The organism is Cytophagales bacterium, from assembly GCA_033344775.1.
Lineage (GTDB): Bacteria > Bacteroidota > Bacteroidia > Cytophagales > Cyclobacteriaceae > JAWPMT01.
Map to the genome: position 1 here is coordinate 1,095,757 of JAWPMT010000001.1, position 55,964 is coordinate 1,151,720.

Consider the following 55,964-nt stretch of genomic DNA (forward strand, 5'->3'; position numbering starts at 1 on the left):
TTCGGACTTTGTGGATGAAGATTACCTCCATTCACTCAAAGGTATGGCCCGAAAGCACGACCTGATCGTCATCCACTTGTTTGACAAGAGAGAAGCAGCATTCCCTAGCTTGGGGATTGTTCCTCTGCTTGAAAAAGAATCTGGCAGAAACATCTGGGTGAATACCTCCTCAGGACAATTCAAAAACCTGTTTGACCGAACTTACCGAACCAATACAGAAACGCTGGAGACATTCTGCCGAAGAAATGACGTGAACTACCTGTCGGTGGATACCAACGAAAGTTACGTTCCCAAATTGATCAAACTATTTAAAGGAAGAAATAGAAAAAATGCACAACGTGTCCGTTAATCGATTGTTCGTATGGCTTTTCCTAATCGTCGGCCTGGGACAGTTTCAGGTTCATGGGCAGGAAATCAAGATCCGAACCGGGTTTGTGGAAGACAGCCTGGGCATCGGTGAGCCCGTTCAGTTTTGGCTGAGCGCCAGCTATCCTGCAGAAATAGAGGTCATATTGCCAGATAGCGCTTACGACTTCTCCCCTTTCGAGATCGTTGAACGGGAATTTACCCCCACACGAGCCGAAGGTGACATGGCTCTCGATAGCGCGGTGTATACCTTACAATCTTTCGAAATTGATTTGGTGCAATATCTCTCCGTAGATGCCTACGTGTTGAATGGTTCGGATTCAACGGTGATCTCTTCTAACCTTGATTCGATCTATTTTAAAGAATTAGTGGCGACAGTGAATGACACCACTCAATTGAAAACCAATCTCGCCTACAGGGAGGTTGATGGGGTATTCAACTATCCACTTTGGTCATTCATCGCATTGGGAATATTTGTCCTGATGATTCTGACGTTAATCATTTTCGGCAGAAAAATTGCCCGCAATTTTAAATTGAAGAAACTGCGAAGGGAATACGAGCAGTTCTCTTATAAAATCGGGCTGCAGATCAATAAATTGAAAGAAGAGCCAGCCCCAATGATCGCAGAAGATGCGCTGACGGATTGGAAAAAGTACCTGGAGCGATTGGAGAAAGTTCCCTATTCGAAGTACACCACAAAAGAAATCCTGGCTTATGACAATAATCAGGAGCTCAAAGACACACTTAAGATCATAGATAGAACGGTCTATGGCAAAATGGAACAGAAAGATATCTTCAAGTCATTTCAGGACATTGAGGATTTTACGCAACATCGATACACGATGGCATTAGATCGCATAAAGAATGGAGAGTAGTATGTTGAGAAGCTGGTTTTCAAGTCATTGGTTCACTCCATCAACTTTTGAGAATTTTGATTGGCAAAATCCATTATGGCTTTATCTCATTCCGATCGTTCCTGTCTTGCTAATTGTACGTTGGCTCATTGCGCTACAGTTTCGTCAAAACCTCCCGATTGCACTTTCAAAAAGTAATTTAAAGAGTGATCCGATCAGCTATTTAAGGTTCATCCCAGCATTGTTCTTCCTATTGGCAGCGATGGCAGTAATTGTAGCCATGGCAAGGCCACAGACCACTAATGAGCAGGTAGAGCAATGGAGTGAAGGAATCGACATCATGCTCACGATCGACATCAGTGAATCCATGCGAATCGAGGACTTCAAGCCTAATCGGTTGGAAGCGGCCAAAGATGTAGCTACCAATTTTGTTTCAGGTCGTTTTCAAGACCGTATCGGACTGGTTATCTTCTCAGGAGATGCCTATTCGCGGGCACCTCTCACCACGGACTATGACTTGTTGCATGGCTACATCGGTGAAATTTCCTTTGAACTGATTGAAAATAGTGGCACTGCGATTGGAAGTGCCCTGGCGGTGAGCACTAACCGATTGAGAGAATCAGAAAGCAAGAGTAAGGTATTGATCCTGCTCAGTGACGGAGACAATACGGCAGGAAACATTGACCCGATCACGGCTGCCAAACTGGCTTCTGCTTACAACATCAAAATCTACACCATTGCCATCGGAAGAGAAGGCAAGGTCCCTTTTGGGCAGGATTTCTTTGGTCAAACCAGGTATGTTGAAAATACACTTGATGAGACCAATTTGAGGGAAATCGCCAAGATCGGTAATGGTAAATTCTATCGGGTATCGGATAAACAAGCACTGGAAGCGGTATTCAATGAAATTGATCAGTTAGAAAAAGCTGAAATCAAAGAATCTCGTTACAAAGACACCACGGACTATTATGTGATTTATCTGAAGTGGGCGATCTTGTTTTTCCTGTTTTGGCTGCTCTTGAAGAGCACGTTCATGTCGAGTATTTTGACGGATTGACTGAAAAGGAGACTTCATTATGTTGTCCGCGAACTAAAGTCATCAACTTTAGCACAAAAAAAATTTTCGTCATTCCCGACTTTGATCCCGGACGGGAGCGGCGGGAATCTCAAACTCATTTAGTGTACCTAAGCTTGAGATGCCTTCATACGCAGGAAGTACGTTAAAGTTGATCACAATAGGCTTTTTTACCATTTTCAGGATTTTGAAGTAAAAACAACATCTGCAGTCCATTCACCCCGTTAGAGACAGCAGGTCAAAATTCAAAATTCAATTATGAAAAAGTTATTAGCATTCGCACTGGTATTATTGGTAGTTGCTTCACCTTCCATGGCTTCCACCGGGAACGGAGACGGAAAAGATGACAAAAAGAAAGATGCATCTTCAAAAAATTTCAGCATTGTCAAATCAGATGACAATCAATTTATGTTGCAAGTGAACTCCGTAGAGCCAGGGCACTTAAAAGTGAAAATTTTAAGTGAAGACAACACGTTCATTCACGAACAATCTATCTCTTACGATCACAGTGTAAAAGTTCCTTTCGACTTCTCAAATCTGGATGAAGGCAACTATAAGTTTCAAATCGATGGTGCTGATATGAAAGGAGTGCAGGAAGTGTTTTTAAGCAAGATGCATGAGAAAGATGTAGCAGCATTTGTCCAGGAAATAGGAGACAATAAAGTCAAATTGACGGTCTATCGGGAGAGTACTCCGGTCACTGTTTCGTTGATTGACGAAGATGGACATGGTTACTATAAGAAAGAAGTAGCAACAGAAAATAATTTTGTTCAGATCTTTGATTTATCCGACGTACAGAATAAAAGCATGATGTTGATCATCAAAGGTGAAAAATCTACTGTTTCCAAAGTGCTTTAAATCATAGCAGGTGCTCTGTCATGAAAAAACCCTTTGTTATACCAAGTATTTTCCGTTCATCATTAAAATGAGAAATACAACAACTGATTTAAATAAAGGATCGTTAATACGTCAAAGTTTAAAAATTCATCAAACAATGAAAAGAACAGCAACATTGGCAATAGCGCTCTTCATGGCGGTAGCACCCCTTTTTGCCGAAAACGGTGAGAAAGACAAAAACCCTAATTCTCCTGTGAACTTCTCAATCTCCAAAGCGAAAGACAACACTTACGTTTTGGCATTGAACTCGGAAGAATCAGGATTTGTAAAAGTTAGAATTGTAGGCGGAGTAAGTGATCTGATCCTTGAGAAAACGATTTCTTACGATGGAAGCGTGAAAGTTCCGTTCAATTTGTCTGAATTGGAAGAAGGAAATTATACCTTTGCAGTCGAAGGACCAGACATCAAAGGAACTCAGAAGGTATTCCTTAGTAAAATGCATCAGGAAGATGTAGCTGTATTTGTTGAGGAAATCGGTGACGATAAGGTAAAAGTGACTGTCTTTCATGACGATGTTCCTGTGAACATCTCACTTGTAAACGGCAAAGGCAACAAATATTTCGAAAGATCGTTAAAGCTTACAAACAATTTTGTACAGGTATTTGATCTGTCAGATGTTATTGAAGAAAAAATGACGGTGGTTGTCAAAGGACGTAAGTCCTCCATCGTAAAGAGTTTATAATCATGTTCTAGTGATTATAATTTAGGTTGATTTGGCCTCGAGTTCTCCGAACTCGAGGTTTTTCTTTTTATAGGCTATTAATTTCTTCCTTCCAGAAGACGATTTCATAGGATTGATAAACCTCCTCTTCTTTTCCTGACTTATCCCGCGAGGTTTCTGAATTTTGCAGTGAGCACATTTGCTCCACGTGGCAAACGATGATTGAGTGAGGACGACTGAACCGTCAATGTAGCCATTCATAGAATAATGAGATATTGAAGACCAACAAGTACGGGACGATTCAATAGCATCCGAATGAAAGCCCCTATCTTTCCTGCATGAACGACCTGAGACCTCTGTTTTGGACCCTGTTTGTCCTGATTTTTATTTCCTGTCAATCAAACCAAGAACCTGTACTTCACGAACATGTGACCATTCCGGACATGCCAGAACTTACAGAAAGCGTGGCTGCTGATTTCGTGGACCTTTCCTTACACTGTGTGGACCGTCCCTATCCTTATAAAATCGGATACCGGTTTCCTTCAGAAGAATGGGTTAAACCTCATACGGAAGTCCACCCTTCATTCTATGGATGCTGGGACTGGCACTCCGCCGTTCACGGACATTGGGCCATGGTGAAGGTGCTTAAGACCTTTCCCGAGATCGATAAGAAAGACTCCATTCGAATCAAATTGCGTAATAACCTTACGCAAGAAAACCTCACCGCTGAATACGACTTCTTTGCCAATCAATCATTTACCAAAGGATTCGAACGAACGTATGGATGGGCCTGGCTACTTAAACTCTATGCAGAACTAGCCACCTGGAAAGATGAAGAAGGCCAGCAATGGAAGCAAAATATGAAACCACTGGCCGAGCTGTTATCTCAAAAGACAAGTGAATACCTCCAGGCATTGTCTAGTCCTTTGCGTCCTGGCACGCATGCCAATACAGCGTTCTCTTTTGGACTGATGATGGAATACGCGGAGACCGTGAAAGACGATGAATTATTGAATGCCATGAAGGCATTCAGTGAAAAACATTTCCGCCCGGACAAGAACTGTCCAACAGCGTATGAGCCTTCAGGTACGGACTTTATCTCTCCATGCCTCGCAGAAGCAGCTTTGATGAGTAAGTTAATGCCTACTGAAATGTACCTGAGTTGGTTTCAGGACTTCCTACCCTCGCCAGGCAGTAACGAGATTCAATCCATTGAGAATCCTCCGGCCATATACGACAAAGAAGATCCGAGTATCGGCCATTTGATCGGTCTGATGTTTCAGCGAGCCTGGTGCCTCAAACAAATTGCAGCCGTATTTGGAGATACAGACCCAAGAAAAGAGTACTTTCTGAAAATTGCGCTCAAACACATCGAAGCAGGCGAAAGCATCATGTTTGAAAGTGGATATGGCGGTGCCCACTGGCTGGCCACGTTCGCTATTTATGCCTATACGATTGAGGTGTGATCAAATGTCCCACTCGTCATTGAGTAGATTGATCGCGTGATAGCCGGTGAGGTCAAACTGGCAAGGCACCACGGAAATATAATTATTGGTGATGGCCCATTCATCGTTATCCTCCCCTTTGTCATGGTTGATGAAATTTCCGGTCATCCAGAAATACTCTTTACCATAGGGGTCATGTCGTTTGTCAAACGATTCTTCCCAGCGCGCATTGGCCTGCCGACATACTTTGATCCCCTGGATGCTTTGATTTTGACTGGGTGGAATATTCACATTTAGCGCAATTCCTTTGGGAATTCCCTTATTCAATGCTTCTTCAATGATCTTGCTGATATAAGGCTCGGCATGTGACATGTCCGCACGGTGGCTGAAATCGCATAAAGAGAATCCAATGGCGGGAGTACCTTCGATGGCTCCTTCTATGGCCGCACTCATGGTCCCGGAATACAACACACTGATCGAGGTGTTGCTTCCGTGATTGATCCCACTCAATACCAGATCGAACTTACGTCCCTTCATGATTTCATGCTTGGCCAATTTCACACAGTCCGCCGGTGTACCACTGCACTCAAAGGCTGCTATTCCATCAAACAAGCGGTTTTTTTTGATCCTTAAGGTATCCCCAACAGTAATGGCATGCCCCATACCCGATTGGGGACTGTCCGGAGCCACGACCACCACTTCTCCCAGCTTGCGAGCAATGCTGATCAGTGTTTCGATTCCGGGTGAAGTGATCCCATCATCATTCGTGATGAGTATCAAAGGCAGGTTTGCTTCGGACATAATCTTAGTGTGATTTCGAGCGCAAGTTACTCACAGCATCGGAACCTCAAGCGAAAAGGTTTGTCAGTCGTCAGATCGAATTATAGAAGGCTGTAATCCGCACCAGATCACGGGCATTGTCCGTCTTCAGGCTGTTACTTTTGATGAATTCCTTCACTTTCCTGCCTTTCAGGGACATGATTTCATACAGGTCCGATTTCTTTCCGGAATAAGCCGCCAGGTCACCATCCTTGTCCACGAAATAAAACTCCAGTGCAACCTTATCTCGGACGACTGACGTTCCTCGGGTCACTGAATTACCAAGTGGCACTGTTTCCTGAACAATTGCTTCACGTGCCAACAAAGACAAAGGTCCTTCAAAAAGCAACTCAAAAAATACCGGCGTTTCGTGATCGTATTTCAGTCGATACGGAATGCTGTAAAACTGCCGGTAATTCTCAACGAGTTTGTCATATATATTGAAATAGAATACCTGAAAGCTCGAAAGCGTCTTGAAACTCCTATTCTGCAACAGGACGACATTGGTCTCCATGTCATATTTCACTTGTCCCCGTAGTGTATCGCCCTTTGCGGTAACCACGAAACCATCGTGCCAAAAGTCCGACGAAAACTGCTGTGCTTTAGCTGAAACAGCAAATAAGAAAAATACAACTATGAACGAACTGACTCTCATCTATTTCAAAATATCGTGCCCCATCTTGTCACGCTTGGTTTCCAGGTATTTCTGGTTGTGCTCGTTGGGGTTAATCTCAATAGGGACATTCTCAACAATTTCCAGGCCATAACCCATTAGCCCCACCCTTTTTTTAGGGTTATTGGTTATTAACTTCAATTTACGTATTCCTAGTTCCCGTAAAATTTGTGCACCTACCCCATAATCTCTTTCATCCATCTTGAATCCGAGGTGCAAATTGGCCTCCACGGTATCCATTCCCTCTTCCTGAAGCTTGTACGCTTTCAATTTATTGATCAACCCAATGCCACGACCTTCCTGATTCATGTAGAGTACTACTCCTTTTCCTTCACGCTCAATCATGTCCATGGCAGCATCCAACTGTTTCCCACAATCGCAGCGATAAGAATGGAAAATATCACCTGTCATACAGGAGGAATGTACACGCACCATGACCGGCTCATTTTCTTCCCACGATCCTTTTACCAACGCTAAATGATGGTCGCCAGTATTCAACTGGGTAAAAGCGCGCAAATTAAAATTACCTTGTGTCGTAGGCATGGCTACCTCGATCTCTTCTTTTACCAGCGATTCCTTTTCGAGGCGGTATTCGATCAGGTCTTTAATGGCCACCAATTTTAACCCATGCTTATCTGCTATTTTTCTCAAGTCTGGCAGACGGGCCATGGTTCCATCATCTTTCAATACTTCCACCAATGCTCCTGCAGGCTGTAATCCAGCCAATCGGGCAAAGTCTACGGTAGCTTCTGTATGTCCTGTACGTCGAAGTACGCCTCCATTTTTGGCTTTCAACGGAAAAATATGCCCGGGGCGGCCAAGGTCTTCCGGTTTGGTTTGAGGGTCTGCCAAAGCCTGAACAGTCTTCGCACGATCGTAAGTTGAAATACCCGTAGTTGTACCATGTCCCAACAAATCAACTGACACAGTGAAAGGCGTTTCATGAATGGCCGTGTTCTTACCTACCATCAGGTCCAGCCCTAATTGATTGGCACGGTCTTCTGTGATAGAGGCACAAACCAATCCGCGCCCCTCTTTGATCATGAAATTGATAATTTCAGGGGTGACTTTTTCAGCGGCACATATAAAGTCGCCTTCATTTTCACGGTCTTCATCATCCACTACAATGATGATTTCTCCGTTTTTGATTGCCTCTATGGCATCTTCGATTTTATCGAGCATTTGGGTTATTATAATTCAATCTATTCCTATAACACGTTACTTGACCGTGACGTTACCAAGAAGTGCAGCTATTTCCACTTCCATCTGTTTAAGATCATTAATTTCATCGAGAATCTCATCAATTTCTTCGTCAGCAGCATCTTTCAATTTGCCACTTTCCTCCTCGACCAGGTGCTGTATGATCCTGAATTTCAACCTTAAGATGTTCGTGAAAACAAGGTTTTTAAGGTTTTCGGATTCAGACGGCACCTCAATGTGATACTTTTCACTCCAATTGACGCTGACTTCATATTTTGGGGTACTCAAGTCAATGACCTCCTTCTTGATTTCCTCATCATCCAGGGATAAAAGGTATTCGGAATTGATTGCTTCACCTTCCGCGGCTCTTTCCCGGAACAAGTCCAGTACCCTTCTGTAAACAGGAATGGTAAATTCAATCTCTTCAATTTCCGAAAGGAAATAATCGATCAGAATCTCATCAGCATCATTCTTTGTAATCAATTCATTCCCATAATTGATGAGTACGCGCACACTTTCTCGCTCCTGATAATAAATCGCTGAGTTCCTGTAATCCTCTTCAATTACAGGCTCAACCGTATCTCCCATGAACAAGTCTTCCGTGGTAATTGGCGGCGGCCCGTCACCTTCATAAGGAGGAGAAGAAGGAGCCGAACCCGGACGCGGCGGTGGGCTTTTTGGAGCTTTCTGACGCTCTATGAGCAGTTTGTTCTGTTCGGAGATCAAGACCGTCTCACTGATCCCCATCAGGTCACTGCATTCCTTTAGATATACTGCACGCTTAACTGGGTCATTGATCTTTGAAATGCTCCCAACAATGTCTTTGATGGACTCTGATCGTTTGATCGGGTCTTTCTCAATGTCCTCCATGAGGAGACCGACCTTGAACCGAATGATGTCCTGGGATTCTGATTCGAGGAAATGCTGAAATGCTGTTGTACTGAGCTGCCTGGAGTAGCTATCCGGATCTTCTCCTTCCGGTAAAGCCACCGCTCTTACATTCAGGTCACCTTCCAGCAGCATGTCTATCCCTCTGATGGCTGCTCGGATACCTGCAGCATCCCCATCAAACAATACAGTGACATTTTTACTGTACCTGCGGATCAACTTGACCTGCTCTTCAGTCAGGGCCGTTCCTGAAGAGGAAACTACATTCTTCACTCCGGCCTGGTGCATAGCCATCACATCAGTATACCCCTCTACCAGAAAGCAATTATCTTCCTGGCGTATGAATTGCTTGGCTTGAAAAAGCCCGTACAATACCCGACTCTTATTGTAAAGATCGGTCTCGGGAGAATTGAGGTATTTGGGTTGTTTCTTGTCTGTACTTAGTGTCCGGGCACCAAATGCAATGACCTTTCCAGTGATGTTGTGGATTGGAAACATAACCCGTCCACGAAACCGGTCATAAACTTTATTTTCTTCCTTAGAAACAATCAAGCCCGCCTCTAATAAGATATCTTTCTGATACCCTTTTGCGGTAGCCGTTTTGTAGAGATAATCCCACTCCTGAACTGTATAACCTAACTCAAAAGTCTGAATGGTGTCATCTGTGAATCCTCGTTCTTTGAAATAACTGATCCCTATGGATTGTCCTTCCTCATGCTCATGCAAGAGCGTTTTGAACTGCTCCTTGGCAAAATTTGTGACGATATAAAGGCTTTCCCTTCGGTTTTGAGCAGCTAATTGCTCATCCGTCTGTTCTTCCTCCTGAACTTCAATGCCGTACTTACCAGCCAGGTATTTAAGGGCCTCCACATAGCTCAGGCCATCTACCTCCATCACAAAAGTGATCGCATCTCCTCCTTTTCCCGAACTGAAATCCTTGAAGATACCCTTTGAAGGGACTACATAGAAGGAAGGCGTCTTTTCACTGGTAAATGGGCTGAGCGCTTTGTAGCTACTACCAGACTTCTTCAATTCTACGAAATCGTTCACCACCTCGACAATATCGACGCGGTTCTTTATCTCATCAATGACACTTGGAGGAATCACGGCTCAAAATTAGCATATCCCAACAGAGTTCAGAGGGATTAACACGTACATTCTGAAACTACTCACCAAGAAGTAACTATCGATGGTTTTCGTAAGTATTAGGCGGCAGTAAAAACAGCTCCTTAATCGGCTTTAATTCTTGATATGCCTTCACGATGCCCTGGAGCTGATCCACGGAGCGAATTCCGAGTACTGCAGTAGTAATCGCGTCATGTTGCAACACAAACTGCAAACTTGCTTTCAATGGATCTCCATGTTGTGACCATCGTTTCTTGAGTTCAGCCACTTGTTCTTCCGAATAACTCAGGTAGGGCTTCGCAGGCTTATTGACCAATATGCCACGAGCCAGCCCTCCCCTACTCAACACACCGATCCCTGACTCTTGAAGGGCGCCCAATACGGATTCTTCAGGCCTTCGATCCAGGGCACTGTATTGCGACATCACACTGCTAATATTGGATCGCTGAATGTATTCCCGGATCACATTCGGCCTAATTGATGAGATTCCATAAGCACGGATTTTACCGGATTCCTTCAATAACTCAAAGGCTTCAATGATCTCATCAATGGGATCTTCAATGGTCCCGCCATGCAGTTGATACAGGTCCAAATAGTCTGTTTGCAAACGCCTCAGGCTATCTTCAACTGCCTTTAGCATATAAGCCTTATTTGGTCCCCAATGCCATGTTTTTCCGTCTGGGTTCAGTACATTCCCAACTTTGGATGAAATGAATACCTCCTTTCTTTTATTAAAAAGCGCCTTACCAATGGTTTCCTCATTAAATCCTTGATCGTAAAGATCTGCTGTATCAAAAAAATTGATCCCAAGATCAATGGCCTGGTGAATGATCTTTTCGTTTTCCTGATGATCCTGTCCTAACGACATACCACCAAAAGCAATCTCACTAACTTCCAGTCCTGAATTTCCAAGTACCCTTGTCTTGATCATACGTCAAAGTTAATAGGACTGGGTACTAAAACCCTCCTCCGGCGGGTGGTTCCCACAATTCAATCTTATTCCCCTCAGGGTCCATGATATGCAGAAATTTTCCATATTCATAAGATTCAATATCATCTACAATATGTACTTCTGCAGCTTCGAGTTCTTTTTTCAGGGCCTCCAAATCCGCCACGCGATAATTGATCATGTATGGTTTGGCGGAAGGACCAAAGTAGTCCGTATCTTCTTTGAAAGGACTCCATTGCAAAAAGGTAGGTTCGTCAGGATTGTCAAAATCCCTTGATTTAAACATGTGTCCATAATCGTCAGTTTCGAAACCTAGATTATCCGTATACCATTTTTTGAGTCCTGCAGGGTCTTGTGTCTTGAAGAAAATACCTCCGATTCCTGTTACTTTTTTCATTTTCCTAGAAATTTTAAATTCATCACAAAGCAACAGGGGTTTCAGATGAATCACTTCACCCGAAAGGACGATTAGACACAAATCACCCTAAAGTATGAAGGTATCTACTCTCTGTAAAAGTCGATCAGGGAGGAGAAATACAGGTTATTCCAGCCATCTACCATTTCCTCATAATCTTCATCTGGAATGTTCTTGTGATTGAGTTCGGCGGACGTGCCCTTGTTATGTGGATGTAGTTTTATGGTCACGATAGATTCGGAAGTTACCCCATCAAAATACCATTGCTGAACAATCTTCTTCCCAGGTTCGAATTCCAGGTTCTTCCCGACAATGGAGCCTTCCCAAAGAGAAAATTCCGAACCAGGTTCAGTGCTCATAACAGCTTCTTCTCCACTCCAGAGGTGAATGGTCAAGGGATGGGTAAGTGCCAGGTACACTTCCTCGGGGGTTGCCGGAATGATGAAATACTTCTTGTAATCTTTCATTTAGTCGCAAGCTACAAAAAGGAAGATATTCAATGATCTTGTTCCATTGAATTAATCCGATGATTGCTCTATTCGGCTAACGCAAACTAACTTCCCCCCTAAACGAACACTCTTCTGAGATTAAAAGAATCGGGCCGCTTTTTTTGCCGTAATGATCTCTGTGTTCATTCCTACCCAATGCAGATTACCATTGTAACGTCCATGTTCCATTTTCACACATCGATCCATGATCACATCCAGGCCATTTTCCACAGCCAGCTTTGCTGCATCACGATTCACTATGGACAATTGCATCCAAATAGCCTTTGCTCCTACTTCAATCGCTTCCTGAACAATTGCCTCGCAATCTTGTGGTCGCCGGAAAATATCGACGATATCAATCTTATCCGGTACACTTTTTAAATCCGGGTAACTCTTCTCTCCAAGAATTTCTTCCTTCATTGGATTCACCGGAATGACATTGAAACCTTCTGATTTTAAATAGGACCCAACAAAATTACTGGCACGTTGGGGCTTGTCAGACAACCCTACAATAGCAATGTTCTGTGAAAAGTGCAGTAATTGCCTGATCACATCAGGGTTTTGATACGCTTCACGCTCTCCTACTGAGAGGCTGGTGTTCATTGAGATATCGCACGAAAGGCTTGTTCCAAGTCCCATATTAAGTCTTCTGTAGTTTCTAATCCAACTGATAATCTAATCAGGCCAGGTGATATTCCAGCCTGCTCTAATTCTTCTTGTGATAGTTGCTGATGTGTGGTTGATCCGGGATGCAAGACCAGGCTCTTCACATCTCCAAGATTAGCCACGTGACTAAATAATTGCAATTCCTCTAAAAACCGCTTACCCGCTTCTCGGCTTGAATGCCCATTAACTGGTTTTATTCCAAAAGAGAACACAGAGCCTGAACCCTTTGGAAGGTATTTTTTCGCCCTCTCGTAATGTTCATGGCTCTTGAGACCCGAATAATTCACCCATTCCACCTGATCATGCCCCTCGAGATAGGTAGCAATTTTCATGGCATTTTGAATGTGGCGGTCCATACGCACCGATAAGGTCTCCAAGCCATTGACCAAATTGAATGCATCGAACGCTGATAAAGAGGTTCCTACATCTCTCAGAGTTTCCACACGCGCTTTCATCAAAAAGCCGTAGTGTCCGAAAGTTTCATAGAATTTCAACCCATGGTACGGCGCCGATGGTTCTGCAATGGTTGGGTAATTGCTGTAATCGAACTTTCCCGACTCCACAATCACTCCTGCCACACCAGTACCGTGTCCATTGATGAACTTAGTCGCAGAATGGATCACAATATCCGCTCCCAATGAAAGCGGCTGGCACAAATACGGGGATGCCAGGGTATTGTCAATGATCAAAGGCATATTATGCGTCTTTGCCAAAGCAGAAATCTCTTCAAATGGGAACACGCTTCCTTGTGGATTACCAATGGTCTCTCCATAGAGTGCTTTTGTGTTGGAATTGATCTTCTCCTCCCATAATTCCGGTTGATTTGGGTCCACAAAATGAACCTTGATCGAAAGTTTCTTCAAGGTATGCTCAAATTGGGTGTAAGTCCCGCCGTAAAGATGTGAGGAAGCCACCACCTCGTCTCCCGGTTGCAGCAAAGTCATTAACGCCACAAACTGCGCGGCCATTCCACTTGACACAGCGACAGCCCCTGTTCCTCCTTCCAGGCTAGCGATACGTTCTTCAAAAACCGCAACAGTCGGGTTCATCAATCGGGAATAAATATTTCCGTATTGCTTCAATTCAAAGAGTGAGGCTGCCTGCTCAGGGCTATCAAATACAAAACCGGCTGAAGGATAGATCGGAACTGCTCGTGCTCCGGTATGCGGGTCCGGAATGTGACCAGCATGTAACATACGAGTCTCGAATCCGAATTTTTTTCTTTCTGACATGGAAATTTTAGTATCGCTGGCAATTTAAACCAAATGCCTCCGAAAAAAATTCGAGCTTACAGGGACGGTCATGTGGTAATGACCAAATGTTCGTCCAGCAGACAAAATGAATCACCAAGTATTATTCCACGATGGATAATTCCCAAATCCGTGCCGGAGCGGATGCATGAGTATGCTGCGGTTGCGTATCAGTGGATCCACTGATCAATAATTTGCTCCCATCTTCACTAAAGGTGATACCAATAGGTCTATTGATGTCTGCAGTCAGTGCACCACCTCTGGGGATTCCTCTGCTACCTGATCCAGCAAAAACGGTCACATCTCCATCAAGGGTTACTTTATATATCCTACTATCGCCTGTACTGGCCACATAAATGGCGTCTTCGTGATAGGTTAGGTATCCTAACCACATGATATAAATATCTGCAGGGAAATTCTCAGGAATAGCTGTTGGAATCTCTGCGAATTCCGAAACAACTCCTTCCGGGGTAATTTTCGAAATTAAACCACGTTCAATGTTATGACTGACATAAAGATTGCCCGTCTCATCACCTGTAATTCCCCTGGCGTTTTCAGGAATATTTGCGAATATTTCATTTTCATTCGTCTCCAAATTCCATTTTAAGATGGTCCTGGATTCCGGGTTTACGACAAATAATTCCTGATTATCGTTGACGTACACACCATCATTACCTTCAACTGAAAAATTATTCAACACAATCGTAGATGCCCTTCCATCAGCATCTATTTTTAAAACCCGGGCATAGTTCAGAATTGATTGATAGACATTTCCGTCCTGATCCCGTGTATTCCCTCCTAACATCCGGTGAGGCCCATTCCAAAGGTTGATGGTACCTGAATTACTCATTTGATAGACCGGAAAAACTTCCGAATCATCTTCAGAAAGCACTCCTACCATATTGTAGCTTCCCATGATTACATCACCCTGAGCATTTAATGTAAGGCTGCCGGCACCAGGAGAAAAAGCATTCTCAAACCCCGGAAATTCATTGGTAAAATTGCTTATTAAGTTATTCTGTTTTAAAGTGATTGATTCCTCAGCGACCAACAATGAAGTAGAAAATGTTTTTGAATCTGCAGGTATGCTTAATACGCCAACCTTATATTCAACATCTTCTGTTAAAAGATCACCATCCGTATCACGAGAATCCTGAGTAAAAGTAATTCCTTGAATAGGAAATATATCGTCTGGTGAAGCAGACTCAAAATAAGGTGAACTATTGGCCTCGGTAAGTGATAGCGTTCCATTAGAAGCCTTAAAGACAACAGCTCTATATGCAGCGATATTGTCATTTTCGAACTGTTCGCTCACAAATATCTCTAAATCAGCCCCATTACCTGCATTTCCATTATCAGCAGGAGTAATTCCCCGAACTGGGTCTAATGGAAAAGGGTCTTCAGTATTACAAGCTATAAGGAGAAAAAGTACTCCAAGAAAACCAGGAGAGAAATTTCGATAAACGTAAGTAGTAAACATGATGGTTGGCTTGATTCAAGAATATAACAACCATGAATCTGATAACCTTATGAGGTGTTTGAATTGGAGTCAGGATATTAAACAGCTCGCCGACAAATCAAAATTGACAACTACAAAATCCGACCAAGAAAAAAGATGGTAGTATGGTCAATCCAGATTTCTCAATAATGAATTACTGAGCGATATCTCCCTCTTGATTGAGTCGCATTAAGGAAATTAAGGTGTTTCCACTACCAAAATCAACCGTACTAAGGATCATGATATCGCCAGAAGGCAAAACCACGATATCTTCTCCAACATCACTGCCTGCTGAAAGACCGTAGTTTCTTCTTGACGCACCCACTTCATTTCCAGATTGATCTAATTGCGAGACCAAAATTTCAGAGTTCTTATCTGGATAATTTAGAAATTCTCCAACAACTACGTAGTTTCCATTGCGGCCAATCGCAATACCGTATCCATTTCCTTCCGGATTAGGAACTACGACTGGAGGGTTCTCTAAATCAGTAATGCCTAAATCAATTTCCTTTCCAATTTCCATACTAACCGCTTCTGCTGAAGTGTAGGTATAGTTGATGAAAAATGGTCGGGTATCGGCTCCAGCTTTTGAGGAAATTCCGGTAACGACATATCCCGAAGGTCTTTTGAATACCGCAGTAGCTACATCATCGAAATCTTCTTGCCCATCGATCATAAAACCACTCGCCAAACCATCGTTAGGAGAAGCCAATTCATTGATAGGAAGTAGAATCACATTTCGCCCCTGAGAAGATAACTCTTTATCGCTAGTCCCAATTATTACGAAATTATCTTCCTCAAACTCGTCGATATAAATCCCTTCATCATCTCCTTCGAATCCACGGGTTCTTCTCCACAATACCGAGTCAGTTTCCATGTTTACTCGCGCGATGAAAATCTGTGTTTCATTGTCCGGTATACCAGATATGTCTGCAATAGGATCACCAGACTCTTCAAAATTGGAGGAACCGGTAACAATCAGGTCATTGGATCCGTCTGATGTTCGAACAACATCCAATCCCCGTAGGTTAAATCCTTCAAGCGCGTTATCTACTGTGTCAACCACCTCGATAATCAAATCTCTAATAGGGTCCAGATTTTCATTCAATTCCTGAATGAAAATTACGGAATGAGGGTTATTGGCTCCAAGATCGCGGCTGGAGGTTCCTACTATAACAAATCCTTCATCTTCGACAAGAATGGCACCTGGCTCATCTTCTCCTCCTCCATTCCCTTCTGGGTCCTGATCACGATAATCAAAAACCTGAGTAGCAATTTCATTTCCGCCCATATCCACTCGACGCACTACCACATCTCTGTCGATGCGTTCACCGACTGTTGAAACCTGAGACCCCAGAATAATGAGGCTTGAACCAATTGTTCCGGGCCCAATCGGATCATATACCAGATCCACGCCTATTTGAGAACCGTCGACCCCATAGTATTTCACAAAAGTATCTTGTGGATCAGGACTATCGCTATCAGAAATCTCACAACCAAAGAGTAAGATTAAAAACGAAACGTATAGATAGATATGAGTTTTTTTCACAACAAGTACTTATTTCCGTTTAGGATTGTAGATAGACTGTATCCATCCAAGAGAAAAAGAAACAAAATCCAGTGTCAGGTTATCTTCCACATGTCCTATATCATATAGAATCACCTGATTGCTGTATCTATTTTCGGCTTTGATGTAATTGATAAAACTCTTGTCATATCTGAATTCGGCCGTAATAAAATTCGTTTTTACTGGTAATTTGACACCAAGTCCGGCAGTCAATGAAAAATTAATTTCATTCACCTGATCAAAAGTTGTCAGGTCTCCATTTCCCTGTCCCAGGGTAAAGGTAGTACCCCCGTCCCTTGAAGCTTCTGTATACTGAGCAGTCAATAAATAGTCGAATGAGCCACCAATAAACACGTATGGCTTGACACCTGTTCTCTTGCCATAGTTATAAGTATATCTCAAATACAGCGGTACTCGCAGGTAGGTTTGTGCATTAACGACTTGATTGTCAAATGCATCATCATTGAAGTCGTTATTCACGGCGTAGCTGCTAAAACGATATTGGAATCCGCCAACAGCCTCTACGCCATACCTTAAATATTTCTCAAAGGTGGCTTCTGCCATAAAACCAATGGCCCTGGTACCTTCACTATTGCTTTCACCATTGTAGAACTTATTATCTGGATCTGCATTGGCCGTGGTAAACTTCTGAAAAGAATTGGGAAGACTCGTATTTGTCCCTAGTCGAAAACCAAGTCTAAAAATTGGTTCAGTCTGAAATTGGCTATACAGGTAAAAAAGTTCAGCAGGATCCACTCGTTCGTCTAATAAATGCTCAGGATCTTCCTTCAATAAGTTTACCAGTGATTTATCCGCACTTGGTTCATCATCCGTGAATATATGAACCAGCGTTAGGATCTTATGAGCACGAATTCGCTCTGCTTTATTGAATCCACCTTCTTTGGAATTCTTAAAACAGTCGCCGATCAAGGTTGGGATATTCGCTAATCTTCCTGCCTCATATTCTCGTTCCGCCTGGGTCAATCGCTGACTACAGCTTTGACCATACAAGTGCAGCGTAAACAAGCTTAATACAATTACTGGCAGTATTCTTTTTGTCATCATCAACAATCTTTCAAAATAAGATCGATAAGTTTAGCATTAAAGGCCTTCGCCTTCTACGGGTTTCTCTTTTCCTTCGCAAGTATTGACATATTCGATATCACCCCCAACATATTGTCTCCACTCTGTATCACTCAAGTTCCTGCTCACGTAGTTACACAATTCACTGGCCATGTCGTCGGAGTACGTTTGGTAGTACCGTAACAATCCATCGGCACTGGCTGTAACCAGGGACTTTCCTTCGGGATGGAAGTCCATGTCCCATACCCAGTCGTTGTGATCGGAAAGTACCGTTGGAAGGTCATAGATATTTTTTCTATCCCAGAAACGCACTGTCTTATCTTTACTCGCACCGGCAACTAAAGTGGCATCATCACTGAATTTGACATCAGTTACTGCGGCACTAAACCCAGTCAACTCGGGCCCTTCTTGCCTTTTCTCGTTCATGTTCCAAACCTGGATATAGCCATTGTCTGACTTGTTGAATCCAGCGATGGCCAACAGAGAATCGCCATTACTGAACGCCAGTGCCAAAACCGGCTTTTTATGATCTTCATCACGAAAAATCACACTTTGGTTGTCGATCACCTGAGTAAGGTCCCATTTGTAGAGGTCTCCATCCTCTGTACCTCCCACAAGTGTATTCCCGTCAGAAGAAAGTGCCAAAGCTTTGACTTTGCGATCAAGCGTTGCTAATTCCTTAGTAGTAGAGAAATCACTTTGGATCAAGCGATTATCTCCTCCAATAGAAATGAAACCTTTATTGTCAGGTAAGAAAACCACATCGTAAACGGCACCTTGATGACCACTGACTGAACGAGGCTCTCCTTTGGACTGTAAGTTATAGATCAGAATCTCATTGTTATTGGTACCCAGTGCCAGCCATCTTTCGTTAGGACTGATGCTTACAACCCTGTTTACTTTATCAGAAGTAAATAGCACTTCTGAAGTTCTGGATGCTACATCCCACTTCAATAATCTTCCATCTCCACCTGCACTATACATGTGAGCGCCATCATTAGCAAATGCAACAGATCTGGCGGCCACTGCCTTTTCCTCACCTGTAATTTCATTCATTAGCGGCTTATGACCGTGGTATTGGTTAAGGATAGAATCTCCTTTATTGGTCGTATTAGCAATGATGCTATCGGGCCGGGTATCCAATACCCCTTGTAAAGCAGAGTATACACCCGCATAAATATCACCGTTATAAGGTTTCGTTTCATCTCCGTACTCCTGATGATACAAGTAGGCCTGTTTGGCTACCAAAGCTTTCAATTCCTTGTCCGGAATGTTCTGCGCCTTAATAGACATAGATAAGGCAATCGCCTGATAACGAAGACGTTGAGCTTTTTCCTGCTCTAGTTTAGCTTTTTCTTCCTGTTGTTGGGCCAGCAAAGTCTGCTCTTTCGCCAGCGCCTCATTTTCTTGCGCTAATTGCTGAGCTGCTTCGGCCTTCACTCTTTGTTCATCAGCGAGCTCCTTGGCTTTTCGAGCTTCCTCGGCCTGGAATTCCGCCTTTCTTTTCTCTTCTTCCGCCTGCGCCTGGGCTTCCTCCGCATCATTTTGAGCAATTCTTGCGTCGGCAGCGGATTTTTGAGCTTGTTCCTTTAAAAGGTTAGCTTCCTTTTCCGCTTCAATCGCTTCAAGGGTAAGTTGCTCTGCTTCCGCCTGTGCATCTTCGGCATATCCTCTCTGGATCTGGGCTAACACCACAAAGAAGATCGACACCATCGCCATGACTCCAAGAACAAGGGCAGCGATACGGAACCTCCTAACCTGTCGTTTTTGAAGTACTTCCTTATTTCGTTGTTCAGCAATGTATGCCTTTTCGGAAGTTTCCAAAAAGACCATGGTTCGCTCAAATGCCGGATTATATCGTTGACCCCATACCAGGGTTGGTCTGTTCTCTTCTCTCCAGTTCAGCGCTAGTTGCAAATCAGGCATTTGCCATAGACTCGCTTTACCTTCCTGGAATCTTTCAGCCGCTTCAGAAAGCTTCACATACATCTCTGATGCTTTACTCTCTTCATCCAGCCACCTTTTTAATCGGTCCCAGATACGCATCAAACTCTCGTGAGAAATATCAATTACCGTATCAGACTCTAATCGAACGCCATAGGGAGGCATCAATAAGGACCTTCCGGGCTCTCTGAATCGATCAACTACTCTTTCTACTTCATCCTCTGAAACTCCTGCAATTGCTGCGATGGTCCCCAGCTTGGTAGGACGTCTGATCCCTTGATTCTCAGCACCTCTCTCTGTAAGTGCTTTGAACATTACTTCTGCAATCTGCTTTTCACGCTTATTGAGGGAATCGTAGGCTTCATTCGCATGTTGCGATAAGGCTTCTCTCAGGGTTCCTACTGCATTGTAATGCCGCAGGTCCATCGGTTCTTCTTCTTTTCGATCATCTACCCAATATGCCCAGGTACGCATCAATGCGTGCTGCAAAATCGGTAACTGGTCAGGGTTGTCTCCCACATCATTCAACAGCTGTTGTGTCAAGCGTGGCGCAATCTTACCCCCTCCTACAGCAACCGGACCCTCAATCGCCATTCTCTTCTGATCGCGGGTCATTTGTGGGATCAAATAGTGCGAATCATTAATCATTTGTGTCAGATCCGGATATTTCGCACATTCCCCGATAAAGTCCGATCGCATGGTGATCGCAACATAGATCTGCTCATCGTATTGATGAACTGCCTCCAATAATAGATTGACGAATGCTGATGATTCATCACGATCCGAAGTAGATGATTCCAGTTTACTGAATCGGAACAATTCCTCAAACTGGTCAATCAGGACGAGTACATTCTGTGATTTATCGTCTTTTAACTGCTTTATTACCTCTATGAGACCAAGAGAGCTACTTCTTAGTACGGTTCCTATAATCGTTTTTCTGATCAGCTTGTCTTCTTCCGAAAGGGAATTGTATTCCTGATCTTTGACCAACAGTGACTCGGCCAAATTGTCTATGGGCCCACCACCAGGGCGAGCAACTACGACACGCCAGTTTGACCCGGCATCAGTCATGAATCCACCATGTAGTGTTGGAATCAATCCGCAAAACATGAAAGATGACTTACCACTACCCGACGCTCCGAGAATCCCAACAAAGCGATTTTCCGCGAGCTTTACCAGGGCTTCATCGCTCTGGCCTTCACGACCAAAAAATAAGTGACTTTCCTCGACACCAAAGGGTCTGAGTCCTGGAAACGGATTGATCAACTCCGCGATATCAACGATACCGCTGTTATGATCAAAGTGTACGTCTTTCTCACTCATAATCGTAGGATTTTAATCAAGCCCAAAGTTTACAGTTCGAGCCTGAGGTTAGGTAATATTATTCGTCTTAATTCTTTAATCGGTCTAAAAACGGTAACAAATCTTCCGGCTGGAATCCGCCATTGTTTCCTAAAACCAATGCATTATTCTTCTTGTAAATGCCTAAATCAACATCTTTATTTCCTCCAAAATAGACCGCTTTGGCCTTCATTGGCTTATTTCTTCCAAACCCAGGTGCCTTAAGTAAATCTTTCAGCTTCGTCTTGATCCATTCTTCTGTCGCATCTCCGAAATAGATGATCGAGGCATCACATCTTCTCAGGTTTTCCTGATGGATGTATCGAATGTCGATCAAATCACCTTCGAAACTCGGAGATACCACACGGTACCCCTCGTCTTTCAAGTAATTCTCAAGCGGTTCACTACTTTTCAAGTCACGTTTATCCGTGATCAGGTAAATAATCTGAGACGGGTCATCTTCCGCAGCAGGCTGATAACCAGCCACATCACGTCTGGTATTGAAGCGGCCTCCTGTCACAAGTTCCTCTCTCACGATACTCTTGAGTTCTTGCAGAGTGATTTGCAAAACTTCTGCTTCTTCTAAAGCAGCAGCATCGCCTTTTAGGTCTTCAATGAATATTTTTTGGCGCTCTGAAACATTGTTCAGCTCTGGAGAAACCCAGATCAGGCGACTGAAGAGTTCTTTTTCGATTTGTCGCTCATTCCACTCCACCATCTCGTAAGTGTGCTTACTGGCTACTCGATTTTGGATGTCAACAACCGAAAGATCGGAGCCTTTGGGACGATATCCGTAATCCTCTCCCACCAAATGTATGGAAAGTCTGCATTTAGCAAGATCTTCCTTCACCCGATGTTCCAGCACTTTGGATTCTTTTGGTAAAGTATGGTTAGGAAGTACCCGGTATCCATGACGGATCAACTCACGTTTGATCACATCTCTTTGGATCACCATATCTACCCCTGTACTGGCTAGATATACAGTCTTATCTCTAGGAAATGATTCTAATGTCTTTGATTCAGCGATTGCTTCTGGTTTCTTGATCGCGTTCAGCACCTGGTTGATGTCGTATGCCATATCGACAAGTTTCATCCAGTAACTTCTCTCTGCATCGTTGCCAAAAAACCGTCGAAACTCTTGTGCTTCGCCACTCATTGGATCGATCATGTAAAAATCAAAAGCAATGAATTCTTGCAGCCCCGGTAAATATGAGTCATCCTCAAAAGGCAATTTATGCACTTTGAATACCCTGCATATGCCATCCAGCACAAGTGTATCTTCTTTTTTATTTCGTTCTGCAAAGTTGTTGAGTCCAACCATCAAAGAAGAAGCTTTGGCCAGGTTGGGGGTCATTACCGCTATCACTACTGCCGTATTCGAGATCGTGCTATCCGAAAAGTCCTTCTCTGTGACAAGCTTGATCTGTGGATCACCTTTGATGATCTGAGACAACAAGGTATCCAAGAACTTATGGAAGTTCGAAACCCAACCTTTTAGTCCACCTTCGATGGGCTGGTCGTCTTCCTCGGCATAAAGTAGAATTATTTCTTGGTCTAAGTTCATTTTAAGGCGGTCGGGCTATCTGATAACCAAATAACTATAAATTTTGCAACTTTTAAAAATCAAGGGATATCATTTATCTTGAATAATTACAATCTACTAAATAATATCCATCATCATTTCCTCTTCAAATTCTTCTTTGTCTTTCTCTATTTCATCATTCAATACCTTGAGATACGATTCGGTAAGGTCCAGGTGCTGAACCATTATATCCAGCAATTCTTCTTTTCTCAATACAAGCAAAGCACAATCCGTAGTGGCTACTGCACTGAAATCGAAGGATTCTGATTCTGAGACGAGTTGTTCTCCAAATACACTGTTTTCTTCAAGCACCTCATCTTCCTCACCTGCTTTAGAAATCGTGACTGTCCCAGTTCTAACGATGTATAAAGGCGTTCCTCCATTATCTCCAACCTGTATCAGTTCTGTGCCTGCCTGCACCGTGATCTCCTCCATGACATCCGCAATCAATGTGATCACTTCCCCATGCACATTCGCGAAATGAGGTAGGGCTTTGAGCAGAACAACTCGCTCAATCAACAAGAGATTTTGATGGTACCTCTCTCCTTCTTCCAGATAAACAGGAGGCAATATTGCCTTATCCAATTCTTTCTTGATCGAAGGTTTTAAACGCCTTGTATTCGTATGATAGGCTTCCTGATCCAGCTTATATATCACATAAGCAGCCGTCTGAAGCATCAGCTTATCGGGATTGAATAGGTTCGCTACCAAATCATACCCCACCGAGGCATCCGTCATCTGACTTACACGCAACATGGAAAGCGCTTTGGTATATCTTGAAATCCGGTTATAATCTCTATTGATTACCTGAAGTAGTAAGTCATTATATGATTCAAAAAACTCCGGTGGATAATTATTCTGCAGTTTGGCCAATTTCTCTTCATCCTTCAGATTGTCCAAAACTGGGAACAGTTTTGGCTTCAACTCTTCCTCGCAGAACAAATCCAGCATCTCAATACCAAACGTCACCGATTCTACCGTTCCTGCATCGATATTTTCTTTAATCAAAAGGATATTTTGAGGGTCATAAATCATACTCAACAACATGAAGATGTTGTCATGATTGATGGTGTTTTCCTCAATGATTGCCTCCCGGATCAATTGATCTAATTCAGTTTCCGCAGGCACATCCTGCAATGTCTTAATGTTCCAGGCCATATCACCTATGGCTGACTCCAAAATGATCTTGATCCTTGCCGCCTGAAAATCCCTACCTTCAAAGCCGACATGACTTAAAGCCCGAAGGATCTCAGAAACGATTTTCTTATCTGGAAAATCGATTTTCTTCCAAAGTAATTCAGTCGCTTGACGACCTCCTACTCTACCGAGTATCTGGATGATGCGCATCATCGTACTCTTATACTGTCCCGTTTTATAGAAAGAAGTGTCAATGTTATGGAAAGCAACTTCTCCTGCGTGCGTCAAAGCGGAAGATGAATAGTTTCCATAAGTAGCCAGATGCAGGTTTTCAATCAACACCGGCCATACCTCAGGTCTTCTTAATTTTCCAGCAGTAGCCATCGCAGCTGCACGCACCTGAACGTTTATATCTCTCAGTAACTCAAGCACATACACGATGTGCTTATCCTCTGTAAGCTTAGCGAGCAAATGCGCCCCTTTTATCCGGTCTTTAGAATCGGTAGACCGAACCAGCTTTCTGATACTGACATCTGTAATCTCAAAATCAGCTGCAGCCTGAAGTTCCTGCACCGCTTCTTTTGCCAATACTTCTGCCGTTTCATCACCTTCCGTTTTGGCTTCACTTTTGATGATCCCCAAAGCACCATAACACAAGTGATCTGTCAGCTTCCTGTAGGAGAATTGTCGGATTTTAGCGTGACGGGAATTCAATTGATCCAATAAGGCAAATTCAAATTCTATCGGGTCTATTTTTTCGAGCAATCGAAGGGCATTGTAAATACGATCCTCTCCTTTTCTCTTTAATTCATCTCTAAGTACATTGACCGCATTATGTTCGTGACGAATATCTCCTCTCAGGTCTTCTTTCTGCTTCTCAAGCGTTTTCTTCAGAGTGATCTTATATTGATTGAAGAGTTTACTCGCCAAGAATACGATAATGCCAGATAAAGCAATGATGAAATATGAAAAATGAATCAACTCGAAAAAAGCCAATAATCCGAGTCCAAGTTGTGCTGCACCTGCTGCCAACGTTGCAAACTGATTAACGACCCCCTCGATACGAGTTTGAATATCGAACCGAATCTTAACATCAATTGGTAAGAAGAATAATTTGAAGGCCGGACTTTCCAGTGCATCCCTCAATGACGCTGTAAAAGCCTGAGCAGACACTGTAAACATGAAGAACAACAAAAATTCCTCTGTTTTAACGTCATATTCATAAATATGTCCTGATATAATTGCACCAATCGTAAACAAAACCAGGATAGCAGGCATGGTGATCAGCGCTACTTTAAGCCCGAAACGTCCAATTATGATGTCGTTCACAAAACTCTGGATCAGGAAACTCATGATCATCACTGTTCCACTAAAGAAGGATAAAAAATCAGACAGCTCCTGCTCATTCGGAAACATCGTTTCCGTCGCAGAGTAGAACGTGTACTGTACGAATACAGCAGCGCCCATCGAGAATATCAAAAACAAAGAAAGTAATCGCAAATAGTTGTCTTTCACCAAAGCGAAGAAACCCACTTTCTCTACCTTCTCTCCTTCTTTGACTTTCGTGATATTATCCAGGTTGTAATTTCTAACAATCCAGATGGTAAAAAACAATATTCCAAATGCCGCAATTGCTGAAACAAACAATAGGTCGTATGTTTCATTTATGAAGGGTACATATCTGGTTATCAGTGGAATAGAGAAAAAGGCAATAATGGTTGCTGTTAGTTGTCCAGTATCGATACCTCCAATAATCCTCTTGGCCTGGCGAGCATCAAAAATTCTACCAAATACACCCCAGAATCCTAATAATGTAATTGCCGTGATTGGTCCAATCATGATGAACAGCACAAACGGCAAAAGTGAAAACTCACCTTTTTCTCCGGTTTCATATCCTAGAAACTCAAAAGAGTATCTCAATGCCGCGATAAAAACGAATGTGATGAATACATTGGAAACAACCAATGTTGAAAAATTGATCCGCCTCTGCAACGTCACAAACAAACCTGCTGCAAGAATTCCTAATCCCCCAGCGGTAAAAAAGGCAATATCTAGATAAGTCTCGCCCATCACCTGCAGAAAGAGGGTTTCAGCACCAATTTGATAGGTGGCGATAAAAATACCCATGAAAAATCCCTTACCGAGCAAAAGCCACATCTGCTTTTCCTCTCCAGGCTCTCCTCCGAGAAATTTTAGAAATGCATCAAACACAATTCAGGTCAGCTTGTTGAATTGTTAAAATTAGGCAATTTTCCATATGAGTCAATCTATCTTTAAAAATAATGAAAATTGACCTCACCAGTCAAACAGATGCCCGCCGCGAAATCGCGCGCCTCTGGAAGAAAAATTATCAAAAAGTAGTAAAAAGTAGGGAGTACGCTGACAGTAAATCTATCTAGCGTTTACGATTACTTTCCCGGTTAGTGCTCCTACCCTGACGCTGTAGATACGCATTGAATTCAAACATGTAGCCTACAGAGATCGAGAGTGTATTGTGTCGATATTCGAAATCTTCTACATATTCTTCAAAATCAAAATTTTGAGAACCATTGAAACCCATATTGGAATGGCCAAAACTATACCTAATATCAAGCATGACCCTTGCCGAATTCCTCAAATCAAAATAGACCCCACCTCCTGCTTGTAATGAATATTGAAGTCGATTGGGACGCTCAAGCACAAGCTTATCTTGATCTGCCGTGGGATCCTCACCGAAAATCACCGAATATTCTTTAGTTGGATCTTCTGCCTCCTGTAAGAATGAATTTTCCAACACACCATTACTATAAAGCCAGTAACTCAGCTTAGTTCCTCCGTTAAGATAGAATAAGAATGGCGCTTTTCCGAAATTCCACCTGAGCATCAATGGAACGGTCAAGAATCCGGAATTGGTCTTGCTGGTGGCGAACGTAATGTTCTCTCGGTTTCTGAGGTCTTTGCTGTAGCGCTCAAAATTGATCTCCGTGTGTACGGCATATCGATCACTGGCGGCGTAAGTAAGCACAAATCCAAACTGATAATTGTAGTCAGGATCTACAAAAAAGGAGTCTGTCTTATAATTGGCCGCCTGATAAATATGGTCGGTTCGCTGAAAGCCGACCTTGGGCCCAAACCAATATTGCGCCTGAAGATGCCCCAGAAAAAGAAAAAATAATACCAAAAAGGAAATAACCCTATTCATCTACTGAAGAATAAATCAAACGTAATATTAAGGAATCGAAGGCTATAGATTCTATCATTTACTTAAAATATTAAAAACTTATATAAGGAAAATGACATACTGATCATTCATATACTTCGTTCCATTATTAGAATAATCCAAATGGACGTTATATTTACGTCATTAAGATGGAAAAAATTGTGTTGTCTTCAAAAAGTAAATCCGACAATCTCCGTTTTCGGTTGGCGGGCTTGGCTTTTTTTATTCTAATCAACATCCTCCCTCTGCGTGCCCAGGTCAACGTAGTATATAATCAGTTCTTTATGAACCCTTACCTCTACAACCCCGCATATGCAGGTGTTGAAGGTCACACGGTAATTTTTGCACTTTACAGGCAGCAGTGGATGAATTTTCAAAACTCCCCTGCTATTTCCAATGTTTCTTTTCACACACCTTTAAAAGGTGGAATCGGAATAGGTGCCACTGTATTTAATGAAACTCAGGGCCCATTGACCACATCATGGGGCAAAATCTCCAGCAGTTACCTGATCACTGTTGATAAGGAGCACTATTTAAGATTTGGCCTATCCCTGGGGGCAGGAAACAATACCCTGAACTTTGCGGAGCTGGATGCTCCCACGGATCCGGCATTTACCAATCTGGTAGACAACAGCACTTTTTTGATCGGAGATTTTGGAGCAACCTATCACTTCGGACATTTCAATGCGGGATTTTCCATTCCCAATCTAGTGACGTATGATGTGATCAGTCCAGAGACCAATAGCCCTATTCGAGTAAGTCCATTGGACAATGTACTGTTCAAAGCCAATTACCGGGGACACCTGAACGACGATTTGGCAATCGAGCCACATCTTATATATAGGTATAGCTCCGAAGGACCTGATCAATACGAGGGTACCGTGATCTTTCACATCAAACACGTGACCTGGGCAGGCGCATCCTTCCGACAAGACAATAATTTGGTCGGACTGATCGGAATCAAACTAAAAGAGAGTTTTGCCATTGGATATTCCTTTGAATTAGGAAATTCAAGCATCGCCTCCACCCTGGGACCAACGCATGAGCTTCATGTAGGCTATCACCTGGGCAGTAAAAAAGAACATGCTGAACATGTTTCTTCGTTCATTAAGAGTCACCGTTTATCCGCTGAGGAACGTGCCAAAAAAGCGGAACTGGAACGTGAACGTAAACTTGCCGCATTAAGAAAATCAAGAGCAGGTCAACAACCTGCGAGAACTGCTCAGGGTGAACAAGAAGATGAAGATTCATTAGGTGGATTACTCGGCACTAGCACTGAAGAAAATAACACAGATCCTGATCCTGCACCAACAGAAACTGATCCTGCACCTGAAGTTCCTTCAGAACAACGCACCAATCAGTTCGGAGAGCGTGAGAAGCAAGTGACATTTGAGAGGACGGGCGCAGATGGTGAACCCCAGTCAGTCAATGCCTGGGTACCTGCAGATACCCCGGATGAGAAATGGAAACTCGACCCAGAAGCAGAACATCGGGAACGGACTGCTCCTGATGGCACGGTGGAAGTAGCCATTGAATTACTGCGAACCGATGCGGAGGGGAATACAGATAAAGTGGTCCGTTGGCAACCGGTTGAGGAGGCAACTCCTGTTCAGGAAACACCAGTTGAAGATACACCTGTCGTAGAAGCGCCAACAGAAACTCCCGTAGATCCCACCCCTCAGGAAGTAGTTAAGGAAGACATTCCTGAGGAAACACCAGTTGAAGTTGAGAATACACCAGTGGTGGTGGTGGTACCACAAGAGAATACTCCTCCGCAGGATTCTACGTTGACCGAAGACTTCAGAACGCCGGAGGAACTAGCACAATCAACGGAACCTGAAACCGTCAAAAGAGGAAGTCACATCCTCGAGCTTCCTGCTGGAAGTTATGTCATTGCAGGTGCTTTCGAGTCATTTGATGGTGCAGAAGATGTCAGTGACCAACTGTTCGAGAGAGGGTTTCACGAGGCCAAAGTCGGCTATGTAAGTGCTCGTAGTTATTATTATGTAGTCATTTTTGAATCTGATCAGGAATCGAGCGCACGATCAGAAAGAAACAGAATAAGAAATCTACCGGACCTTGATCAGGTTTGGGTATTAACCGTAAGCGAGTAAGGAATGAGAACTGCCATTTTAGGTTTTATCATTTTGATGTCCAGTTTTGCTGGCGCCCAACCTTATATTAACAGTGTAGATCCCATCAGTGCGGGACCGGGAGAAACAGTGACAATCGCTGGATCCGGTTTCGGCAGTACGATAGCACAAAATCTGGTTTATTTAGGTGATGGCCAGGCAACCGTTACATCGGCTACCGAAAATTTACTTACGGTAACTGTTCCATCCAATGCTACGGCTGGAAAAATAGTGGTTACAAACCTGAACAACGGACAGAGTAATATCTACACGAGTAACTTTATCCTGAGTATTGGCGCTACAAATTTCAGTGTTAATAACTTTGATGATCCATCAACTTTTGGTACTAGTTATTTTTTTACCTACGACCTTTGTACCTGCGATTTCGATAATGATGGAGACAATGATTTGGTAGTTACTCATAATGAAACACCCGGTCCCTTAGAATTGTATGAAAACAGCAGTTCAATCGCGGGATTTTCTTTCGGAACACCGATTGAATTAGGAGAAAAGCCAACCATTAACGTGGTTTGCGCAGATTTGAATGCGGACGGTTTTCCGGACCTGGTGGCTACAGAGGGCGATACGTTCGATGAAGTCTTTATTTTCGAAAATACTGGTTCAGGATCAATCGCTACTGCTTTCAGCTCCACTCCTACGCAATCCATCATATTACCTCGAAATGCGAGCAACAATAACGTGCGTGTCGCTGCTCAGATAGATTTAGCCGACATTGACGGTGATGGCTGGATCGACATCATCGCTGGTGGGCAAAGTGACAATTTGATTGATATTTATCTCAACAATACAGGCTCAGCCGGAAGCAGTTTATCTTTTTCTACCACCTCCGATCAAGTGGTATCACCGGTTGCCGGTGAAGGTCGGATCATCACTCTCGGTGATCTGAATGGCGATAATTCTCCTGAATTGATCATTGGTGTCCGGACAGGTGAAACTGTCTATATTTTTCGAAATCTCAGCACCTCAGGTAATGTCAATTTTTCAGATCGGTTTACTTTAGACTTGCCAAGTACCAGTTTAAGAAGATTAGGCGTCGCAGACCTAAATGGGGACAATAGAATGGAAGTAGCTATTACAGATGCGACACCTGGAAGGTTATTTTTATTGCAAAATACCACGGATGTTGTAGGCGCAGCGCTCTCTTTTGAAGATCCCGTAGAAATCAATACAACTGCATCCAGGACCTGGGGTGTCACCTTTGGTGATTTGGATGGTGACGGTGATTCGGATATTGTATTGGGATCGGAAGATTCCGATAATTTGGCCATACTCACCAATAACTCTTCTAGCACGAATTTATCATTTACTGAATCCACTATTGACATTGGGTCAAATTCCCGGAATGTCAGGATTGGTGATTTAAACGGAGATGCCAAACCGGACATTTACATGACCGCAAATAGTAGTTTGAATCGAAGAGGTGATGTTAGTATTCTCGCTAATCGCAATTGCGTGGCTCCCGTACTTACCCCAACAGAAGGAGATTATTGTAACGGAATTAGTTTTATTGTAGAAGCATCAGGTGCTCCGAATGTTACTTATTCCTGGGAAGTGGACACAGGAAGTGGCTTCAATATAGATGCTTCCTCCACAAGCAATACGCTGGATATTTCCAGTTACAGCAGTGATATCGCTGTGCGAGTCACTATGAATACGGATGATGGCAGCTGCAGCGAACGATCTAATGTGGTTAACCTGTCATTCCAAAACATTTCAATTTCCACTCCAAACTTCACGAACCCTGCCACCTTCTGTGCCGGAGAAACATTGACACTTACTTCAGCGGCTACCGCAGATGTTTACCATTGGAAAGGGCCTAATGGATTTGAACAAACTACTAGCTCCGGTTCAGTTAATGTAGCTGCCGTAGCGGAAGCGATCAATAGTGGGCAATATACGTTGCAGACCGAAAACACCGGGAGTTGCATGAGTCTCGTAGCAACCACAACGATACAAGTGTTCGATGTGCCCTCACTCACGATCATCAATGATGATGCAGTGACTTTCTGTGATGGAGAAAGTACATTACTTCGAGTTCAAGAAGTTGGAGGATTTGACTATCAATGGCTTTTGGATGGTGCGGAAATCTCAGGAGCGACTGGTCTGAATGTAACTGCTGACCAAAGTGCTGAGTATAGTCTCAGGTTGACCGATGATAATAGTTGTGCCCGGATTGGAGTACCATTGACAATAACCGAAGTAGCCCCCCCTACTTCTACCATCGATGTAGCCACTGAAATTTGTACCGGTGTTGAATTGGAATTTAACGGAACTGGAACTGGAGCCGCGGGTTTTGCCCTAAGTTATGATTGGGACATACAAGACCGCTTTGGAAATAGCATAGGCACTTCCGACGAGGCCAACCCATCATTTATTTTCACTTTCGAAGGTGTATATACCGCTAACCTGATTACTGGATATGCTGACATACCGGATTGTAGCAATTCTGGTTCACAAAATGTGACTGCATCAGGGCCACCAGAATTGGAAATTGACTATCCCAATGGAAGAGAAAAATGTCCAAGTGATAGTATTCAAATTGAAACAACAGCTGGCTTTGTAGATTATTTCTGGGTTGATGTAACTAACGGCGCAACTGATACCTTAACACGATATACGGGACAAAATGCTGCCTTTATTAACACAGCCGATGGTGAAGACGCTACACAACTCCAATTAACCATCAATACAGATATTGGCTGCGAAGTAAGCACCACCGGAGAGATCAGCAACTTTAGTAATGCCGGCGTAGAGATCGGTAGCCCGGATTTTGAAATTGTTAATGGTACAGTAATCATCCCAGCCATGACCAATGCAGTCAATTTAGTGGCTACAGGTGGATCCAACTACCGATGGAGGCCTAATGAAATTTTTAACGACAGTACCAGCTCTAATGTGGAAGTATTCCCCAGATCAGCCAGTACAGATGTCACGCTATTCGGAATAGACACCAACGGCTGTGAAGAGACAGATATGATTACCCTGCAAAATGACAACCTGATTGCAAGGACTGGTTTTTCTCCCAATGGCGATGGGTTAGGCTTTGAGTGTTGGGAGATCCTGAACTCCAGTTCAATCACAGGATGCTCCGTCTTTATCTTTGACAACCGCGGGCGTAATGTTCATGTAGCTGACTCACCATTCACCGACGATTGTGTCTGGGATGGAAACATCAATGGCTCCGCTGCTCCTGTTGGTATATATTATTATGTACTAAAATGCGAAGAAAGTCAGTTAAATATCTCAGGAAGCATTGTGTTGGCTAGGTAAAAGCCGCTTCCTTCCTTACTTTTGACGCTTCACTCTTAAATGCATCCAAAAAATTGTTGTAAAAGTGAAAACCGCTGAGATAATTGCCTTCTACATGACGATTTCACGGGACTGCCTCGGAATAGTTTTTAGTTGTCTATTATTTCAGTAATTTATCATCGGATTAGAGTTTTTTTATTTTAAGATTCAAACAGTACTCCCAATATTGATATCGGAAGCATCTTTTTGTGACTACCGCAGGTTACAATTATGGTACTTATCGTATATATTATAGTATTTTAACGCCACCATGAATACCATGAAACTCCCTAATAAGCGTATACTGCTATTCCTATTGCCGGTTTTATTGTCTTATTCAGCCCTAGCACAGACTACAGAAGACTGTGCTGACGGATCAGATAATGACCTGGATGGATTTGTCGATTGTTTTGATTCAGATTGTTCAGGCAGCGCGAGTTGTACAGATTTCTTCTTTGGAAACTCTGTGGTTTGTGCGGATGAGCCTACGGATAATCCCAACTTCAGTATCCGGGTACAATGGGGTTCAGACGACCAAACAGCCAATAGTCACGCTACACCTGCAGTAGGGGATATTGATCAGGATGGTACTCCTGAGGTGTTGGCAACGAATAAACAACAAAACAAATACACCGTACTGGATGGCGTTACCGGTGCTACGGAGTATGTGGTCAACTTATCATTTCAACCAGAGAACACATTGGTTATAGGGGATGTGACTGGCGATGAGTGTGCGGAAGTATTCGTCAATGAGGATAAGGGAGACGGTGACATAGCAGCCTTCGATTGTGAAGGAAATCAAATCTGGACAGCTAAAGTGGGAGATAAAGTTGGCCTAATGGGAATTGCGGATTTCAATGGTGATGGTACTGCAGAACTATACTATGCGGATGAAATCAGAGATGCTGCAACCGGAGCAGTGATTATCGGAGAGAGTGGCAACATGGAGGTTGATTTTGTCCATGGTTCTCTTGCGGTAGATATCCTCGATGACGCGGCATGTGCCGACTGTTCCGGACTGGAATTGATCACGGGTAATGAGATTTATTCAATCAATATCGGAACGGGCACCAAAACTTTGGTAAGGGACATGAATGACGATCTTGCCGCTCTCGGCGAAACCGGAACTTATCACCCAAAATATTACCCGAACTGGGGCGGTGAAAACTGGTCCGCAGTTTCGGTAGCTGACTTCAACCTTGACGGAACAATGGATGTACTCATGCCTGGAGCTTTTGGAAGTGACTATGGCGATCCAACTACAATCTTCTTTTGGGATGTGGCAAATGAGGATGTGAAAATGTATGCTGACCCTACTAACGATCACCCAAGAGGCACAGGACGAATCAATATTGCGGATGTTGACGGTGACGGATTTCTGAATGCCAACTACGTGTCGGACCAAAAACTCTATTCGCTGGAATTGGATCAGGTCACTGGAGATCTGGTACCACATTGGATCAAAGGTATCAGAGAAGGGTCTTCAGGATTTACCGGTTGTACCCTTTTCGACTTTGATGGGGATGGCGATGCAGAAACGGTTTATCGAAGTGAAAGTCAATTATTGATCATTGATGGAACTGATGGAAGCACTAGAAATAGTGCTACTTGTATTTCAAGGACTCAAGAAGAATATCCAATTATTGCAGACGTTGATGGTGATGCTGCCAGTGAGATTTGTGTAACCTGTTATACCAGTGATGCATTGAGCTTTAGCCCTTACAGCAACACGCAGTTTTCACACGTAAGAATTTTTGAATCAGACGGTGAAGTGTGGCAGCCGTCAAGGACGGTATGGAATCAGCACGGTTATTACAACGTAAACATTGATGATGACCTGACTGTACCTGCCAATCAACAAAATCACACCGCGATCTTTAGTAGTGTTGATTGCGAAACTGGAACTGTCACAGAGGATCAACGTCCATTGAATAGCTTTCTTACCCAGTCTACTATTCTGGAAGCTGATGGTTGTCCTTCATTCGTATCTCCTGATATCAACTTATTGCCAAGCCCTTTGAGTGCGACACAATCTGCTTGTCCCGAGACGAGTTTCGACGTGACCTTCACCATCAGAAATGATGGAGATACGGATCTCTCAGGCACCCTACCTGTTGCTTTTTATAGTGGCGATCCAACTACCGCTGACGGTACCCTGGTTGACACGTACATTCATACCCTGAACAACTTCACCATAGGTTCTACGGAAACTATCACTGCTACCGTTGAAGGCCCCGGTGGAGACTTTGAGCTTTTCATTGTTATCAATAATAGTGGAAGTGAGCCACCAATCACACTTGGAACAGCTAGTATCCCAGAATGCGAAACAGATAATAACATGACTAGTCTTGATGTGACAGCTGACACATTTACTCTGACCGCAAACGTGGTTTCGAACAATGAACGATGCGTTACCACCGTCCCTGACAATGGTGAGTTTGAGGCCTTCTTTGAAGGTACTATCGGTGGTGGCCTGGGCACAATCTATCTGGAAACATTTGATGATCTGGCCGTAGGAACTTCCAGCGATAATGGCACAACTGCCTGGAGTAGAACAGAAGCTAATAATACAGATTTCGCTGCAGTTAGTACTGACATAGGAAGTAATGCGTTTGAAGCCAACGATACTGATGGAAATGTTAACTGGAGATCTCAGACCATCGACATTTCAAATTTTACGGATGTTTCATTCACTGCTGATATAACGGCATCCAGTAACCAGGAAGCCAGTGGTAGTTTTGTCGACAGGGTGAGAGTCTTCTATTCTATTGATGGTGGTTCGGAAGTCAGAATTTTCAATGAGTCAGGAAGTTTTGGTTTCATGCAAGCCTCTGTCTCGGGATTGAATGGAAGTACTTTGGACATTCGAGTCCGCATGTCCAACACAGGGAATAATGAAAGTTACTATCTGGACAATGTTAATGTTTCCGGAACCGAACAAGCACAGACAGGTATCTTCACAGAAGCAGAAGGATTTGAGTTTTTCTGGTACAATGAGGGAGATTATTCGACATTAATTCATCAAGGAAGTAGTTTCACAGGAGCTCCTTCAGGAACATATGATGTATTTGGTCTTGCCACAGCATCTAACTGTTTTTCAGACACATTGACCCTTACAATTGCAGAGCAAATCCCTGAAGCATTTACCGTGATTGGAACGGAAGTGAGCCCACTGACAGATTGTGTCACTCCTGATGGAGAAGCTGCAGCTTTGGTGCAGGAACCAGATGGAACTGAAACAACCACTGGCTATAACTTTACGTGGTTCAATAGTACAGATACGAGCACCCCAATTGCCACGGGAACAACCCTTTCCAACGCCAATGCAGGGACTTACCTGATTCGCGCTATCAGTGAAGTTACTGGTTGTGAAGAAGAAGCCACCGTCGAGATTACTACCAGTCAGACCCCTACCCCCACTCCACAGGTGGTAAGTCAAACACAAGTTACCAGTTGTACAGACACAGACACAGGTTCGATCACCGTGGATGTCAACGGATCTACTTCGGGCTTCACCTTCGAATGGTACGATGGTTCTTCCGTGGGCCCTACGCCCGATTTTTCTGGAACAGACGCAACTGGCGCCACTTACAGTGGATTAGAAGTAGGCTTTTATACCGTAGTAGCAATAAATGCTACAAGTTGTGAATCTGCTCCGCTTGTGGTTGAAATTACTTCCACGGTTGAATTCCCTAGCCCGACTGCAACCGAAACCCAGGCCAATACCTCCTGTGAAAATGCAGATGGAATCGCCACCGCAGATGCAGATGGCGCAGGTACCATAGCAGGATTTGACTTTGAGTGGTATGCCGGCGAAAACACATTATCAGAGAACAGGCTTCCTGCTGCGATCACAGGTACTAGCCTGTCTAACAGTGATTCACAGGCTGAAGGATTACCTAGTGGTACATACACAGTAGTAGTTACTAATTCAACTACTGGCTGTTCGGCTCAAACTACAGTTGATGTGTCTGATAACTTCACCGAACCAACTTTTACCTTATTTAATTCGGTCGATACTGATGAATCAATGACAATGGGTAGTACCGGTTACATGGAAATCCCACAAATGTTTGGAACCGGAAATCCCGTAACTAACGCCGTTACCATCTCTTATTGGGCCAACTTAACCGCTAGTAACTATTCTAGTGATCACCGAGTGTTCTCTTCAGGATCAACCGGGGAAAATCAAGTATTACTTTGGTCTGACAATCACGATGGACTTGCCTTTGTCGTGAAAACACAAGGTGACGGTAGTCGTGGAAGAATCAACAGTTCTTATTCTGCTACTGGATGGACACAGGTGGTCGGTACCTGGGATGGCACAACAGGCGAAATGAAAATGTATGCCAATGGCGTAGAGATTGGATCGACAACTTATGTTGGAACTGGTGTACTTATCAATACAGGTAACACCATGCGAATTGGTAGAGACCTAAGCTCTTCAAAGAAATTCCAGGGTGAAATCGATGAAGTTAGAATTTACGATAAGGCCCTTTCTGCAGCTGAGATTGTAGAGCAGATGTGTAGAGAATTGGATGGAAGTGAAGATGGTCTCGTAGGATACTGGAACTTCAATGCTTCAAATGTTTCTGGCACCACCATTCCAAACACGGCCTCTTCTGCTAATATCACCACTCCTTCTGATTATGATGGTACCGCTATCAATTCGAGTGATATTACTTACACAACTGCCGATATTGTTTGTCCGGTTTCCACTGCGACCAACAACACTAGTTGTGACGCGGGCAATCCTAATGGTGTCATTGATATCTCTTCATCAGTGGATCCCGGTACTGACATGGACACTTACACATTCAGTTTGTATTCCGGATTCAGTACAAGCACCTTGCTTGCCTCAAATTCTACGGGGGTATTCAGCGGTTTAGCTGGTGGATTTTACACAGTTACAGCATTGAGCACCACTTCTGAATGTATTACGGTACCCGCCACTGTTTCACTAGCAGATGTTCCGGACTTGCCGAACATCAGTACATCTACTACAGATGACGAATACTGTGTCAATGGCAATGGTACCATAACGGTCACTTCCACGTCATCAGGAGACGAACCAAGCAGTTATACTTACGAGATATTTGACGGTGCTAATACAACAACTTTATTACAAACTGTAAACATCACTGATGGAAGTGCAGGCACAACATTTACCGATCTCGAGGATGGTACTTACAGGATCAGAGTCACTAATGATGACCTCACTTGTAATGATTTTGTAGATGTTGTGGTTGGAGACAATACAACAACACCGACATTCTCCTCTTCTTCGGCTTTTGATAACAATTCATGTGATGTACCACGAGGTTCAGCAAGCGTACAAGTATCAGGAGATAATCTAGCTACCAATCATACTTTCAGGTGGTATCTGGGGGATGTAGTTGATGCAGCCAATCTTATCAGTGATGAGACAGGTAGCAGTCTAGACAGCCTTGGAGAAACCAGTTTCGAGGGTACCGTAACACTTACTGATAATGCTTATACGGTAGTTGCTGTAAACGCTACAACTGGATGCGTCTCAGATCCAATTACTCTTAGAGTCAATGATGATCCACTTTTCCCTAATATTTCATTAACGGAAGTTCAGGCCGACATCAATTGTTCGGCAAGCACCGGAACAGGACAGCTGTCAGCTGAAGCTGAAGATCCAAGTAACGCTGGAGTCTTTGAAACAGAACCTACCTTTTCATTTACCTGGTGGGCAGAAACAGATACTGATCCCGTTACAGGAACTCAGGTAGGTGATAGCAATACCACTCCTGACACGTTAAGTGCTGGCACTTACACTGTAGTGGTGGTTTATGAAGCTTTCGAATGTAGCAATTCAGAAAGTATTGTTCTTAGCAGTGATACAGACGAGCCCGTGATCTCGCTTGGAAATATTAGCACTACCATCAATACAACCTGTGATCCTGCTGCATATACTGGTTTAGCGGATGCAACAGCTGCTAACGCCGTAACTGGCGGATCTGGAAATTATACTTACTCATGGGCGTCAATAGATGCTCCTTCTACTGAAATTGATAGTGATGGTGTTTTAAGTGGAGTTGCCGGTGGATCCTACATTTTAACGGTTTCAGATACTGATACTGGATGTCCTGCTACTGGAACAGTCACTGTGACTATAGGTGAAACTTTACCAACAGTCAATGCTGTAGCATCTAACTTGATAGATAACACCGTCTGTGATGGAACAAACAATGATGCTGGTGATCTGGATGCCAATGGCTCCATTACCTTCACTCCATCTACTACCAATAATGTATCGGCTACTACCGCCGCTGCCAGTTCTTATACATTCTCTTTAGCTACAGCAGGTGGAACTGACATTTCCAATGGTGGGACACATAATTCAGTAATCGTTTCTTACTCCACAACTGGATCTACTACTACCGTAACTGGACTCTCCGGTGGCAACTATGTCATGACCATCACCGATGCTGATAACACCTGTGATCTCGAACATGCCTTCACAATCAATGACGATGACACACAATTACCCGTTATTACTGTCGGCAATATCACAACTACCGATAATAGCACTTGTGATAATACTGTATTCAATGGTCAAGCTGATGCTTCCGCTGCAAATGTCGTTGCAGGTGGAACCGGTGATTACCGATTTGAGTGGGCAACTGCTGCGACTCCCGGCACAGTGATCGATAATGATAATATTCTTAATGATGTTGCAGGTGGAGAATATATTCTAACGGTTATCGATGATCAGACTGGGTGTATTTCCGCATCTGAAAGCGTAACTATTGGCGAGACCTTACCGACGATTAATCCGGTCGTTTCCAATCAAGTAGACAACACCGTCTGTGATGGAACGAACAACGATGCAGGTGATCTGGATGCCAATGGTACCATTACTTTCACCCCTACTACTACGGATAATGTTGCCGCAACTACCGCTGCGGCTACTTCTTATACCTTCTCATTGTCCACTGCTGGGGGAACGGCTATCGCTAATGGAGGAACACATAATTCCGTAACTGTATCGTATAATACCACCGGTTCATCTTCTACTGTGACTGGACTTTCTGGTGGTAACTACATCATGACCATCACCGATGCTGATAACACCTGTGACCTGGAACATTCATTTACCATTGCTGATGATGATACGGAACTACCCGTCATTACGGTCGGGAACATCTCCACTACTGATAATACTACTTGTGACAATACTTCATTCACCGGTCAAGCTGATGCTTCCGCTGCTAATGTGGTTGCGGGAGGAACTGGTGATTACCGATTCGAGTGGGCTACTGACGCGGCGCCTGGTACAGTCATCGATAATGACAATGTCTTGAACGGTGTAGAAGGTGGTGATTATATCCTTACCGTCATTGACGACCAAACAGGTTGTATCTCCGCTTCTGTCGATGTAACCGTCGGGGAAACGCTACCTACCGTCAATCCGGTCGTTTCCAATCAAGTAGACAACACCGTCTGTGACGGAACAAACAATGATGCAGGTGATCTGGATGCCAATGGTACCATTACTTTCACGCCAACTACCACCGACAATGTAGCGGCTACTACCGCTGCAGCCACGTCTTATACTTTCGCATTGTCCACTGCTGGTGGAACAGATATTGCTAATGGAGGAACACATAATTCCGTAATTGTATCGTATAATACCACCGGTTCATCTTCTACTGTAACTGGACTTTCTGGTGGTAACTACATCATGACCATCACCGATGCTGATAACACCTGTGATCTCGAACATGCCTTTACCATTGCCGATGATGATACCGAACTACCTGTCATTACGGTCGGGAACATCACCACTTCTGATAACACTACTTGTGACAATACTTCATTCACCGGTCAAGCTGATGCTTCCGCTGCTAATGTGGTTGCGGGAGGAACTGGTGATTACCGATTCGAGTGGGCCACTGCCGCGGCGCCTGGTACAGTCATCGATAATGACAATGTCTTGAACGGTGTAGAAGGTGGTGATTATATCCTTACCGTCATTGACGACCAAACAGGTTGTATTTCCGCTGCTGTAGACGTAACCGTCGGGGAAACGCTACCTACCGTCAATCCGGTCGTTTCCAATCAAGTGGACAACACCGTCTGTGACGGAACAAACAATGATGCCGGTGATCTGGATGCCAATGGTTCCATTACTTTCACGCCAACTACCACCGACAATGTAGCGGCTACTACCGCTGCAGCCACGTCTTATACTTTCGCATTGTCCACTGCTGGTGGAACAGCTATCACTAATGGTGGAACACATGATGCTGTCGTGGTAACTTACACCACAACCGGTTCATCTTCTATCGTAAGCGGACTTTCTGGTGGTAACTACATCATGACCATCACCGATGCTGATAACACCTGTGATCTCGAACATGCCTTTACCATCGCTGATGATGATACCGAACTACCCGTCATTACGGTCGGAAACATCTCCACTACTGATAACACTACTTGTGACAATACGGCTTTCAATGGTGAAGCCGATGCGTCTGCTGCTAATGTCGTTGTGGGTGGAACCGGTGACTATCGATTCGAATGGGCCACCGCTGCGGCGCCTGGTACAGTCATCGATAATGACAATGTCTTGAACGGTGTAGAAGGTGGTGATTATATCCTTACCGTCATTGACGACCAAACAGGTTGTATCTCCGCTGCTGTAGACGTAACCGTCGGTGAAACGCTACCTACGGTCAATCCGGTCGTTTCCAATCAAGTGGACAACACCGTCTGTGACGGAACAAACAATGATGCCGGTGATCTGGATGCCAATGGTACCATTACTTTCACGCCAACTACCACCGACAATGTAGCGGCTACTACCGCTGCAGCCACGTCTTATACTTTCGCATTGTCCACTGCTGGTGGAACAGCTATCGCTAATGGTGGAACACATGATGCTGTCGTGGTAACTTACACCACAACCGGTTCATCTTCTACCGTAACTGGACTTTCAGGCGGAAACTACATTATGACCATCACCGATGCTGATAACACCTGTGATCTCGAACATGCCTTTACCATAGCCGATGATGATACCGAACTACCCGTTATTACGGTCAGCAACATCACTACTTCCGAAAACATTACTTGTGACAATACTTCATTCACCGGTCAAGCTGATGCTTCTGCTGTTAACGTAGTTGCAGGTGGAACTGGCGATTACCGATTCGAGTGGGCTACTGCCGCGGCGCCTGGTACAGTCATCGATAATGACAATGTCTTGAACGGTGTAGAAGGTGGTGATTATATCCTTACTGTAATTGACGACCAAACAGGTTGTATTTCCGCTGCTGTAGTCGTAACCGTCGGGGAAACGCTACCTACCGTCAATCCGGTCGTTTCCAATCAAGTGGACAACACCGTCTGTGACGGAACAAACAATGATGCAGGTGATCTGGATGCCAATGGTACCATTACTTTCACGCCAACTACCACCGACAATGTAGCGGCTACTACCGCTGCAGCCACGTCTTATACTTTCGCATTGTCCACTGCTGGTGGAACAGCTATTGCTAATGGAGGAACACATAATTCCGTAATTGTATCGTATAATACCACCGGTTCATCTTCTACTGTAACTGGACTTTCTGGTGGTAACTACATCATGACCATCACGGATGCCGATAACACCTGTGATCTCGAACATGCCTTTACCATCGCTGATGATGATACCGAACTACCTGTCATTACCGTCGGCAACATCACCACTACTGATAATACTACTTGTGACAATACGGCTTTCAATGGTGAAGCCGATGCATCTGCTGCTAATGTCGTTGCGGGTGGAACCGGTGACTATCGATTCGAATGGGCTACTGCCGCGGCGCCTGGTACAGTCATCGATAATGACAATGTCTTGAACGGTGTAGAAGGTGGTGATTATATCCTTACCGTCATTGACGACCAAACAGGTTGTATTTCCGCTTCTGTTGACGTAACCGTCGGGGAAACGCTACCTACCGTCAATCCGGTCGTTTCCAATCAAGTAGACAACACCGTCTGTGACGGAACGAACAATGATGCAGGTGATCTGGATGCCAATGGTTCCATTACTTTCACGCCAACTACCACCGACAATGTAGCGGCTACTACCGCTGCAGCCACGTCTTATACTTTCGCATTGTCCACTGCTGGTGGAACAGCTATCACTAATGGTGGAACACATGATGCTGTCGTGGTAACTTACACCACAACCGGTTCATCTTCTATCGTAAGCGGACTTTCTGGTGGTAACTACATCATGACCATCACCGATGCTGATAACACCTGTGATCTCGAACATGCCTTTACCATAGCTGATGATGATACCGAACTACCCGTCATTACGGTCGGCAACATCTCCACTTCTGATAACACTACTTGTGACAATACTTCATTCACCGGTCAAGCTGATGCTTCTGCTGTTAACGTAGTTGCAGGTGGAACTGGCGATTACCGATTTGAATGGGCCACCGCTGCGGCGCCTGGTACAGTCATCGATAATGACAATGTCTTGAACGGTGTAGAAGGTGGTGATTATATCCTTACTGTAATTGACGACCAAACAGGTTGTATCTCCGCTTCTGTCGATGTAACCGTCGGGGAAACGCTACCTACCGTCAATCCGGTCGTTTCCAATCAAGTGGACAACACCGTCTGTGACGGAACAAACAATGATGCCGGTGATCTGGATGCCAATGGTACCATTACCTTCACCCCCACTACCACCGACAATGTAGCGGCTACTACCGCTGCAGCCACGTCTTATACTTTCGCATTGTCCACTGCTGGTGGAACAGCTATCACTAATGGTGGAACACATAATGCTGTCGTGGTAACTTATACCATAACCGGTTCATCTTCTACCGTAACTGGACTTTCAGGCGGAAACTACATCATGACCATCACCGATGCCGACAACACCTGTGATCTCGAACATGCCTTTACCATAGCCGATGATGATACCGAACTACCCGTTATTACGGTCGGCAACATCACTACTTCCGATAACACTACTTGTGACAATACTTCATTCACCGGTCAAGCTGATGCTTCTGCTGTTAACGTAGTTGCAGGTGGAACTGGCGATTACCGATTCGAGTGGGCCACTGCCGCAGCTCCTGGTACAGTCATCGATAATGACAATGTCCTGAACGGTGTTGAAGGTGGTGATTATATCCTTACCGTCATTGACGACCAAACAGGTTGTATTTCCGCTTCTGTTGACGTAACTGTCGGGGAAACGCTACCTACGGTCAATCCGGTGGTTTCCAATCAAGGAGACAACACCGTCTGTGACGGAACGAACAATGATGCAGGTGATCTGGATGCCAATGGTACCATTACCTTCACCCCTACTACTACGGACAATGTTGCAGCTACTACCGCTGCAGCCACGTCTTATACTTTCGCATTGTCCACTGCTGGTGGAACAGCTATCGCTAATGGTGGAACACATAATGCTGTCGTGGTAACTTACACCACAACCGGTTCATCTTCTATCGTAACCGGACTTTCTGATGGTAACTACATCATGACCATCACGGATGCCGATAACACCTGTGATCTCGAACATGCCTTTACCATCGCTGATGATGATACCGAACTACCTGTCATTACCGTCGGCAACATCACCACTACTGATAATACTACTTGTGACAATACGGCTTTCAATGGTGAAGCCGATGCATCTGCTGCTAATGTCGTTGCGGGTGGAACCGGTGACTATCGATTCGAATGGGCTACTGCCGCGGCGCCTGGTACAGTCATCGATAATGACAATGTCTTGAACGGTGTAGAAGGTGGTGATTATATCCTTACCGTCATTGACGACCAAACAGGTTGTGTTTCCGCTTCTGTTGACGTAACCGTCGGGGAAACGCTACCTACCGTCAATCCGGTCGTTTCCAATCAAGTAGACAACACCGTCTGTGACGGAACGAACAATGATGCAGGTGATCTGGATGCCAATGGTACCATTACCTTCACCCCTACTACTACGGACAATGTTGCAGCTACTACCGCTGCAGCCACGTCTTATACTTTCGCATTGTCCACTGCTGGTGGAACAGCTATCGCTAATGGTGGAACACATAATGCTGTCGTGGTAACTTACACCACAACCGGTTCATCTTCTATCGTAACCGGACTTTCTGGTGGTAACTACATCATGACCATCACCGATGCTGATAACACCTGTGATCTCGAACATGCCTTTACCATAGCTGATGATGATACCGAACTACCTGTCATTACCGTCGGCAACATCACCACTACTGATAATACTACTTGTGACAATACGGCTTTCAATGGTGAAGCCGATGCATCTGCTGCTAATGTCGTTGCGGGTGGAACCGGTGACTATCGATTCGAATGGGCCACCGCTGCGGCTCCTGGAACAGTCATTGATAATGACAATGTCTTAAATGATGTAGATGGAGGTGATTATATCCTTACTGTAATTGACGACCAAACAGGTTGTATCTCCGCTTCTGTCGATGTAACTGTCGGTGAAACGCTACCTACAGTCAATCCGGTCGTTTCCAATCAAGTGGACAACACCGTTTGTGACGGAACAAACAATGATGCAGGTGATCTGGATGCCAATGGCACCATTACCTTCACCCCTACTACCACGGACAATGTAGCGGCTACTACCGCTGCAGCCACGTCTTATACTTTCGCATTGTCCACTGCTGGTGGAACGGCTATCGCTAATGGTGGAACACATGATGCTGTCGTGGTAACTTACACCACAACCGGTTCATCTTCTACCGTAACTGGACTTTCAGGCGGAAACTACATCATGACCATCACCGATGCCGACAACACCTGTGATCTCGAACATGCCTTTACCATAGCTGATGATGATACCGAACTACCCGTCATTACGGTCGGCAACATCACTACTTCCGATAACACTACTTGTGACAATACGGCTTTCAATGGTGAAGCCGATGCGTCTGCTGCTAATGTAGTTGCGGGTGGAACCGGTGACTATCGATTCGAATGGGCTACTGCCGCGGCGCCTGGTACAGTCATCGATAATGACAATGTCTTGAACGGTGTAGAAGGTGGTGATTATATCCTTACCGTCATTGACGACCAAACAGGTTGTATCTCCGCTTCTGTCGATGTAACCGTCGGGGAAACGCTACCTACGGTCAATCCGGTGGTTTCCAATCAAGGAGACAACACCGTCTGTGACGGAACGAACAATGATGCAGGTGATCTGGATGCCAATGGTACCATTACCTTCACCCCTACTACTACGGACAATGTTGCAGCTACTACCGCTGCAGCCACGTCTTATACTTTCGCATTGTCCACTGCTGGTGGAACAGCTATCGCTAATGGTGGAACACATAATGCTGTCGTGGTAACTTACACCACAACCGGTTCATCTTCTATCGTAACCGGACTTTCTGGTGGTAACTACATCATGACCATCACGGATGCCGATAACACCTGTGATCTCGAACATGCATTTACCATCGCTGATGATGATACCGAACTACCTGTCATTACCGTCGGCAACATCACCACTACTGATAATACTACTTGTGACAATACGGCTTTCAATGGTGAAGCCGATGCATCTGCTGCTAATGTCGTTGCGGGTGGAACCGGTGACTATCGATTCGAATGGGCCACCGCTGCGGCTCCTGGAACAGTCATTGATAATGACAATGTCTTGAATGATGTAGATGGAGGTGATTATATCCTTACTGTAATTGACGACCAAACAGGTTGTATCTCCGCTTCTGTCGACGTAACCGTCGGGGAAACTTTACCAGTTATTGATGCTAATGTAACAGCCCAGGCAGATAATACGATTTGCGATACTTCAAACAATGGTGCATTGGACCCTGATGCCAACGGTAGTATCACTTTTGCTCCTTTAACAGGGGTCACTTCTTCAAATAACTACACATTCGCTCTTGAAACTGCCGGCGGAACGGCCATCAATGATGGAGACGCCTATCTCGGTGCTACAGTAAATTATGATGACGATGCCACTGGCTCCACTTCTACTACTGTCACTGGTTTATCAGGAGGCAATTATGTCATAACCATTACCGATCTGGACAATCAATGCACCAATGAACATGCATTTACTATCGCAAATGATGATACAGACGTTCCGGTCATCACATTAGGAAATATCAGCATAACCCAAAATGTCACTTGTGATAATACGGCATACACGGGCCAGGCAGATGCGTCAGGTGCTACTGCTGTTACCGGTGGAACCGGTGATTATCGATATGAGTGGGCCACGGCCGCAGCTCCAGGAACAGTAATTGATAATGATGCCATTCTTGATGGTGTCGCCGGTGGTGAATACATTTTCACTGTAATCGATGATCAAACCGGATGTGTTTCTGTAGCTCAGAACGTTACTATTGGTGAAACCTTACCCACCGTAAATCCAGTAGTCTCAGCACAGGCGGATAACACTGTCTGTGACGGAACGAACAATGACGCAGGAGATCTTGATGCTAACGGTACCATTACTTTCACCCCTACCACTACGGATAATGTAGCAGCCACAACAGCTGCAGCTTCGTCCTATTCATACTCCTTAGCTACTGCCGGAGGAACAGCAATTGCAAATGGAAGTACCTTCAATTCGGTTTTGATCTCCTACTCCATCGTCGGGTCGACCTCAACCATTACTGGGCTTTCCGGAGGGAATTATATCATGACCATTACCGATGCAGATAATACCTGTGACCTGGAATATGCGTTTACAATCGCCGATGATGATTCGGAATTACCTGAAATTACTTTAGGAAATATCAGCATTACTCAAAACGTAACTTGTGACAATTCAGCTTATACGGGTGCAGCTGATGCATCAGGGGCTACGGCAGTAACGGGAGGTACAGGTGACTATCGATATGAGTGGGCCACTGCTGCCGCTCCAGGTACCGTAATCGACAATGATGCCATTCTGAATAATGTGGCTGGTGGTGATTACATCTTCACGGTTATCGACGATCAAACGGGTTGTGTTTCTGCCTCAGAAAGTGTCACTATTGGAGAAACCTTACCAACCGTCAATCCTGTTGTTTCAGCTCAAGCGGACAACACAGTATGTGATGGTTCTAATAATGACGCAGGTGATTTAGATGCCAATGGTACGATCACCTTCACCCCTACCACTACCGATAACGTTGCAGCTACTACGGCCGCGGCCTCTTCTTACACATTTGCATTGTCTACTTCTGGAGGAACAGCTATCGCTAATGGAGCTACTCATAATTCAGTTGTGGTATCATACACAACCACAGGATCGAGTACCATCGTTACCGGACTTTCGGGAGGAAATTATATCATGACGATTACAGATGCGGATAATACCTGTGATCTGGAGCACGCATTTACCTTAAATGATGATGATACCGAACTACCAGTCATTACGGTCGGTAACATAACATTAACTCAAAATGTCACTTGTGACAATACAGCTTATACTGGTGAGGCCGATGCTTCAGGGGCTACCGCTGTTACTGGCGGAACAGGTGATTACAGATATGAGTGGGCCACAGCCGCAGCTCCAGGCACTGTCATCGACAATGACGCCATTCTGAATAATGTAGCCGGCGGTGATTACATCTTCACGGTTATTGATGATCAAACAGGTTGTGTTTCAGCTTCTGAAAGCATAACGATCGGAGAAACCTTACCAACGGTGAATCCTGTTGTATCCAATCAAGTGGACAATACGGTCTGTGACGGGACGAACAATAATGCAGGTGATTTAGATGCCAATGGTACGATCACCTTCACCCCTACCACTACCAATAACGTTGCAGCTACTACGGCCGCGGCCTCTTCTTACACCTTCGCATTGTCTACTGCCGGAGGAACAGCTATCGCCAATGGAGCTACTCATAATTCAGTAGTGGTGTCATACACGACCACAGGATCGAGTACTATCGTTACCGGACTTTCCGGAGGTAATTACATCATGACGATTACAGATGCGGATAATACCTGTGATCTGGAACATGCATTTACCATCAATGATGATGATACTGAGTTACCAGTTATTACAGTCGGTAACATAGCAATTACTCCAAACACGACCTGTGATAATACTTCATTCACTGGACAGGCAAACGCATCTGGGGCTTCTGCCGTAACAGGTGGAACTGGTGATTACCGATATGAGTGGGCAACTGCTGCAACTCCTGGTACCGTAATCGATTCTGACGCCACGCTAAATGGTGTTGCGGGTGGTGATTATATCCTTACCGTCATAGATGACCAAACAGGTTGTGTCTCTGCTTCAGAAAGCGTTACTATCGGAGAAACACTGCCTGTCGTTGATGCCAACGTGACGGCTCAGGTTGATAATACGGTTTGTGACGGAACCAACAATGACGCGGCCGATCTGGATGCTAATGGTACCATTACCTTCGAACCGGAAACCGGTGGTGCTTCCTCTAACAATTACACATTCTCACTTGCTACCTCAGGGGGAACAACTATCAATGACGGAGATGCATTTCTTGGTGAAAATGTTAATTATGACGATGACGCGACTGGTTCAACGTCCACCACTGTAACTGGGCTTTCGGGAGGAAGCTTTGTGATGACAATTACAGATCAGGATAATCAATGTACAGTTGAACATGCCTTTTCCATCGCTGATGATGATACACAACTACCAACAATTGCTGTCGGAAGTATTGCGATTACTCCAAATACCACGTGTGATAATACTTCGTTCACTGGACAAGCAAACGCATCCGGGGCTTCTGCTGTAACAGGCGGAACTGGTGATTACCGATACGAGTGGGCTACTGCTGCTGCTCCTGGTACAGTGATTGATAATGACGCCACTTTAAACGGCGTTGCCGGAGGTGAGTATATTCTTACCGTAATTGATGACCAAACTGGCTGTGTTTCTGCATCCCAAAATGTTACTATCGGAGAAGTCCTTCCTGTTGTCGATGCTAACGTAACTGCTCAGGTGGACAATACCGTTTGTGATGGAACCAACAATGACGCGGCCGATCTGGATGCCAATGGCACAATTACCTTCGAACCTGAAACCGGTGGAGCTTCCTCTAACAACTACACATTCTCACTTGCTACGGCAGGAGGAACGACCATCAATGATGGGGATAATTACCTTGGTGTAGCAGTAAGTTACGATGATGATGCAACCGGATCTACTTCTACTGTGGTTACCGGATTATCCGGAGGAAACTATGTGATGACGGTAACCGATCAGGATAATCAGTGTACAGTTGAACATGCCTTTTCCATCGCTGATGATGACACGGAACTACCATCAATTTCAGTTGGTAATATTGCTATAACGCAAAACTCCACTTGTGACAATACTTCTTTCACTGGACAAGCAAACGCATCCGGGGCTTCTGCCGTAACAGGCGGAACCGGTGATTACCGATACGAATGGGCTACTGCAGCAACCCCTGGAACAGTAATTGACAATGACGCCATTCTTAATGGTGTTGCGGGGGGTGAGTACATCCTTACCGTAATCGACGATCAAACGGGTTGTGTTTCTGCTTCACAGAATGTAACTATCGGAGAAACACTACCGGTTGTTGATCCAAACGTGACCGCTCAGGAAGACAATACCGTTTGTGATGGGACGAACAACGATGCGGCCGATCTCGATGCCAATGGATCCATCACATTTACACCGCTGACAGGAGTATCTTCTTCTAATAATTACACCTTCTCACTTGAAACAGATGCTGGTGCAGCTATTGCTGATGGTGGTTCTCACCTTGGTGTTACGGTCAGCTATGATGACGATGCGACAGGATCTACTGCCACTACTGTTACCGGATTATCAGGAGGTAATTATGTAATGACAATAACTGATCAGGATAATCAGTGTACTGTTGAGCACGCGTTTACTATCGCTGACGATGATACTAATTTGCCCACAATTACAGTAGGAAATATTACCATTACTGAAAATGTGACCTGTAATGGCGCAGCATTCACCGGTCAAGCTGATGCTTCGGGTGCCACCGCGGTTACCGGTGGTACAGGAGATTACCGATACGAATGGGCTACAGCGGCGGCTCCTGGTACTGTCATTGATAATGATGCTGTACTAAATGGCGTTGCTGGTGGCGATTATATCCTTACCGTGATCGATGATCAAACTGGTTGCGTTTCTGCTACTACCGATGTAACCATTGGAGAAACTTTGCCAACCGTCAACCCTGTCGTCTCTGCTCAAGCGGATAATACGGTCTGTGATGGAACAAACAATGATGGATCCGACCTGGATGCCAATGGTACCATTACCTTCACGCCTACTACTACGGACAATGTTGCAGCAACTACCGCAGCAGCTTCCTCTTACACTTTCGCATTGAGCACCGCTGGCGGTACTTCCATCGCAAATGGTGGAACGCATAATACGGTAGTCGTTTCTTACAGCACGACTGGTTTGACTTCTACCGTAACCGGACTTTCTGGTGGAAACTACATCATGACCATCACGGATGCTGATAATACCTGTGATCTGGAACATGCATTTACCATTGCCGATGACGATACCGACTTGCCTACCATCACAGTAGGAAATATTACCATTACTGAAAATGTAACCTGTAATGGCGCAGCATTCACCGGTCAAGCTGATGCTTCTGGTGCAACAGCAGTTACAGGTGGTACAGGAGACTATAGATACGAATGGGCTACAGCGGCAGCACCGGGTACGGTCATTGATAATGATGCTGTGCTAAATGGCGTTGCTGGTGGCGATTATATCCTTACCGTGATTGATGATCAAACGGGCTGTGCATCTGCTGCTACTGATGTAACCATTGGCGAAACTTTGCCAACCGTCAACCCTGTCGTCTCTGCTCAAGCGGATAACACCGTCTGTGACGGAACAAACAATGATGGATCCGACCTGGATGCCAATGGTACCATTACCTTCACGCCTACTACTACGGACAATGTTGCGGCAACTACTGCGGCAGCTTCCTCTTACACATTCTCCTTGAGTACTGCTGGTGGTACTGCCATCGCAAATGGTGGAACGCATAATACGGTAGTGGTTTCTTATGGTACTACTGGTTTGACTTCTACCGTGACAGGACTTTCAGGTGGTAACTACATCATGACCATCACCGATGCCGATAATACCTGTGATCTGGAACATGCATTTACTATCGCCGATGACGATACAGACTTACCTACCATCACGGTAGGAAATATAACCATCACTGAAAATGTGACCTGTAATGGCGCAGCATTCACCGGTCAAGCTGATGCTTCTGGTGCCACCGCGGTTACCGGTGGTACAGGAGATTACCGATACGAATGGGCTACAGCGGCGGCTCCTGGTACTGTCATTGATAATGATGCTGTGCTAAATGGCGTTGCTGGTGGCGATTATATCCTTACCGTGATCGATGATCAAACTGGTTGCGTTTCTGCTGCTACTGATGTAACCATTGGAGAAACTTTGCCAACGGTCAACCCTGTCGTCTCTGCTCAAGCGGATAACACGGTCTGTGACGGAACAAACAATGATGGATCCGACCTGGATGCCAATGGTACCATTACCTTCACGCCTACTACTACGGACAATGTTGCAGTAACTACCGCAGCAGCTTCCTCTTACACTTTCGCATTGAGCACCGCTGGCGGTACTGCTATCGCAAATGGTGGAACGCATAATACGGTAGTCGTTTCTTACAGCACGACTGGTTTGACTTCTACCGTAACCGGACTTTCTGGTGGAAACTACATCATGACCATCACGGATGCTGATAATACCTGTGATCTGGAACATGCATTTACCATTGCCGATGACGATACCGACTTGCCTACCATCACAGTAGGAAATATTACCATTACTGAAAATGTGACCTGTAATGGCGCAGCATTCACCGGTCAAGCTGATGCTTCTGGTGCTACAGCAGTTACAGGTGGTACAGGAGATTATCGATACGAGTGGGCTACGGCAGCTGCTCCTGGTACGGTCATTGATAATGATGCTGTGCTTAATGGCGTCGCTGGTGGCGATTATATCCTTACTGTGATTGATGATCAAACGGGTTGTGCATCTGCTGCTACCGATGTAACCATCGGAGAAACTTTACCAACCGTCAACCCTGTCGTTTCTGCTCAGGCGGATAATACCGTCTGTGATGGAACCAACAATGATGGATCCGACCTGGATGCCAATGGTACCATTACCTTCACCCCTACTACCACCGATAATGTTGCGGCAACTACTGCGGCAGCTTCCTCTTACACATTCGCCTTGAGTACTGCTGGTGGTACTGCAATCGCAAATGGTGGAACACATAATTCAGTAGTCGTTTCTTATGGCACTACTGGTTTGACTTCTACCGTGACAGGACTTTCAGGTGGCAACTACATCATGACCATTACCGATGCCGATAATACCTGTGATCTAGAACACGCATTTACTATAGCCGATGACGATACGGACTTGCCGATCATCACAGTAGGTAACATAGTGATTACACCAAATACTACTTGTGATAATACCGCTTATAATGGTCAAGCCGATGCTTCAGGGGCTACTGCGGTTACAGGTGGTACAGGAGACTATCGATACGAGTGGGCTACGGCGGCAGCGCCAGGTACGGTAATTGATTCAGATGCCATATTGAATAACGACGGTGCCGCTTCAACGACTGGTGTACCGGGAGGAAATTACATTCTTACAGTAATTGACGATCAAACAGGTTGTATTTCAGCTGTCCAAAGTGTGACCGTAGGCGAAACCTTGCCGACTATCACTATAAATACTACTCTGGATAGGAGCGACTTTGGTTGCTCCGGAACAAACACAGGTCAACTCACTGCGTCTGTTGCAGGCGGCTCTACAGGTTTCACATTGACCTGGTACAGTGGAACTTCAGCAAGCGGAACCGCAATCAATGCTGAGACGGATACCGATAATATCATATCAAATCTTTCTTCAGGGTTTTATACCGTCGAAGTTCAAAACAACACAACACTATGTACGGAGACTGAGACCATTGAAGTAACTTCTCAGACACTGACGCTGACACCCGTCACTACTTCAACCGATCAAACCACTTGTAATCTGGAAAATGGTGTGGCTGAAGTTACCAGCGTGACGGTGACCGGCACCCCTGTTGGAGCAACACCGACCTACAAGTACGATTGGTTCCTTGGAGCTACGCAACTGATCGAAGTGCCATTCGACAATCTAACTGGCACATTCGAAGAAGGTGAGGTAATTACATTTGGAGGCGGTGCTACTGCTACAATCGTCGTATTCGATAATTCGGGGTTGATTCTAGCGTCTGATCCATCAGGAGATATCGCGGATGATGAGACTATTTCAGGTGGCGCTTCTAGTGCAACAGCAGATGTCAATAGCTCAGCAAACATTACAACTACTGGTACTGAAGGGGTATCACAGTTGAACTTATTAACTGCTGGCACCTACTCTGTAATTGTCCGAGATACAGATTCCGGGTGCGAAACAAGTCGAACAGATATTGTAGTAAATGACGGCACTGCTGCTGCTCCAACGATCTCATTTACCAATATCACCATTCCTTCTTCTTGTGATGCTGCCGGCGGATCGATTCAAGGGTCTATAGCTGGTGGAACAGGGCCATTTATCTACAGATGGTATGAAGGTTCTGACGACTTTACTAATGATGATGATTTCTCAGAAGCGCTAACTAATGGGCAAGTGTTAGTTGGTGATGGAGGAGGAAACAACATTACTGTTGACAATACCACCCCTGTTCTCGGAAACCTGATCAGTGGACTTTACACCCTGGTAGTGGAGGATAACAGTGGTTGTAGAACGCAAGCTACCTACGACTTGCCATTCAATGGTATTCAGACAACTACGACACTTACCGTAACCAATGTAGATGAATGCCCTGACAATGGAGAAGCAACCGTGTCTCTTTCAGATAATGTTGAGGTTACGGTTGACAACTCCGGTCCTCGTACCACTACGCTTACCACTTTGGAAACTTTCACCGCAGCAGGTCCAGGTGGAGGTGCTACTGGTATCATTAGTAATGATGACGGAGCTACATTGGTCCAACTATCGATTTCTAGTGGTGGACTGGCTGCTGGAGATGTGATCACCGGAGATGATTCCGGGAATACGGTAACTGTTGTAAGTACTGCCAGTATCGGATATACTGCAGGACAGGCAGATGATATTTCTGAATACGTTGTATTCCTATATGCTGGTGATGGAGTTCCTGCAGATCGAACTGCAAGTTATACCATTACAAATAGTACAGGTGCGACATTGACTTTCCCTTATAAATACTTCCCGAAAACAGGAGAAATTGAAGACGGGGATGGTGGATCATTGGGTAACAATGGTGCTGTCGCCGCAGGAGGATCAGTTCAATTCACTGGACTGCCATCTGGCCCTTATACGGCTATCGCACAAGAGAATCCTTCAGCCGTTGCACCTACAACACAAACTTCTTTCGGAAGTACCGCAGAATGTTGGACTACCTCTGCTACAGAAGAGCTGATCCAGGAAGCTTATGATCCGATCATTACTTCATTCGATATTACAGATGATTCTTTCTGTGATTCTGATAATGGTTCTATTTCAGTAACCGTCATTGAAAATGCAGATGATGATCATCTGGAAAGTGGATTTACCTTCGAATGGAGAGTAAGCGGAAGTGGAACATTCTTCTTTACTCAGACGATACGAGGGTTTGGAACTGCTTTAACCACAGATTTCACAGCAACATCGACTACACCGGCAACTTTAGCTGCAGGTAATTACGAAGTGGTGATCACCCGTCATGAATCCACAGGTGCTGCATCCGGAAATGATATTGGTTGTTCTATTACAAGTCAAACTTTCACAGTTTCCGAAGATCTCGAGATTCATGAGGTTGAAACCGCTTCTATCACAAATACGAGCGATTGCTCACCGTTGAATGGTTCTGTTGAAATTACAGGTATCAATGACAATGGTACCACTAGCACGACTTTTAGTGATTATACTTTCCAATGGTCAATCTCTGGAGGGGCTTCTTTGTTTGTTATTCCTTTCGATGGAGGATCTGGCACATTTGAACCTGGTGAAACCATCACCATAGATGGTGGTGAAACAGCTACTGTTGTTGGAGTTGAAGCTACCTTCCTGACTGTTTCTGGACTATCAGGAACTATCTCGAATGATGAATCAATATCTGGTGGTACTTCGGGAGCATCAGGGGATGTTAACCATGCAGCGGATATCACTACAACCTCTGGTACAGTTGGTGGTAATGAAATAACAGGTTTAGAAGCTGCGACCTACGTCGTTTCTATTCAGGATCAGGCAGGATCAGGTTGTCCGAGTACTCCTAATTCATTCCAGGCAATTGTAGAAGATGAAACAGTCATACCT

26 protein-coding genes (1 of these 26 running past the window's edge) are annotated in these 55,964 nt (G+C 44.5%); 9 read left to right on the plus strand and 17 right to left on the minus strand.

Features of this window, described 5'->3' with window-relative positions:
• The 3 genes in view from R8G66_04545 to R8G66_04555 are tightly spaced (each overlapping or abutting the next) and all read left to right on the plus strand, a layout consistent with a single transcriptional unit that may run on beyond the window.
• Positions 1-349 carry the 3' portion of a DUF58 domain-containing protein gene (locus R8G66_04545; GenBank protein ID MDW3191604.1) on the plus strand. Its footprint begins 536 nt before the window's first position, so only the last 349 of its 885 coding nucleotides appear in the window; the start codon falls outside the window, past its left edge; its stop codon occupies positions 347-349.
• Positions 339-1,241, plus strand: coding sequence for a hypothetical protein (locus R8G66_04550; protein ID MDW3191605.1), 903 nt, complete (start codon positions 339-341; stop codon positions 1,239-1,241). Before R8G66_04545 ends, R8G66_04550 begins: the two co-directional genes overlap by 11 nt.
• Positions 1,231-2,277: a VWA domain-containing protein gene (locus R8G66_04555; protein ID MDW3191606.1), complete on the plus strand. Its 1,047-nt coding sequence runs from the start codon at positions 1,231-1,233 to the stop codon at positions 2,275-2,277. Before R8G66_04550 ends, R8G66_04555 begins: the two co-directional genes overlap by 11 nt.
• Before the next feature lie 69 nt (positions 2,278-2,346).
• On the opposite strand, the gene R8G66_04560 is transcribed toward R8G66_04555, so the two are convergent.
• Entirely contained in the window at positions 2,347-2,472 is a 126-nt protein-coding gene (locus R8G66_04560) for a hypothetical protein (GenBank protein MDW3191607.1), read from the minus strand.
• Between the two features lie 81 nt (positions 2,473-2,553).
• Here R8G66_04560 and R8G66_04565 point away from each other — a divergent pair, with 81 nt between their 5' ends.
• The 3 genes from R8G66_04565 (at position 2,554) to R8G66_04575 (ending at position 5,319) form a co-directional block, all read left to right on the plus strand.
• A complete protein-coding gene (locus tag R8G66_04565) occupies positions 2,554-3,153 on the plus strand; it encodes a hypothetical protein (GenBank protein MDW3191608.1) in 600 nt (199 codons plus the stop codon).
• Positions 3,154-3,289: 136 nt separating this feature from the next.
• On the plus strand, positions 3,290-3,874 hold the full coding sequence (locus tag R8G66_04570; GenBank protein ID MDW3191609.1) for a hypothetical protein: 585 nt from the start codon (positions 3,290-3,292) through the stop codon (positions 3,872-3,874).
• A gap of 317 nt (positions 3,875-4,191) precedes the next feature.
• Complete coding sequence (locus R8G66_04575) at positions 4,192-5,319, plus strand: DUF2891 domain-containing protein (GenBank protein ID MDW3191610.1); 1,128 nt, start codon at positions 4,192-4,194, stop codon at positions 5,317-5,319.
• Here the strand turns inward: R8G66_04575 and surE are convergent, their stop codons facing one another.
• From surE to R8G66_04655, 16 genes are all read right to left on the minus strand, one after another.
• Positions 5,320-6,099 (minus strand): 5'/3'-nucleotidase SurE, encoded by a 780-nt coding sequence (gene surE / locus R8G66_04580; GenBank protein MDW3191611.1) that lies wholly within the window; start codon positions 6,097-6,099, stop codon positions 5,320-5,322.
• Positions 6,100-6,169: 70 nt separating this feature from the next.
• Positions 6,170-6,772 (minus strand): hypothetical protein, encoded by a 603-nt coding sequence (locus R8G66_04585; GenBank protein MDW3191612.1) that lies wholly within the window; start codon positions 6,770-6,772, stop codon positions 6,170-6,172.
• On the minus strand, positions 6,773-7,972 hold the full coding sequence (locus R8G66_04590) for a bifunctional 3,4-dihydroxy-2-butanone-4-phosphate synthase/GTP cyclohydrolase II (protein ID MDW3191613.1): 1,200 nt from the start codon (positions 7,970-7,972) through the stop codon (positions 6,773-6,775).
• A 36-nt stretch (positions 7,973-8,008) separates the two neighbouring features.
• Complete coding sequence (dnaG, locus tag R8G66_04595) at positions 8,009-9,985, minus strand: DNA primase (protein MDW3191614.1); 1,977 nt, start codon at positions 9,983-9,985, stop codon at positions 8,009-8,011.
• A 76-nt stretch (positions 9,986-10,061) separates the two neighbouring features.
• Entirely contained in the window at positions 10,062-10,934 is an 873-nt protein-coding gene (locus tag R8G66_04600) for an aldo/keto reductase (GenBank protein MDW3191615.1), read from the minus strand.
• Between the two features lie 25 nt (positions 10,935-10,959).
• Positions 10,960-11,349, minus strand: a complete 390-nt coding sequence (locus tag R8G66_04605; protein MDW3191616.1) for a VOC family protein — start codon at positions 11,347-11,349, stop codon at positions 10,960-10,962.
• A gap of 104 nt (positions 11,350-11,453) precedes the next feature.
• A complete protein-coding gene (locus tag R8G66_04610) occupies positions 11,454-11,834 on the minus strand; it encodes an SRPBCC domain-containing protein (protein MDW3191617.1) in 381 nt (126 codons plus the stop codon).
• 120 nt (positions 11,835-11,954) lie between these two features.
• Positions 11,955-12,458, minus strand: a complete 504-nt coding sequence (locus R8G66_04615; protein MDW3191618.1) for a CoA-binding protein — start codon at positions 12,456-12,458, stop codon at positions 11,955-11,957.
• Positions 12,455-13,753 (minus strand): O-acetylhomoserine aminocarboxypropyltransferase/cysteine synthase family protein, encoded by a 1,299-nt coding sequence (locus tag R8G66_04620; protein MDW3191619.1) that lies wholly within the window; start codon positions 13,751-13,753, stop codon positions 12,455-12,457. The genes R8G66_04615 and R8G66_04620 overlap by 4 nt, the downstream gene beginning before the upstream one ends.
• 121 nt (positions 13,754-13,874) lie before the next feature.
• Positions 13,875-15,251, minus strand: coding sequence for a hypothetical protein (locus tag R8G66_04625; protein MDW3191620.1), 1,377 nt, complete (start codon positions 15,249-15,251; stop codon positions 13,875-13,877).
• A 172-nt stretch (positions 15,252-15,423) separates the two neighbouring features.
• Positions 15,424-16,818, minus strand: coding sequence for a hypothetical protein (locus tag R8G66_04630; GenBank protein ID MDW3191621.1), 1,395 nt, complete (start codon positions 16,816-16,818; stop codon positions 15,424-15,426).
• A 9-nt stretch (positions 16,819-16,827) separates the two neighbouring features.
• Complete coding sequence (locus R8G66_04635; GenBank protein ID MDW3191622.1) at positions 16,828-17,901, minus strand: outer membrane beta-barrel protein; 1,074 nt, start codon at positions 17,899-17,901, stop codon at positions 16,828-16,830.
• Positions 17,902-17,937: 36 nt separating this feature from the next.
• Positions 17,938-21,186 carry a High-affnity carbon uptake protein Hat/HatR gene (locus tag R8G66_04640; protein ID MDW3191623.1) on the minus strand — a complete coding sequence of 1,083 codons (3,249 nt, stop codon included), beginning with the start codon at positions 21,184-21,186 and terminating at the stop codon, positions 17,938-17,940.
• A 67-nt stretch (positions 21,187-21,253) separates the two neighbouring features.
• Positions 21,254-22,768 (minus strand): DUF4062 domain-containing protein, encoded by a 1,515-nt coding sequence (locus tag R8G66_04645; GenBank protein ID MDW3191624.1) that lies wholly within the window; start codon positions 22,766-22,768, stop codon positions 21,254-21,256.
• Between the two features lie 96 nt (positions 22,769-22,864).
• Positions 22,865-26,134, minus strand: a complete 3,270-nt coding sequence (locus R8G66_04650) for a cyclic nucleotide-binding domain-containing protein (GenBank protein ID MDW3191625.1) — start codon at positions 26,132-26,134, stop codon at positions 22,865-22,867.
• 184 nt (positions 26,135-26,318) lie between these two features.
• Complete coding sequence (locus R8G66_04655) at positions 26,319-27,104, minus strand: porin family protein (GenBank protein MDW3191626.1); 786 nt, start codon at positions 27,102-27,104, stop codon at positions 26,319-26,321.
• Positions 27,105-27,271: 167 nt separating this feature from the next.
• Here R8G66_04655 and R8G66_04660 point away from each other — a divergent pair, with 167 nt between their 5' ends.
• The 3 genes from R8G66_04660 to R8G66_04670 form a co-directional block, all read left to right on the plus strand.
• Positions 27,272-29,236 carry a PorP/SprF family type IX secretion system membrane protein gene (locus tag R8G66_04660; protein MDW3191627.1) on the plus strand — a complete coding sequence of 655 codons (1,965 nt, stop codon included), beginning with the start codon at positions 27,272-27,274 and terminating at the stop codon, positions 29,234-29,236.
• Between the two features lie 3 nt (positions 29,237-29,239).
• Positions 29,240-32,545, plus strand: a complete 3,306-nt coding sequence (locus R8G66_04665) for an FG-GAP-like repeat-containing protein (protein ID MDW3191628.1) — start codon at positions 29,240-29,242, stop codon at positions 32,543-32,545.
• Between the two features lie 298 nt (positions 32,546-32,843).
• On the plus strand, positions 32,844-55,964 hold a 23,121-nt coding region (locus R8G66_04670), incomplete at its 3' end, for a hypothetical protein (GenBank protein MDW3191629.1).

Excerpts from the sequence above, each read along its gene's own strand:
- R8G66_04555 (MDW3191606.1), top strand. The coding sequence starts at position 1,231 with ATGGAGAGTAGTATGTTGAGAAGCTGGTTTTCAAGTCATTGGTTCACT.
- R8G66_04560 (MDW3191607.1), bottom strand. The coding sequence starts at position 2,472 with ATGGTAAAAAAGCCTATTGTGATCAACTTTAACGTACTTCCTGCGTAT.
- R8G66_04565 (MDW3191608.1), top strand. The coding sequence starts at position 2,554 with ATGAAAAAGTTATTAGCATTCGCACTGGTATTATTGGTAGTTGCTTCA.
- R8G66_04570 (MDW3191609.1), top strand. The coding sequence starts at position 3,290 with ATGAAAAGAACAGCAACATTGGCAATAGCGCTCTTCATGGCGGTAGCA.
- R8G66_04575 (MDW3191610.1), top strand. The coding sequence starts at position 4,192 with ATGAACGACCTGAGACCTCTGTTTTGGACCCTGTTTGTCCTGATTTTT.
- surE (MDW3191611.1), bottom strand. The coding sequence starts at position 6,099 with ATGTCCGAAGCAAACCTGCCTTTGATACTCATCACGAATGATGATGGG.
- R8G66_04585 (MDW3191612.1), bottom strand. The coding sequence starts at position 6,772 with ATGAGAGTCAGTTCGTTCATAGTTGTATTTTTCTTATTTGCTGTTTCA.
- R8G66_04590 (MDW3191613.1), bottom strand. The coding sequence starts at position 7,972 with ATGCTCGATAAAATCGAAGATGCCATAGAGGCAATCAAAAACGGAGAA.
- R8G66_04600 (MDW3191615.1), bottom strand. The coding sequence starts at position 10,934 with ATGATCAAGACAAGGGTACTTGGAAATTCAGGACTGGAAGTTAGTGAG.
- R8G66_04605 (MDW3191616.1), bottom strand. The coding sequence starts at position 11,349 with ATGAAAAAAGTAACAGGAATCGGAGGTATTTTCTTCAAGACACAAGAC.
- R8G66_04610 (MDW3191617.1), bottom strand. The coding sequence starts at position 11,834 with ATGAAAGATTACAAGAAGTATTTCATCATTCCGGCAACCCCCGAGGAA.
- R8G66_04615 (MDW3191618.1), bottom strand. The coding sequence starts at position 12,458 with ATGAACACCAGCCTCTCAGTAGGAGAGCGTGAAGCGTATCAAAACCCT.
- R8G66_04620 (MDW3191619.1), bottom strand. The coding sequence starts at position 13,753 with ATGTCAGAAAGAAAAAAATTCGGATTCGAGACTCGTATGTTACATGCT.
- R8G66_04625 (MDW3191620.1), bottom strand. The coding sequence starts at position 15,251 with ATGTTTACTACTTACGTTTATCGAAATTTCTCTCCTGGTTTTCTTGGA.
- R8G66_04635 (MDW3191622.1), bottom strand. The coding sequence starts at position 17,901 with ATGATGACAAAAAGAATACTGCCAGTAATTGTATTAAGCTTGTTTACG.
- R8G66_04640 (MDW3191623.1), bottom strand. The coding sequence starts at position 21,186 with ATGAGTGAGAAAGACGTACACTTTGATCATAACAGCGGTATCGTTGAT.
- R8G66_04645 (MDW3191624.1), bottom strand. The coding sequence starts at position 22,768 with ATGAACTTAGACCAAGAAATAATTCTACTTTATGCCGAGGAAGACGAC.
- R8G66_04655 (MDW3191626.1), bottom strand. The coding sequence starts at position 27,104 with ATGAATAGGGTTATTTCCTTTTTGGTATTATTTTTTCTTTTTCTGGGG.
- R8G66_04660 (MDW3191627.1), top strand. The coding sequence starts at position 27,272 with ATGGAAAAAATTGTGTTGTCTTCAAAAAGTAAATCCGACAATCTCCGT.
- R8G66_04665 (MDW3191628.1), top strand. The coding sequence starts at position 29,240 with ATGAGAACTGCCATTTTAGGTTTTATCATTTTGATGTCCAGTTTTGCT.